The organism is Mycolicibacter icosiumassiliensis, assembly GCF_900078685.2.
GTDB classification, from domain to species: domain Bacteria; phylum Actinomycetota; class Actinomycetes; order Mycobacteriales; family Mycobacteriaceae; genus Mycobacterium; species Mycobacterium icosiumassiliensis.
Genome location: NZ_LT546170.1, coordinates 454434 through 511394, shown reverse-complemented (window position 1 = coordinate 511394; position 56961 = coordinate 454434). Strand labels below are relative to the sequence as shown.

General features: G+C 65.3%; 59 protein-coding genes and 1 pseudogene. 24 read left to right on the top strand and 36 right to left on the bottom strand.

Annotation, left to right across the window (positions count from 1 at the left end):
• The 10 genes and pseudogenes from BN4346_RS45100 to eccB form a co-directional block, all read right to left on the bottom strand.
• Positions 1-463: pseudogene (locus BN4346_RS45100) on the bottom strand (type VII secretion-associated serine protease); the annotation flags it as partial.
• Between the two features lie 38 nt (positions 464-501).
• A complete protein-coding gene (eccD, locus tag BN4346_RS45095; protein WP_078058854.1) occupies positions 502-2100 on the bottom strand; it encodes a type VII secretion integral membrane protein EccD in 1599 nt (532 codons plus the stop codon).
• A 5-nt stretch (positions 2101-2105) separates the two neighbouring features.
• A complete protein-coding gene (locus BN4346_RS45090; RefSeq protein WP_096867748.1) occupies positions 2106-3122 on the bottom strand; it encodes a MinD/ParA family ATP-binding protein in 1017 nt (338 codons plus the stop codon).
• A 94-nt stretch (positions 3123-3216) separates the two neighbouring features.
• Positions 3217-4065: an ESX secretion-associated protein EspG gene (locus BN4346_RS45085; protein WP_067976782.1), complete on the bottom strand. Its 849-nt coding sequence runs from the start codon at positions 4063-4065 to the stop codon at positions 3217-3219.
• Positions 4066-4166: 101 nt separating this feature from the next.
• Positions 4167-4454 (bottom strand): WXG100 family type VII secretion target, encoded by a 288-nt coding sequence (locus BN4346_RS45080; protein ID WP_067976781.1) that lies wholly within the window; start codon positions 4452-4454, stop codon positions 4167-4169.
• Between the two features lie 36 nt (positions 4455-4490).
• Positions 4491-4808 carry a WXG100 family type VII secretion target gene (locus BN4346_RS45075; protein WP_067976780.1) on the bottom strand — a complete coding sequence of 106 codons (318 nt, stop codon included), beginning with the start codon at positions 4806-4808 and terminating at the stop codon, positions 4491-4493.
• Between the two features lie 115 nt (positions 4809-4923).
• Positions 4924-6000 (bottom strand): PPE family protein, encoded by a 1077-nt coding sequence (locus BN4346_RS45070; RefSeq protein WP_067976779.1) that lies wholly within the window; start codon positions 5998-6000, stop codon positions 4924-4926.
• Between the two features lie 3 nt (positions 6001-6003).
• On the bottom strand, positions 6004-6306 hold the full coding sequence (locus tag BN4346_RS45065) for a PE domain-containing protein (protein ID WP_067976778.1): 303 nt from the start codon (positions 6304-6306) through the stop codon (positions 6004-6006).
• A gap of 111 nt (positions 6307-6417) precedes the next feature.
• Entirely contained in the window at positions 6418-10626 is a 4209-nt protein-coding gene (gene eccCa, locus BN4346_RS45060; protein WP_067976777.1) for a type VII secretion protein EccCa, read from the bottom strand.
• Positions 10627-10630: 4 nt separating this feature from the next.
• Positions 10631-12127, bottom strand: a complete 1497-nt coding sequence (eccB, locus tag BN4346_RS45055) for a type VII secretion protein EccB (protein WP_067976776.1) — start codon at positions 12125-12127, stop codon at positions 10631-10633.
• Positions 12128-12278: 151 nt separating this feature from the next.
• On the opposite strand from eccB, the gene BN4346_RS49310 reads away from it, so the two are divergent.
• From BN4346_RS49310 to BN4346_RS49305, 3 genes are all read left to right on the top strand, one after another.
• Positions 12279-13286: a DUF4226 domain-containing protein gene (locus BN4346_RS49310; RefSeq protein ID WP_067976775.1), complete on the top strand. Its 1008-nt coding sequence runs from the start codon at positions 12279-12281 to the stop codon at positions 13284-13286.
• Between the two features lie 414 nt (positions 13287-13700).
• Positions 13701-14000 (top strand): hypothetical protein, encoded by a 300-nt coding sequence (locus BN4346_RS47915; protein ID WP_154677679.1) that lies wholly within the window; start codon positions 13701-13703, stop codon positions 13998-14000.
• 247 nt (positions 14001-14247) lie between these two features.
• Positions 14248-14967, top strand: coding sequence for a hypothetical protein (locus BN4346_RS49305; RefSeq protein ID WP_235653798.1), 720 nt, complete (start codon positions 14248-14250; stop codon positions 14965-14967).
• A gap of 29 nt (positions 14968-14996) precedes the next feature.
• Here the strand turns inward: BN4346_RS49305 and BN4346_RS45030 are convergent, their stop codons facing one another.
• Both BN4346_RS45030 and BN4346_RS45025 read right to left on the bottom strand, forming a co-directional pair.
• Entirely contained in the window at positions 14997-15878 is an 882-nt protein-coding gene (locus BN4346_RS45030; RefSeq protein WP_067976773.1) for a hypothetical protein, read from the bottom strand.
• The gene (locus tag BN4346_RS45025; RefSeq protein ID WP_167666270.1) at positions 15875-16654 is read right to left on the bottom strand and encodes a DUF5631 domain-containing protein; all 780 of its coding nucleotides are present in this window, start codon (positions 16652-16654) and stop codon (positions 15875-15877) included. Before BN4346_RS45025 ends, BN4346_RS45030 begins: the two co-directional genes overlap by 4 nt.
• A 287-nt stretch (positions 16655-16941) precedes the next feature.
• Between BN4346_RS45025 and BN4346_RS47910 the strand changes: the two genes are divergently transcribed.
• Positions 16942-17436: a hypothetical protein gene (locus BN4346_RS47910; RefSeq protein ID WP_154677678.1), complete on the top strand. Its 495-nt coding sequence runs from the start codon at positions 16942-16944 to the stop codon at positions 17434-17436.
• Positions 17437-17863: 427 nt separating this feature from the next.
• Here the strand turns inward: BN4346_RS47910 and BN4346_RS47905 are convergent, their stop codons facing one another.
• The 6 genes from BN4346_RS47905 to BN4346_RS45000 form a co-directional block, all read right to left on the bottom strand.
• Complete coding sequence (locus tag BN4346_RS47905; RefSeq protein ID WP_154677677.1) at positions 17864-18118, bottom strand: hypothetical protein; 255 nt, start codon at positions 18116-18118, stop codon at positions 17864-17866.
• 117 nt (positions 18119-18235) lie between these two features.
• Positions 18236-19474, bottom strand: a complete 1239-nt coding sequence (locus tag BN4346_RS45020; RefSeq protein WP_067976772.1) for an IS701 family transposase — start codon at positions 19472-19474, stop codon at positions 18236-18238.
• A gap of 558 nt (positions 19475-20032) precedes the next feature.
• On the bottom strand, positions 20033-20515 hold the full coding sequence (locus tag BN4346_RS45015; RefSeq protein WP_208863323.1) for a hypothetical protein: 483 nt from the start codon (positions 20513-20515) through the stop codon (positions 20033-20035).
• A 385-nt stretch (positions 20516-20900) separates the two neighbouring features.
• Positions 20901-21206 carry a hypothetical protein gene (locus BN4346_RS45010; RefSeq protein WP_067976770.1) on the bottom strand — a complete coding sequence of 102 codons (306 nt, stop codon included), beginning with the start codon at positions 21204-21206 and terminating at the stop codon, positions 20901-20903.
• Positions 21203-22672, bottom strand: coding sequence for a putative alpha/beta hydrolase (locus BN4346_RS49300; RefSeq protein WP_235653797.1), 1470 nt, complete (start codon positions 22670-22672; stop codon positions 21203-21205). The genes BN4346_RS45010 and BN4346_RS49300 overlap by 4 nt, the downstream gene beginning before the upstream one ends.
• A 201-nt stretch (positions 22673-22873) precedes the next feature.
• Positions 22874-23206 (bottom strand): VOC family protein, encoded by a 333-nt coding sequence (locus BN4346_RS45000; protein WP_373693206.1) that lies wholly within the window; start codon positions 23204-23206, stop codon positions 22874-22876.
• 79 nt (positions 23207-23285) lie between these two features.
• Here BN4346_RS45000 and BN4346_RS44995 point away from each other — a divergent pair, with 79 nt between their 5' ends.
• From BN4346_RS44995 to BN4346_RS44970, 6 genes are all read left to right on the top strand, one after another.
• Entirely contained in the window at positions 23286-24212 is a 927-nt protein-coding gene (locus BN4346_RS44995) for an alpha/beta fold hydrolase (RefSeq protein ID WP_235653796.1), read from the top strand.
• A gap of 104 nt (positions 24213-24316) precedes the next feature.
• Complete coding sequence (locus tag BN4346_RS44990) at positions 24317-24574, top strand: type II toxin-antitoxin system Phd/YefM family antitoxin (RefSeq protein ID WP_078058855.1); 258 nt, start codon at positions 24317-24319, stop codon at positions 24572-24574.
• The gene (locus tag BN4346_RS44985) at positions 24528-25487 is read left to right on the top strand and encodes a hypothetical protein (RefSeq protein ID WP_067976769.1); all 960 of its coding nucleotides are present in this window, start codon (positions 24528-24530) and stop codon (positions 25485-25487) included. Before BN4346_RS44990 ends, BN4346_RS44985 begins: the two co-directional genes overlap by 47 nt.
• 1 nt (position 25488) lies before the next feature.
• Positions 25489-25926, top strand: a complete 438-nt coding sequence (locus BN4346_RS44980; RefSeq protein ID WP_078058851.1) for a hypothetical protein — start codon at positions 25489-25491, stop codon at positions 25924-25926.
• Between the two features lie 226 nt (positions 25927-26152).
• Complete coding sequence (locus tag BN4346_RS44975; RefSeq protein ID WP_067976768.1) at positions 26153-26572, top strand: hypothetical protein; 420 nt, start codon at positions 26153-26155, stop codon at positions 26570-26572.
• 92 nt (positions 26573-26664) lie between these two features.
• Complete coding sequence (locus tag BN4346_RS44970; RefSeq protein ID WP_067976767.1) at positions 26665-27276, top strand: GNAT family N-acetyltransferase; 612 nt, start codon at positions 26665-26667, stop codon at positions 27274-27276.
• Positions 27277-27279: 3 nt separating this feature from the next.
• Here BN4346_RS44970 and BN4346_RS44965 read toward each other — a convergent pair whose 3' ends face one another.
• The 4 genes from BN4346_RS44965 to BN4346_RS44950 form a co-directional block, all read right to left on the bottom strand.
• Positions 27280-28398: a nitronate monooxygenase gene (locus tag BN4346_RS44965; RefSeq protein WP_067976766.1), complete on the bottom strand. Its 1119-nt coding sequence runs from the start codon at positions 28396-28398 to the stop codon at positions 27280-27282.
• Between the two features lie 179 nt (positions 28399-28577).
• Positions 28578-30002 (bottom strand): alkaline phosphatase family protein, encoded by a 1425-nt coding sequence (locus BN4346_RS44960; RefSeq protein WP_327345116.1) that lies wholly within the window; start codon positions 30000-30002, stop codon positions 28578-28580.
• Positions 30003-30173: 171 nt separating this feature from the next.
• A complete protein-coding gene (locus tag BN4346_RS44955; protein ID WP_078058850.1) occupies positions 30174-31400 on the bottom strand; it encodes an alkaline phosphatase family protein in 1227 nt (408 codons plus the stop codon).
• A 50-nt stretch (positions 31401-31450) separates the two neighbouring features.
• The gene (locus tag BN4346_RS44950) at positions 31451-32872 is read right to left on the bottom strand and encodes an alkaline phosphatase family protein (protein WP_067976764.1); all 1422 of its coding nucleotides are present in this window, start codon (positions 32870-32872) and stop codon (positions 31451-31453) included.
• A 389-nt stretch (positions 32873-33261) separates the two neighbouring features.
• Here BN4346_RS44950 and BN4346_RS44945 point away from each other — a divergent pair, with 389 nt between their 5' ends.
• Entirely contained in the window at positions 33262-33948 is a 687-nt protein-coding gene (locus BN4346_RS44945; protein ID WP_067976763.1) for a hypothetical protein, read from the top strand.
• 17 nt (positions 33949-33965) lie between these two features.
• Complete coding sequence (locus tag BN4346_RS44940; RefSeq protein WP_067976762.1) at positions 33966-34679, top strand: RES domain-containing protein; 714 nt, start codon at positions 33966-33968, stop codon at positions 34677-34679.
• Positions 34680-34778: 99 nt separating this feature from the next.
• On the opposite strand, the gene BN4346_RS44935 is transcribed toward BN4346_RS44940, so the two are convergent.
• Positions 34779-35828: a DUF4185 domain-containing protein gene (locus BN4346_RS44935; RefSeq protein WP_067976761.1), complete on the bottom strand. Its 1050-nt coding sequence runs from the start codon at positions 35826-35828 to the stop codon at positions 34779-34781.
• Between the two features lie 3 nt (positions 35829-35831).
• A complete protein-coding gene (locus tag BN4346_RS44930; protein WP_067976760.1) occupies positions 35832-36539 on the bottom strand; it encodes a TetR family transcriptional regulator in 708 nt (235 codons plus the stop codon).
• A 69-nt stretch (positions 36540-36608) separates the two neighbouring features.
• Between BN4346_RS44930 and BN4346_RS44925 the strand changes: the two genes are divergently transcribed.
• Positions 36609-37664 (top strand): flavin reductase family protein, encoded by a 1056-nt coding sequence (locus BN4346_RS44925; protein WP_067976759.1) that lies wholly within the window; start codon positions 36609-36611, stop codon positions 37662-37664.
• Positions 37665-37759: 95 nt separating this feature from the next.
• Positions 37760-38851 carry a fatty acid desaturase family protein gene (locus BN4346_RS44920; protein ID WP_067976758.1) on the top strand — a complete coding sequence of 364 codons (1092 nt, stop codon included), beginning with the start codon at positions 37760-37762 and terminating at the stop codon, positions 38849-38851.
• A gap of 2 nt (positions 38852-38853) precedes the next feature.
• Here the strand turns inward: BN4346_RS44920 and BN4346_RS44915 are convergent, their stop codons facing one another.
• Entirely contained in the window at positions 38854-39456 is a 603-nt protein-coding gene (locus tag BN4346_RS44915) for a TetR/AcrR family transcriptional regulator (RefSeq protein ID WP_067976785.1), read from the bottom strand.
• A 115-nt stretch (positions 39457-39571) separates the two neighbouring features.
• Here BN4346_RS44915 and BN4346_RS44910 point away from each other — a divergent pair, with 115 nt between their 5' ends.
• Positions 39572-40921, top strand: coding sequence for a cytochrome P450 (locus BN4346_RS44910; RefSeq protein WP_067976757.1), 1350 nt, complete (start codon positions 39572-39574; stop codon positions 40919-40921).
• 6 nt (positions 40922-40927) lie between these two features.
• On the opposite strand, the gene msrA is transcribed toward BN4346_RS44910, so the two are convergent.
• Genes msrA through BN4346_RS44880 form a run of 6 tightly spaced genes read right to left on the bottom strand, consistent with a single transcriptional unit; the run spans position 40928 to position 45776 of the window.
• Positions 40928-41434 carry a peptide-methionine (S)-S-oxide reductase MsrA gene (msrA, locus tag BN4346_RS44905; protein WP_067976756.1) on the bottom strand — a complete coding sequence of 169 codons (507 nt, stop codon included), beginning with the start codon at positions 41432-41434 and terminating at the stop codon, positions 40928-40930.
• 27 nt (positions 41435-41461) lie between these two features.
• On the bottom strand, positions 41462-42628 hold the full coding sequence (locus BN4346_RS44900) for a cytochrome P450 (protein WP_067976755.1): 1167 nt from the start codon (positions 42626-42628) through the stop codon (positions 41462-41464).
• A complete protein-coding gene (locus BN4346_RS44895; RefSeq protein WP_067976754.1) occupies positions 42628-43740 on the bottom strand; it encodes an alpha/beta hydrolase in 1113 nt (370 codons plus the stop codon). Before BN4346_RS44895 ends, BN4346_RS44900 begins: the two co-directional genes overlap by 1 nt.
• Positions 43741-43756: 16 nt before the next feature.
• The gene (locus tag BN4346_RS44890; RefSeq protein ID WP_067976753.1) at positions 43757-44395 is read right to left on the bottom strand and encodes a TetR/AcrR family transcriptional regulator; all 639 of its coding nucleotides are present in this window, start codon (positions 44393-44395) and stop codon (positions 43757-43759) included.
• Positions 44392-45225, bottom strand: a complete 834-nt coding sequence (locus BN4346_RS44885) for an enoyl-CoA hydratase/isomerase family protein (RefSeq protein WP_067976752.1) — start codon at positions 45223-45225, stop codon at positions 44392-44394. The genes BN4346_RS44890 and BN4346_RS44885 overlap by 4 nt, the downstream gene beginning before the upstream one ends.
• Before the next feature lie 11 nt (positions 45226-45236).
• Complete coding sequence (locus BN4346_RS44880; RefSeq protein WP_067976751.1) at positions 45237-45776, bottom strand: VOC family protein; 540 nt, start codon at positions 45774-45776, stop codon at positions 45237-45239.
• A gap of 133 nt (positions 45777-45909) precedes the next feature.
• On the opposite strand from BN4346_RS44880, the gene BN4346_RS44875 reads away from it, so the two are divergent.
• From BN4346_RS44875 to BN4346_RS44865, 3 genes are read left to right on the top strand one after another with little or no spacing between them, the layout of a single operon-like run.
• The gene (locus tag BN4346_RS44875) at positions 45910-46416 is read left to right on the top strand and encodes a nuclear transport factor 2 family protein (protein WP_067976750.1); all 507 of its coding nucleotides are present in this window, start codon (positions 45910-45912) and stop codon (positions 46414-46416) included.
• On the top strand, positions 46413-47423 hold the full coding sequence (locus BN4346_RS44870; protein ID WP_067976749.1) for an NAD-dependent epimerase/dehydratase family protein: 1011 nt from the start codon (positions 46413-46415) through the stop codon (positions 47421-47423). The genes BN4346_RS44875 and BN4346_RS44870 overlap by 4 nt, the downstream gene beginning before the upstream one ends.
• The gene (locus tag BN4346_RS44865; protein WP_067976748.1) at positions 47420-47812 is read left to right on the top strand and encodes a DUF427 domain-containing protein; all 393 of its coding nucleotides are present in this window, start codon (positions 47420-47422) and stop codon (positions 47810-47812) included. Before BN4346_RS44870 ends, BN4346_RS44865 begins: the two co-directional genes overlap by 4 nt.
• Before the next feature lie 17 nt (positions 47813-47829).
• Here BN4346_RS44865 and BN4346_RS44860 read toward each other — a convergent pair whose 3' ends face one another.
• The gene (locus BN4346_RS44860) at positions 47830-48219 is read right to left on the bottom strand and encodes a nuclear transport factor 2 family protein (protein ID WP_067976747.1); all 390 of its coding nucleotides are present in this window, start codon (positions 48217-48219) and stop codon (positions 47830-47832) included.
• Between the two features lie 64 nt (positions 48220-48283).
• On the opposite strand from BN4346_RS44860, the gene BN4346_RS44855 reads away from it, so the two are divergent.
• The gene (locus BN4346_RS44855) at positions 48284-49210 is read left to right on the top strand and encodes a DNA-3-methyladenine glycosylase family protein (RefSeq protein ID WP_067976746.1); all 927 of its coding nucleotides are present in this window, start codon (positions 48284-48286) and stop codon (positions 49208-49210) included.
• Here the strand turns inward: BN4346_RS44855 and BN4346_RS44850 are convergent.
• The gene (locus BN4346_RS44850; protein WP_067976745.1) at positions 49197-49787 is read right to left on the bottom strand and encodes a TetR/AcrR family transcriptional regulator; all 591 of its coding nucleotides are present in this window, start codon (positions 49785-49787) and stop codon (positions 49197-49199) included. The genes BN4346_RS44855 and BN4346_RS44850 overlap by 14 nt on opposite strands.
• 187 nt (positions 49788-49974) lie before the next feature.
• Here BN4346_RS44850 and BN4346_RS49295 point away from each other — a divergent pair, with 187 nt between their 5' ends.
• The 4 genes from BN4346_RS49295 (at position 49975) to BN4346_RS44835 (ending at position 52539) form a co-directional block, all read left to right on the top strand.
• Positions 49975-50391 carry a TetR/AcrR family transcriptional regulator gene (locus BN4346_RS49295; protein WP_235653795.1) on the top strand — a complete coding sequence of 139 codons (417 nt, stop codon included), beginning with the start codon at positions 49975-49977 and terminating at the stop codon, positions 50389-50391.
• A 14-nt stretch (positions 50392-50405) separates the two neighbouring features.
• Positions 50406-50546, top strand: a complete 141-nt coding sequence (locus BN4346_RS49290; protein ID WP_235653794.1) for a hypothetical protein — start codon at positions 50406-50408, stop codon at positions 50544-50546.
• A 72-nt stretch (positions 50547-50618) separates the two neighbouring features.
• Positions 50619-51557, top strand: a complete 939-nt coding sequence (locus tag BN4346_RS44840) for a class I SAM-dependent methyltransferase (protein ID WP_067976744.1) — start codon at positions 50619-50621, stop codon at positions 51555-51557.
• 121 nt (positions 51558-51678) lie between these two features.
• The gene (locus BN4346_RS44835; RefSeq protein ID WP_067976743.1) at positions 51679-52539 is read left to right on the top strand and encodes an SDR family oxidoreductase; all 861 of its coding nucleotides are present in this window, start codon (positions 51679-51681) and stop codon (positions 52537-52539) included.
• A gap of 372 nt (positions 52540-52911) precedes the next feature.
• On the opposite strand, the gene BN4346_RS44830 is transcribed toward BN4346_RS44835, so the two are convergent.
• The 3 genes from BN4346_RS44830 to BN4346_RS44820 form a co-directional block, all read right to left on the bottom strand.
• Complete coding sequence (locus BN4346_RS44830; protein WP_067976742.1) at positions 52912-54414, bottom strand: PE-PPE domain-containing protein; 1503 nt, start codon at positions 54412-54414, stop codon at positions 52912-52914.
• A 76-nt stretch (positions 54415-54490) separates the two neighbouring features.
• A complete protein-coding gene (locus BN4346_RS44825; protein ID WP_067976741.1) occupies positions 54491-55306 on the bottom strand; it encodes a tyrosine-protein phosphatase in 816 nt (271 codons plus the stop codon).
• A gap of 100 nt (positions 55307-55406) precedes the next feature.
• Positions 55407-55550 (bottom strand): hypothetical protein, encoded by a 144-nt coding sequence (locus tag BN4346_RS44820; RefSeq protein WP_096867745.1) that lies wholly within the window; start codon positions 55548-55550, stop codon positions 55407-55409.
• A 133-nt stretch (positions 55551-55683) separates the two neighbouring features.
• On the opposite strand from BN4346_RS44820, the gene BN4346_RS44815 reads away from it, so the two are divergent.
• Positions 55684-56331: a TetR/AcrR family transcriptional regulator gene (locus BN4346_RS44815; RefSeq protein WP_067976784.1), complete on the top strand. Its 648-nt coding sequence runs from the start codon at positions 55684-55686 to the stop codon at positions 56329-56331.
• The last annotated feature ends 630 nt before the right edge of the window (positions 56332-56961 follow it).

The following is a 56961-nucleotide window of genomic DNA, read 5'->3' as shown; positions in this document are numbered from 1 at the left end:
GCGGTGGACCGGCCGGCGGGGGGAACGCGGGGACCTCCGGCATCGGGCGGGGCATCGGCAGCACGCCGAGCGGGGCCGCGGCGATGATCGACGCGGCGATGGTGCCGTGCGCGTCGCAGTCCTGCAGACCGCCCAGGCCCTCCGCGCCGCCCATGATGTAGTCGCCGCCGGCCACCGCCGGTAGCCGGGGGTTCGGTGTGACGCCGGTGTCGATGACGGCCACCGGAACGCCGTTGCCGGTGGAGTACTGCCACGCCGCGGCGATCCCCAGCATGTCGAATCCGGGTGCCAGCTGGGCCACGTCGGGATTGCTGACGGTGATCGGCACACTGCAGGAGTTCGAGCGGCGCATCGGCTGGTCCGGCCCGGGCACCCCGTCAGCCGGCACCAGGGCCGGATCGACGGACGGCGGCTCGATCGCCCGCGCCGTCGGCGCGCCGCTCGACAAACTCACCAACAGCATCACCGCGGCGACCGCGGCCCCGCGGGCGCGCACGCGGCTCAGTTGCGCACCCACACGAACAGTCCTCCCAGCCAAGCGCCAAGCACCCCCACCACAATGAACGCCAGTACTTCGAGCCATTCGACGGCCAGCCGAATCCAGGGCACGAACTTGGTCTCGGGAACCAGCAGGCCGGCGGCCACCCCGAGCCCGGTGAAGACCGTTATGGCGGCGGCCGGCCACAAGAATCCGCCGGCAGTGTCACCCGGATTCGCCAGCGCGTATTTGACGATCCCGGTGAGCACGGCCGCGCACGCCCCGCCAACCAGGGCGATCGCTTGGACGCGGCCGGCGAAACCGCGGCCTTGGGTGATGAACAGCCCCGCCACCAGACCACACAGCATCATCGCGGCGCGCGAGCGGGCCCCGCCCGGTTCCAACACCATCCAGACCGCGATCGGCAGCGCTGTGGCGATAGCGACACACATCCCGACCTGTACCGCGTTGATCAACCGTGCCGAGGCCGCGATCGCGGCGCCGCGTGCCGAGATGTCGACCAGATCGTCCTCGTCGTCCTCGCCGTCCTCAGGACTGACCGGGGAGACCGTATCGATCGGCATATTGGCGCGACGGGCGAACAGGTCCCGCCCGGTGATCGAACCGAAGTACGGCGGCCGCACCCGCGCCACCCACAGCGCGATCGTGGGCGACATGCGTAACAGGATCAGCAGGCCCAACAGCATGCAGATACCGATTACCTGCGGCGATACCGGATGCCACATCCGCGCTGCCGCCACCGCCGCGCCGATTCCTGCGGCGGTGACGACCGCGGTGGCCACCGCGGTCTGCGAACGCAGCAGCACACTCAGAGCGATCGCACCCAACGCCAGGACCGTCACCCCGATCATCAGGTGGGGCGCGCCCAGGGCGCCGGGCGCCGCACACAGCGCGGCGCACGACAGCGCGAGCACGGCCAGCCAGCCGAATCCGCTGAACAAGTCGTCGCGCGCCGGCCAGTTCCGCCGGATCACCGTGGCACCCAGCGCCAGCAGTCCGCCGAGGCCGGCCAGGACCGCCGCGGGCGGCCAACCGTCGCTGAACGTCCGGGCCCGGACCGCCAGCGCGGACAGCACGACTACGGCCATGGCCATCAGCCCGATCGCGGTGTGTGCGGCGGTCAACGCGGTGACCGGCGCGAACATCCGATCGACCTTGACGTTGAGTAGCCGGGTCACGGTCTGCTCGTCGGCTTTATGCCCGCACTCCGGGCACTTGATCTCGGGCTGGGTGCCCAGTCGGCGGGCGGTTGCGGCCAGGGCACTCGACAGCGATTCGTACTGCGGCTCGAAGGAGTCGCCGCCTACGGCCGGGACCAAAACCAGGGTGTCGCCGTCCTGGACGCCCAGGTCGTCGAGGCTGCGGGTGATGTCCAACCGGACGCCGTTGACTTTATGCAGTTCGTAACTGCCCGGGGGGAGAGCTACCCCGTCAAAACCGTGGTGCCGCAGATCCTCGTCGAGCAGCTCGACCATTCCCTCGAAGAATTCCTCCACCGGAATTCCGGCCGGGAAGACCTGAGACACGAGATGTTTGTCATAGGCCAGACTCACCGCACAGCGTGCCGGAAACGCGACTTTAGCTGGTGTCGGAGAAGTCACCGCGCTTACCTTTCGGTGTCGGGCACGAACTTGTCGGCCAGACCGGCGGTTATTTCAAATAATCGCAGCCGGGTCTTCTTCTTCACTTCGTTGTGGACGTCGATGATTCCGCCCTTTGCCAGATGGGCGTCATGCGGCATGACCTCCACCGTGGCGCCGGTTTTGCTGAAACGTTCGGTCAGATAGGCCACCGCGGCACTGTCCTCGCCCGGCGCGGAATGGTTCAGGATCACCGTGGACCGCGACACCAGCTCGTGGTAGCCCTGCGAGGCCAGATAGTCCACCGCCCGTAGCACCGGCCGGGACTGGTCCGCGGTGATTCCGGAGACGAAGACCAGCGTGTCGGTGTTCTCCAACACCGGTTTCATGACCGGGTGCTCCAGGTCCGCCGCGGTGTCGACCAGGATCACGTTGTGGGTTCGCCGCAGTCGCGACAGCACCCCGCTGAACATGGCCGGGACGAGCGGCCGGAGCTGATCCGAGGTGCGGTTGCCGGCCAGGACATCCAGACCGAGGGCGTTTTGCCCGAGATGCTCGCGGATATCGGAATAGCCCTGTACGTCGGTGTCGCTCAGAACGGCCGAGTAGTCGCCGGGCGGGTGCTCGTCGATACGATCGGACAGGGTCCCGAAGCCCGGAACGGCGTCAATCGCGATCACATTTTCCGGCCGGCATTCCCGGAACACGCTGCCGATAGCGGCGGTCATCGTCGTCACACCGGTGCCGCCTTTTCCGGACACCAACGTGATCACGTACTGACGCCGGATGTGCCGACGAATTCTATTACGCAAATCACGGTAATGGCGTTCGCGCGGGGATTCGCCGGGATTAATAACTTTCGCCGACATGACATAGATCAGTTTGCGCCAGCCCGACCCGGGTGGAATCTTGCGCGGTGTCGCGAGGTCGGAAATGCGCATGGAGTCCGATACGGAATCCCGGTAGCCGTGGCTGGATGCCGGATCCCACCGCCCGGATGAGCCTTCGTCAGGCATATTCTGGCTATTCCATGGGCTCGTCACGTGCGTTATGTTAACACGGCTGATGAATCCGCGTTTGCGACGATTCTGACGGTGGACGGTAATGCAGGGTAATGGTGAAGATGTGAATTCACCGTCATACAACCCGCCGATGTGAATGCCAGTCCGCACCGGCCGGGAGCCGAGCGATGAGCCGCAGGATCGCGTCGGCGACGTCGCCGCGTGTGCCGGGGGAGACGATCTGGTAGCGGCGACCGCCGGTGTCGATGTTCTCCACGCAGACCCGGCCCGACGGAGTGTCCGAGATCAGCACCGCCGTGTCCGCGATAGCCATCCGAGCCAGCTCCTCGGGGCCCGCACCCGGCTGGATCGCGACGATGTTGGCCTGCCCGGACAACTCCGGGTCGGCGGCCAGCGCCACGATCTGCTGCTGGTCGATGTCGAGCCGCTGGGCCGCCAGGTACCGGCGGAGACTGTCCTGGTCGCGGACCCGCTCGAGCAGCTCCTTGGTGTCCAGGGTGACTGGCCGCAGCTGGGCGGCCTCGGTGACGCCGCACAACCGCTCGATCTGGCCGACCAGCAGATCGCCCGCGGCCGTCTGGTCGGTGGCGCTGCCGGCGGGGTAGAGCCGGACCTCTTGGTCATGGCGTTCGAGCACCACCCACCAGGAAGCGAACCGGCTGATCGAGACGCGGGTCATGTGCTGGGGGTCGCCGGAGGGCCGTCCGGGGAAGTTCAGGTTCAGCATCAGTGCGATGTCGCGCCGCATGATCACCGTCAGCCATTCCCGGACCATCGAGTCCACTTCGCCCTGGTCGTCGAGCACGCCGATCGCGGTCAGCTCCTCGGCGATCGGGTGCCGCAGCGCCCGCTCGGCGGTGTCCAGCCGGGGCAGCAGGGGCCGAAGTCCCAGCTCCGGGCAGAGCGTTTCGATCCCGGTGACGGCCTGCAGCACCCACAGCCCGTCGAGCGTCGTAGTCAGCACGGCACCCTCGTCTCAGTGGTTGCGGTAGTCGGCCTGACACACGAAATGGGGCATCTGCGCCGGTAGCGCAGACACCCCACCTCGGTGACGATCGGGGTCGATCAGAAAAGGGACTGGATCGTCTGGTCGGTCTGCATGGCGCCTTCCAGCACGGAGCCGATGGTGGAGCCGTGCTGACCGATGGTCTCGATCAGGCCCTGTAGGCCGGAGAGCATCTGGGCCTGGGCTTCGAAGAAGCCGGTCGCACCGTGCCCGGCGAAGTACTCGGTCAGCATCTGGGTGAGCTGGTGGGAGTCCTGGTGGATCTGGTCGAGGGTGCCGGCGCTGCTGACCACGCTATGGGCGTGATCGGAGACGGGGCCGGGGTTATAGGTGATGCCGTCAGCCATGGGGATCGGTGTCCTTTCGAAATCCGGGGGTGGGGGTTAGACGGACTGTCCGCCGAAGAGCGAGTGGAAGGCGTGCTCGGAGTGGGATTCGTGGGATTCCATCAGGGCAGCGGCCTGGTTGAGGCCTTCGGTCAGGCGGTGGCCGCCGGTGAGGACCTTCTGGAGGTCCTGGTGGACCTGGCCCGCGGTGGCATACGAGGCCTGTGACCCCGCGCCGTCCCACGTCGATGCGCTCAGGATGTTCTCGTGGTCGGCCAGATACTGGTTGGCGATCGCCTGCGCGTGTTCGATGTGCTGCGACAACTTCGACGCGGTGTTCCGCATCAGTTCGGGCGTGACGACAATGGCTGCCATCGTTTCCTCCTCGGTTGTAGAACAACCCCCCCGGGTTCGGCGGGATGTAGCTGGCGGTAGTGTATTGGCTCCTCTCGGATGTGTCGATTCACCCTGTATTCAGCAAACGCCCAGTTCACACCCGGTCGTCGACAACTCGTACGGTGTTGGTCCGGTCGGAGGACCGGTCGCCTTGACCATTTCCGGGGCCCTTTCCGCCCGCCCCGGCACCGTGGGCCACGGGCATGCCACCCATGCCACCGGCGCTGGCGGTCGTCACCCGCTGGGACTCGACGGAGCCCAGCGCACCACTGGGCCGCAACCCCACGCCGGGGCCCGCCCCCCCGCCGGCCCCCGCCGGATTGAGCGCACCGCCGAGCATGCTCGGGTTCATGAACATGCCCATCAGCGACTGCATCGGGCTCATCATCGACTGAGGCAGCTGCATCAGCGACTGCGGCGCCTGCATCAGCGTCGAGCCGATCTGCTGGACCGGTCCCAGCATCGAACTCATCTGCGAACCCATGCCCTGGGCTGCGTTGGCGCCCTGGCCGGCGGCATTGGTTGCCGACGACGTACCGGTGTAGGCGGCGCGCATGGCGCCCCCGGCCGCGGCCTGGGAGGCTGCCTCGCCGACCGCGCTGGCCGCTGCCGCCGGGGCCGCCGGCGAAGCGCCCATCCCGGCCACCGGCGCGGGAACCGTCAGGCTGGAGGTGAGCGCGGTCAGCACCGTCCCGTAGGACGCGCCGACGGCGGCGTTGTTGGGCCAGAACAGGCCGTAGTACTCGTATTCCAGCGAGGTGATGCGCGGCGTCAACGCGCCGAGCACCGACGGGTTGATCCCGTAGTCGGTGGCCGTCTCGACCCGGTTCTCCTCGCACTCCTGCGTGGTACGCATGCTGCCGTAGGCCAGCTGGTAGGCCTCCACGGCCGTCGCGACAATGGGCGCCTTGACGTCAACCCAGCCCGCCAGCCCGTGCAGGGCCACGTTCAGCAGGGTTGCGTTGAGAACTGATCCCTCCGAGCCGGCGCCGACCCATCCGATCGAGGTCAATGCGGTGTTGACCGCCGAGGCGATGCCCGACGCATGGTGGGCCACACCCAACGCCGTCCATGCCGCCCCATTAGCCAGCATGGTCAGCACACCCGCGCCGGATTTGATCAACATGTCGTTGGTCTCCGGCGTGCGGGCGGCCCACCCCGGGTCGGCCACCGATTAGCCGCCGAGCGCGACGGTGGCGGCGCGCAGCGCCTCAGTGGCGCCGTACACCCCCGAGGCGGTGGCCTGCGCACCCGAGAACAGCCCGCGCTGCGCCGAATGCTCGGCGACGATGCCCAGGTATTGGGTTCCGGATGCCAGCAGGGCGGCCTGGAATGCGATGGAATCAGGGTCGTTACCCATCGGCAGAACGCCCAGCAGTGCCGGACTCGCCGATGCGGCGGCCGCCTCGGTTTCGGCGCTGATCCCCGATTCGACGCCCGATGACGCCAGGACCGCTTCCGGTTCTACAGAGAACATATTTCCTCCCCTATGCCTCATCAGCCTCATCGCTGCTATGCCGACGTTGGCAGGTCGGAATCGATCGTAAACCGATATGGGGCCGCCGTCACTTCACGATGTAAATACCAGTTACTGCTGCTCGAAATTGTGGATCATCGACGACGGCACCCCGACCAGGACACCTTCCACTTCCGAGTCGTTGACCAGCAGGCCGCGTCCGGCGGGCAGCGCCTGTGCCCGCACCATCCGGTTGACCTTGTTCTGCGGGTCGTTGTCCATGAACAGGGTGGGCACCTTGGCGGCGCGCTGCGTCTTGACCCACGGGTCCATCTCTAGCTGGCCGAAGTTGGACGAGTTCCTGGTGGTGAACACGTGCAGCCCGATCTGGCGGCCCCGCTCCATCAGCTTCCACAACGCGGCGCCCACCGGTGGCTTGGCCGGATGGATCTGCGCCGGCCGCAGATCCTGCACGTCGTCGATCAACACGAAATGGCGCGGGCCCTCCCACGGCTTGAGCGCACGCAGCTCCTCCTGGCTTAGGCCCTTGGCGGGCAGCCGGGGCAGCAGAACCTGCTGGGCCAGCGTCGTCAGCACCTCGTCGATCTCGTCCTGGTCGTAGGCGTAGGCATTGACGTAGCCGGCGCCCTGCAGGTCACGCAGGGGCCCGGTCTTGGGGTCGACGATGGTGATCTGGGCTTCCTGTGGGCTGAACCGCGCCATCACCGCTTCGCCGATCGCGGCCAGGGTGGCGCTCTTGCCGCACAGGGCCCGTCCCAGAATCATCATGCCGGGCTGTTCGGACAGCATCAGTGGTACCGGTAGCAGCTCGTGCTGCTCGCCGATCATGAACGCGATCGACGGGGCGGTCTGGGCGGGCGGGCGCTGAGCCACGTCGTAGGCCAGGAGCTCCGACAGCGCCACCGCGGGCGGCAGCCGCTTGAGGGTGGCGTGCTTGGTCACGCCCGCGACCTCGGCGACCCGCGTCCCCAGTTCCCGGGTGCCGATCCGGGTGCCGTCCTCGGCGGCCAGCTCCGGCACCCCGATGAGCATCTCGTGCAATGACTCGGTCAGACCGAAGCCGGGCCGGTTCACGGTGCGCTTGGCGGCGTCACGGGCATCCAGCGACGCCGTGCCCATCTCGTTCTCACCCGGGTTCTGCAGCCGCAACTGGATGCGCACGTCGGAGTTCTGCAACAACGTCTGGCGCTGGCCGTGGATCCAGCCGGACGCGCTGGTCATCAGGTGCACTCCGTATTCGGGACCGACACCACTGAGCGCGATGATCCGGTCCCCGAGCATGGTGTCGGCGTTGTAGAGGTCGGAGAAGTCGTCGATGACCAGGAAAACGTCGCCGTAGGGATCGTTGGGGTCGGTACCGGCGAGGCTGTCGCCACCGGAACCGAAGCGCCGCTCCCGGAACTCGTTGATGTCGATCTTGTCGCGGCGGAAGGTGTCTTGGCGGGCGCTGATCAGCGCGGCCATGGTCGCCACGGTGCGCTCCACGCCCTCGCGGTCGGCCGGTGAGACGATGTCGGCCACGTGCGGCAGGGTCTCGGCGTAGCCCAGCGTGGCGCCGCCCACGCAGAAGAACGTCAGCCGCGCCGGGGAATACATCAGCGCCGCCGAACACATCAGCGTCATCAGCGTCGTGGTCTTGCCGCGACTTTTGGCCCCGACCACCATGACGTTGCTGCGCAACACGTCGACGCTGTGAACCAGTTGCTGGGCGTCCTCGGGGATGTCCTTGATGGCCAGCGGCCACACCAGCCCGGGGTTGCGGCCGTAGTCGACATCCCATGGCTTCCCGCGGTATCGAGCCACCAGCGCGTCGACCGACTCGGAGATCTCCAACGGCGGCAGCCACGGCAGGTGCGGCGCTTTGCGGTCGGCGGCGATCAGTGACTCGCGCAGCACGTCGACGATCTTCTTCTTCTTGAACCCGTCGGCGTGCAGAAGAAACTCGTCGGGCTCGGCGTCGGTAGCCGACATATCCTGCAGCGCTTGGGCGTCCGCCTCGTCCAGCGGCTGATACTGCCAGGTGTAGAGCCGGGGCTTGGTCAAGGTCATGTCGAGGGTCTTGCCCGTCGACGTCTTGCGCTTGGGGACGACGAACGGTGCCGACAGGTAGAAACAGCGGAACGGGTCCAAGTCGCGTGGGCCGACCTTCAACAGGCCGAAACCGTTCTCCTTCGACGGCAGGTGATAGGCGGCGTCTGAGCCGATCACCTCGCGGCTGTCGTCGCCGGACTCGGCGCGCAGGGCGACCCGGAAGGCGATGTTGGACTTGACCTTCTGCAGCGACGACAAGTCCAGGCGCTGCCCGCCGAGCATGAAGAAGACGTTGGCGCCGCGGCCTTCTTGACCGATGTGGATGATCAGGTCGATCCACTTCGGGTGGTTCTGGAACAGCTCCAGATACTCGTCGATCACCACCAGCAGGATCGGCACCGGCTCCAGGTCCCGGCCGGCCAGCCGGATCTCCTCGTAGTCGTTGGCGTCGCGCGCGCCGACCGAGTTGAACAGGCGGTAGCGCCGGGCGATCTCGCCGTCGATGGCCCGGCGCATCCGTTCGGCCAGGTGCCGCTCGTCCTTACCGAGGTTGGACAGGGCCGCCGATACGTGCGGGATGCCGAGGATGTCCTGGGCGGCGGACTCGAACTTCATGTCCACGAAGATCACGTTGAAGGTCTCCGGCGAGTGAGTCAGCGCGATGCCGTACACCAGCGACAAGAAGAACTCCGACTTGCCCGAGCCACTGGTGCCGATCACTACCGAGTGGAAACCGAAGCCGCCGAAGTCTTTTGCGCGCAACACGACGTTCTGCAATTCGCCGTTGGGCTTGGCGCCGACCGGGATCTCCGCCCACCGCTCGTCGCCGCGACTGCGCCGCTCGGCCCACAGCCGGTCGACATTCAGCTCGCGGGCATCGTCGATTCCCAGCGCGCGCAACAGTTCCAGGGCGCCACTGCCGGCGTCGGCGACGTCGACACTGGCGGTGGGCGACCAGCGTGCCATCGCCCGCGCGTAGCGGTAGGCGCGCGGCACCGACAGTTGGTCGGCGTGGGCGAAGAACTTGCCGCCGGCGCGCAGCATGGGTCGTGGTGACGGGCCGGCGCCGCGCCCGTCTCTGCGATGGGCCGGGGCGGCGTCCTCGACGGTGTTGTAGCGGGCCGGCTGGTCGATCACCTCGAAGATCTCGTCGCGGGCGAACCCGACACCGGTGCCGAGCCGGGACGCCACCCGCAGCACCGTGATGCCTTCCTTGCCGACGCGCCCGACCACGCTCTCCCAGGCTTCGGGGCTGCCGGTGTTGTCGTCGACGATCACCCAGTGCGGACCCAGATCGTGCCCGTCGGCGCCGGTCTCCAACGCCGATCCCATGGTGGTGGGGCTGGGGGCCGATGGCGGCCGCCAGGCGCCGCGCTTGCCCTTCATGTGCAGGTCGGCGCCGAGTGTCGCCTCGAGTTCGGTCGGGCTGGTGAACACCAGGCGCCGCCACCCGCAGGCGTCGAACAGCTCATCGTGCTGGTTGTGCGGAAGCCAGACCATCCAGGACCACAGCTCGGGGTGCCGGGTCACCACCATCAACTTGACGTCCAGCGGATTGTGAAAGACCGCCAGCCCGCTGAGCACCGAACGCAGCAGCGAGCGGACCCCGTCGAGATCCTCGCCGACGAAGCTGAAGCCGGGGCGGGAGCGCAGGTTGACCACTTTCGCGATGTCGCGGATCTTGCGTTGTTCGAGGATGAAGTCACGCAGCGCCTGGCCGGTGACCGGCTCCAGCTCTTCGTCGATCGGGATCTCCGGCCATTGCACCGACAGCACCGAGTCCGGGGCATGCTGCACGCCGACGCCCACCCGCACATCCAGGAAGTCCGCGTCGGAGCGGCGACGCTCCCACATCTGCGGCCCGCCGATCACCGCGCCCAGATCCTGCGGGTTGGAGTGCACCAACTCCTGGGAATTACGTTGTGCGCAAACCGCTTTCTGGATCTCGTCGCGCTCGCCGTCGAGGGATCGCAGATAACTGCGCCGATTCTTTTCCTGCTCGCCCCAGCTGATCTTGCGGGCCCGCCCGAATCGCCCGGAGAACATCAGCATGCCCAGGCCGGCCATGCCCACCATCGGGAACATGCCCGAACCCAGGCTGCGCACCCCGGACACGTAGAGCATGACAATGGTGCCGATCAGCGCGACGATCAGCGCCGGCATGCCGATCATCACCCACAGGTTGCGTGGCTCGCGTTCGGGCAGGGCGTCCGGTGCGCGGGGAGCGACCCGCACCGGCTTGGGCTCGGGAACCTGAAGACGGACCGGAACGAATGCGCGCTTTGACATCGCCTCAGTGCCCTCCCGGGACGCCCTGCTGATTGTTGGGGACCACCGGCTGCACCGCGCCGGCCGACGCCACGGTGTCGCGGGCCAGCAGCGCGGCATGCCGCGACAGTTCCGGACCGGTCGCGAAGGTGCGCAGTAGCGGCCAGGGTGCCTGCTGCGCCGAGCCGGGATCTAGGCCGAGGCCGCGCAGGGTTTCGTCCTGAGCGGCGATGCCGAACCGGACACCGTTGGGCGACACCCAGAACAGGGTTTCGCGGGAATCGGCGTCGAGCAGTTCACTGGTCGAGGTGACGAAGTTCGTTGCGCCGGGCAACACCAACGCCTGGTTGGCCACCACGGAGTTGGGGCTGCGGTCATCACGCACCAACCGGACGATCCGGTTGTCCATCGCCGGTGACACCGGCAGGCCGCGCCCGTTGTACAGGGTGATTCGCGCCTGCCGGTCTCCGGAAGCCTTCTCCCAAGCCACGCAGGTGGTCGGATCGGCGGCGGTGTCGACGAACTTGAGCCGGCTGTTGGGGTAGTACTCGACCGGCAGCGTGCCCACTTCTGGGATGTTGACCAGTTTGTCCGGGCTGACCACCAGGGGCGCCACCGACCCGAACGAGTTCGCGCTGCGGATCAGGTCGGCGACGAAGCTGGTGATCTTCTGGACTCCGTCGGGCAGCAGCACGTAGAACTGTGAGCCGCCGCCGGCCGTCCGGGTCTCCAGCACCGTTCCGACCTGGGACCCGGGCACCCACTGCGACGGGGTGCCGGCCAGGGGGATCACCGGGACCCGCAGCGGCTCGGTGCTCGGCAGCGCATCGAACAGTGCCCGCGACATCTCCACCGGAACGGTGATGCCCGGGTCGATGCCGAGGCTGAGCGTGATCGCTCGATCGGCGGGATCCACTTGGGACCGCTTGCCGCCCCAGATGACGTAGGTGGCGCCCTGGAAGCGGGTCAGCACGGCCGCATCCGGGGCCAGCGGCGTGGCACGGCCAGCGCTCAACGGGCCCGCGATCGAGGTCACCACGGGTGGTTCGGCGCGGCGCGGGGAGCCCGCGGTGTCGCAGACCGCCCAGGCCGAGGGGGCGGCGGTATTGGCCACCAAGGACGTCGGGGCACCGGGGATGCCGATCATGGGGCCGGTCGGGTATTTGGCGATCTCGGCGGGTTTGACCCAGGTGGGCACCTCCGCGTGACCGACCGCCAGCCGCGCCGAGGTGATGTTCAGCGCCGGGTAGAGCCGCCCGTCGATGCGCGCGTAGATCGCACCGGAGTCGCGGTCGCCCACGATCGAGGACGTCCGCACGATCCCGGCCGGACGCAGCACGTTCAGCAGCAGCATCCAGCCCATGCCGATGAAGATCAGCACGATGGACAGCACGATCGCGGCGGTCTGTTTGCGGTCGTCGTGCTTCATCCGCACCGAGAATTTCGTGGTGGCGGCGCGCAGTCGTCGGTTGTAGAACAGGTGACCGGAGTTCTGGTCCCGGTTCGACAGACTCAGCGGCATGCTCTGCTACCCCTAACGACGCACGCTCGGCGATGCAGCGCCGCCCCCTGCGGCGACAAAGCGCACCGCGACGACATTACTGGCGTTGGCCAGCGGGAACCAGTCAGTTGCGCGCACGCGATGCCTCCCGGGCGCGCGTACCTTGTGGGCTATGCCGGACCAGTTGGGGGCGTTCGCCGAGGCCGCCCGGGCTCGCGAAGAGCAGCTGGTGCAGCGGTTGGCGACCTCGGTTGAGCTCGATCGGTCTTTCGAGGGGATCCTGCGCGGCGCCTACCAGTACAACCTGCAGTCGCGGGCGCGTCTGGATGCGTTGGAAGCCGAGATCCACCAGAGTGCTGCGACTTGGCCTGGTCTGGACACCCCGGCCGGTGCCCGTCAGTTCCAGGTGTATCTGGCCGGCAAGACCCGGGAGATCCACCAGATCGTCGCCGATGCGTCCGCTGACAGTCAGCAGCGGGCGGCCCAGGTGCAGGCGTTGACCGGACGGTATCCGGCTGGTGGCAACAAGAATCGAATTCTCGGCGGCCACGGCATCCAACTCGTCGACCACCATGTCCCGTTGACCCCAGGTGGACCGTTCCCCCAGGACCGCAACAGCGACCGCCCCTGGGAGTACAACATCGACCTCAAGTCCGGTGTCCTCCTAGCCGGTCCGGGTAACCCCAGTGCGGGAATCGGCGCCAGCATCGACGACGTTTGGAATGAGTTACATCGGTGCTTCAACTGCAATTTTCCCATAGGTGGCGCACCCCGCGACTTTCCGAAGGTCGGCGACCACATCCCGCTTTCAGTAGGAATGGGCAGCAAAGGACCCAACATGCCATTCCCGGTTGAGGTGACTCAAGTTCAGAAGACCGCCGATGCTATCAATATCGAATTCAAAACGCTCCCAGGCCATGTGGACGGCGAAGGATCGACCATCCACTTCCGCTTCTACGAAGACGGCGGTCAGCTTCATTTAGGCATCCGCGGTTTAATCGCGCATGGCCCTGGAGCAATTGAAGATTTCCCCCGCAATATCACGGCACCTGTGGAGAGGCTTGGGTACACCGGAATTGCATACACTACTTGGCAGCCCTACATCGACAACCTGACTCGAAACATCGCTGTGGCAAAGGGTTTTCCGCTGCTTAATGTAAGCGAAATGGGAGGAGGTTGATTGTCGTGGCCGGTCTAAAAGCAACTGCACTCCGCACCGCGTTTTTCGCCCTCGGCGTCGTGACCGGAATTGGATTATTCTTGTTTGCAAGTCTGATACTTGCCGTGCTGGGGTATAGCGGCGGATACGCGTTATATAACGGGTACTTCCTGTCTATCGCGCTTTGGGGAATCGCAGCTGTCGCAGCTTACTTTGTGACGAAATCTTGGGAACCGGGAAAGCGGCTCAACCTTTGGCTATTCATGGTCGGCGTGGTGATTCTATCATTGATAGGCGGCCTCAACGTCCTATTTACCACGCCCCAGTACCTAATGGTTCCAGGGGGCAAAACGGGGTGGCCAGAAGACCAGTCCGCCGCCCACCCCTAGTCCCACGCGTGAACCGCCCGCGTACGACCCGGCGGATGCGGCCGACTTGCTTAAGAAAATTGATGACTGGAAACAGGAAAATAAGTCAGTCGCAAATAAGGTTAGGGCGTTCAATAAAAAATGGCCCGACGGTATCGCTTTCGATATGGAAGACCCTGCACAGGCGGCGCGATATCAAGAATGGAAGCGTGAACACGATGCTGTTCAATTGGCCAGAAATAAAGTAGTGCAAGAATATGGCGAAATCGTCGTGGAAGCAGGAAAATTCGGGGGCCAGGTTGATGACAGCACCGGAGACATCGTTTGGCCGGATGGGTCCAAAACCTCAATGCGCCCGCAGGAGTGATTGTTGTGCCGCAAGTTTCGGCTGACAGGTTGCGGCGGTAACCCGAACGAGAGGAAGAATTCAGATGGCTCGGGGTCGTCGAACGTTGGCCGCCGCTATTTCGATCAGTCTTGCCCTAGCGGCCGCCGGTTGTGAGTCAAAGAGTCCACAGAACCTGCCCGTTGTGGGTACGTCGAGTGTTACAGGGACGCTATCGCCCAATCTGCTTCCCCCTGCAGTCAACGAGGCAACTGTAGTGCCGAGGCCGGTGTCGCGGCTGCAGCCCGGAATTCAGGTGCTCGTGGGTGACGGAACGACGACGACCGTGTGTACGACCGGCTTTTATGTCGATTTCCCGGATCCGGACGCCGCGGGACAACGGTTTTCCGGCTTTGTGACCGGCGCCCAGTGCGCACACGGTGACGGAGATGCTTCGGTCGCCGTCATGAAGATCGAAGACGCCGGCTTGGCTCCAACTCGGACCCAGATCGGCGAAATCGCTTACCTGACGGCGGGTGAATCACGTCCGCAAGTGGCCGACCAGGCTTGGACGATGCCGATATCGCCGCTGGCCGTGTTCAGATCCGGACCGGGCGGCTGGGCTCTGCCCGTCGACGTCACAGTCAACGGGAAGCCTCCGACCGCCGCGACCATCCAGACAGCCGACGTGGTGCAACGCAACCGGGCTCGCGCAGCGTGGACAGACCTCGACGGCAGGGTTGTCGGAGGGCGGGTGGTGGATCTCGCGGTGACAGCGGAACTGCGAGACATCCCTGCCGGCATCGACCGAGTCGTCGTCGCGGCGGACGACACGGACACCGCCGGCGATGCCAAGATCATCGGCGCTCCGGTCACTGCGGAAGTGGACGGTTCCACCGCGAACCTAGGAATCATCACCGGGGTTGATACGGCGCGACGCTGGGTCGTGGTCGATCTGATCGGTCCGTTCCTGACACGACAAGGCGCCGCGCTTATCGCAGATAAGTAGACGCCGCTGCGATCAACGCGGCCGACGGGTCACTTCGACGAATCGTCTTTGTCCACAATGCGTTTCAGCGGGGTGATGCCAGGAAGGCCAGCATCCTTTGCGACGGACTTGGTCACCGGCACATTGGGCGGGGCCGTCGTCCGGCCCTTGACCGGCTGCCCGTTGGGCACGCCGGGCGCGGCGATCCGTTTCACGTCGGTCTTGTCGTCCTTACTGCCCTTGCCGCCGGCGCCTGCCCCGCCGGGCATCATCGGCATCATCCCGCCGCCACCTCCACCGGCGCTGGGCGCACCGCCTGCGGGACCGGCCGCCCCGGTGTTGGCCATCGAGCTGGCGGGCGTGGTCGGCGTGGATGTTCCCGGGACCGGGGGCGGCCCGAGGTTGCTGGCCGGCGTGGTGCCCACGCCCAGCCCGCCGCCGCTTCCGCCGGAGCCGAAGTCCCCGCCGCCCAAGCCGGGATCGGGACTGATGTCCGAGGCCAGCGTGGTACCGCCGAGCCCGGCCTTGCCCAGGGAAGACGCCGCGCTCATCAGCGGCGACAACGCACCCTGGCCGGCCTGCATCAACCCCTGCGGCAGTTTGGTCGCCGCGCCCAGAGCTCCGCTGAGTGCGCTGGTGATGCCTTGCATCGCGCTGTTGACGCCCTGCATTGCCCCGCCCATGGCTTCTTGGGGAAGCTGCTGCTGTGCCATCAGGGCGTCACCCTGGGAGGCGACATTCTGGAACTTTGATGCCGCGTCGGCTTCGTGGGACGCGAACTTTCGTACGGCGTCGGCGGCGTGGCCGGTGCGGTCCCGGTGATCGTTGGCGAGTTCGGTGTTGTTCGGGCCAGGGGGGATCGCCGTCGGGGGCTGTGAGAGCGCAATGTGCAAGAAGTCGGCACCGTAGTGCTTGACGAAGTCATCTGTCATGGCGCCACACCTCCATGCCGTACTGCCACTGCCAGATACCACGCTAGGTGGTAGCGGGCGAGCTCTTCGCTTCCGTCGATCAGGGCGTCGATGGCCGCCAACAACATCCAGTCGGCCACATCGCGCGGAGCATGCTGGGGATAGGCCGACAGTACTCGCGCCTGCGTATCGGTGACTACCTGCCGGAACAGCGCGATCTCGTTGTCGGCGACGCCGGATCTGCGTGCCACGGCGCGTGCCACGGTCTGCACGATCCGCGGTAGCCGGTCGTTGGCGCCCGTGATATCGATGAGCGTGGGACCGAGTTCGTCGACGTGCTGGCCATAGCGGGCGCGTTCCCCGCTGCCGGGAATTGGATCGTTCGGACCGGCCTCGGTGATGTAGGTGTTGGGTTGGTGGGCCGCGGCTGCGATCACTGCACCCAGCAGATCGACCGCGCTGGTGTCGCGGCGGCGGTGGGCCGGATCCAGCAGCGTCAGGCCGGGCGGGAGTTTGACGGTGGGCGGAATCCAGCCGCCGGCCAAGTCGGTGGCCAGCACGGTGGTGATCTCGTCGTCGCGAAGGCCGGCCGCCCAGGCCAGGTTCGGAGCCTGCCGGGCCACCGCTTCGACTTTGCGCTGCAGATCCTGGTGTTCGGCCAGCCGACGGGCGGCCGTACCGGCTCCGGCACCGGCCGTGCCCCCGGCGCCCATGCTGCCGGCCATCGATGCACCGGACTGGCCACCGACACCGGCAGTGGGCTTGCCGGGTGCCGGCCGATCGCCGGTGGAGGCCACGGTTGCGATGGCTGACCGAAGCCCCCGGTGCCGGCTCCGCCCGGCGGTATCGGCGGTGGCCCGCCCGGTCCAGGAGGTCCACCGCCGGGCATGCCCGCGGAAAGTGCCTGGGTGGGGCCGCCGCCGCCCGGGAAGCCGGGCGGCATTCCACTGCCGCCGGGGCTGCCGAGGCCTGGCATGGCAGGAGCGGCAGGGGGCGGGACGGCGCCGGGTGACCCGATCCCACCTCCCGAGAATCCACCGTTCCCACCTGACGGTCCGCTTGCACCGAGGTTAGCGACGCCCGTTTGGCCACCTTGAGTTCCGATATTGCCGCTGCCCGCGGTGATGTTGTTGCTGCCGCCTGTAGTGATGCCGTTGCTGCCGGCACCTGTGGTGATGTTGTTGCTGCCGCCTGTAGTGATGCCGTTGCTGCCGGCACCTGTGGTGATGTTGTTGCTGCCGCCTGTGGCGATGCCACGGCTATCACCGCCACTGTTGGGGCCACCCGTCTCCCCAGTGTCGTTACCTCCTGTGCCGCTGTTGGCGGGGCCGGCCGGAAGGAGGAGTTCGTCCACACTCTTGGGACCGGGGTGACTGTCCACATCCCCAGCTCCGTACGGGAATGGCAGCTGGTCGGTACCGGCTGCCTTTCTGCTCAGCTCTTCGCTGGTGGGTGGTTGCGACGGTGGTGGGCTAAATTTTGCGCCGTTGTCTTGCAGCCATCGCTGTGCGTCACCCTCGATGCCCAGTTCGTTGAACATCTGCTGCGTTGCCGCGACGATCTTTCCGTTGGCTTCTGAACCGTGTTCGGCAGCTTCAGAATTGGCAGTGGCGATTAAGCCAATAGCTTCGGCCATCGACTCAGGCGTGTTCTTCGCGACAAGCTCATCAATCTTCGGGTTGTATCGATCGGCGATGTTCCGCAATTTGGTACGAAGATCATCAACGGCGTTGGCGACACTGGTGCTAGCGGCGCTTTTGCTGCGACAGTGTTCGGCGGCGTTCGCAAGACGGTTATAGCCAACCCTTAGGCGCATCAGCTCGTCCTCTGTGGTCTGCCCGCTGTTTCTCGCACTTACGCCGTCAGTAAAAGCCTGGAGCTCAACAGCCTCGTGTTCTTTCGCGCTGGATTGATCAGACCAGTGCCGGACGCCGTTAGTCGGCTCGGTCGGAGGTGCGGGCCACCACGCACCTACCAGGTAGGACGACCATTTCCCCGGCGGTAGATCAGTCACCGCATAGTTCCTTCAGTACGCGTTGTCCCGTCGTCATCGTCTCGATAGAGTCCTGAAACTGCTTGTTATCCGAACCCTTGCTGGCAGCCGCAGTCATGGTTTGATAAGCCTGAGCCAGATTAAGCGCGGCATCACGGTACTCGTTATCGAGCGCAGGATCTGTAGCGGCAGCCTCAAGAATAGTCGCACCATTTGCGGCGGCGATACGTGCAAATGCTGCATCGTTGCCATTCGTTTCAATGTTCACGGCATCTGAAGCAAGCGTGTACTTGCTGCATAGCTGTGCTTTGGCCGCCGCTCTCTGAGTGGCTGTATACGTAGGGTCATGCTCCGACTTGGTTAGTACTACAGCCGTAGATCGATGCTATTGGTACTTTGACCTGCAGTTTTGGCGACTTTGATAGGCCTGTTGCTGGTGTCGGCGGCGCCAGAGTGACCAGTCCAGGATGCGGTCGCGGTGGTGCAGCGGCGTAAGGATAAGAGCGACGAACAGTCGCCGAAACTCGTTGACACTCAACCGGATCAGTGCTGGGTTGTGGTGCTCGGTGTCGCGTTGGGTGGCGGTCTGCACGGCCAGGAACGCATGGGCGAGCATGACCAGGATCGTCCAGCGGTGCCAGGAGGTCCAGGTGCGAACCTGATGCGGGTACAGGCAGGTCAATCCCTTGCTGGTTTGAAACGATTCCTCGACTGTCCAGCGCCGCCCCGCTACACGAACCAGGGCAGCCAGTGGGACCGAGGCTGGGCTGTAGCAGTGGTAGAAGGCCAGCTCGCCCGTGATGTCGTTGCGGCGGATCAGCACCGAACACGACCCACTCGGGGCGCTCTCGGTGGTGGCGATCCACGCCCACGAGTACATGCGTGGGCCTTTGGCCCCCGCACCGGCGGATCGACGCTGCCACGCCGACATCGGTAGTGCGCAGGCAAGGTCATCGACGCGCAGGCTGCCCACCTTTGTGGGTACTCGCCGGTCACAGCTAATCGCCAACACGTACCCGACACCCCTGTGCTGCAACATAGTTCGAAGATCCGGGTCGGCGCCGTACACTTCGTCGCCAGCCACCCACGACGCGGGCACGCCGGCGTCAAGAGCATGACCGATCATCGCGGTAGCCAATGCAGGTTTGGTGGCGAACGCCACGCTCTCGGGCACACCAGCGGCCAGGCATCTGTCCGGATCATCGGCCCACGACTTCGGTAGGTACAGGGCACGGTCGATCAACGCGTGGCCCCGACTGCTGGTGTAGGTCATGTAGACCGCGACCTGACAGTTCTCGATCCGGCCCGCGGTTCCCGAGTACTGCCGCTGAACACCAACAGTTTTGGTGCCCTTCTTCACATCGCCGGTTTCATCGACCACCAGTACCGCATCAGAATCGGCGAACGCCTCGACGACGTAGGTTCGCAGCTCATCTGCGATGTCGTCAGCGTTCCACTTGGCGCGAGCAAGCAAGTGCTGCAATTTATCCGGAGTGGAATGCCCAGACAGTTCGGCCATCGTCCAGCAGTTCTTGGACTCCACCGCCGAGAGCACACCCAGCACGAATGCGCCCGCATTTCGCGCGGCGTCATAGCGGGCGAACCGGCCCGATATCCGGTTCATCAGCGCGTCCAGGCCATCGCGCCAGCGTTGGTGATCTACTCTCAAACCCGCGGCTGCCGTGGGTGTTTTTCTCGTCTTCACAAACCGTGAATCATGCCCCGGCAGCCGCCCCTACCAGCGCAAACACGCCGAACCCGCTCACCGGAAGCGAACTACGGCTGTAGTATTAGAGCTAGTATTCCCACGACAAGAGCAGCGGCGGATAGCAACGCCGTCAGCGCCAAGAGCGCCAGTGTCAATCGGCTACGCGGCGGAACCGGCGGCAGTGAGGGCCGCGGCGGTGGGTTGATCGTCACACTGCGGATGGTAGACCTCGACGCGATTTGACGTTTACATCTTGATTGGGGACTGCGTTCGTTCAGCAGGCGGCCGTCTTGGCTGCTGAACGCGATGGCAGCGGCAGCCGCACCCCGGGCCCGGTCAGAGGTCTAGTCGATGCGTCCTGGGTACGGAACGGGTGTTCGAATCGGACAGGCTGATCTCACGCCCCCGCCGTCTGGGCTGACGCCGGAGCGTCGGGGTAGCTTCAGTCGGCGTCGACCTCCTAATCGAAGGCGGCTAATCGCCGCAGAGCTCCTGCATCGCGCGAGCATTGGTGTTGGTATTGGTGATCACCGCTTCGAGTTCCGGGTCTCCCCCATCCTTCCCAGTGGCAACCGCCACGAGCGTTTGGTAAGTGAGTGCGAGCGCCCGGGCCGCATCGCGATACTTAGGATCGAGGGCGGGGTCCTCAGCAGCCGTCTCAAGGATCAGGGCGCCGTTGGTTGCAGAGAGACGCGCGAGCGCAATGTTGTTGGGTGTGTTCGTCTCGATGTGCTCTGCATGAGCTGCAAGCTTGTAACTGTCACAGAGACGCTTCTGGGCGTCGGCTTGCTGCGCGGCCGTGTAACGAGGCGTCGCTGTGTCCGCTGAGCGAGTTAGCGAAATAATCGCCACGATCAATGCAGCGACTGATAGCAACGCAGCGAGCGCCGCGAATACCGCAGTGGACCGGCGGTGTGGCTGGGCGGCAGGCGGTGTGGGCCAAGGAGGTGGTGTCATGGTCACAATGCGGATGGTAGACCTCAAGCCGGCTCCAGTCCCCTAGCCGCGCGCTTTCACGGTAATTCGTTGTGACCGTGTGGCGTTGACGAAGAAAGGTGCTCTGAGCTGGCAGGATCCATCTTGCTTAGGGATGAATTGGACCAGGTCAAGGAGCATTATGACACCGACGGCGGCATCCGGGACGACGCCTGGGGCGCCGAAGTGACGGGCATGGCCGACCTGTCGAACTGGCCGGCCGGAATGCGGTTGATCATCCGCAGGCAAGTTGGTGATGTTCAAGTGCCTCAAACGAATTCGCTCAGGCCTACCCCACGGACTGGACGAGTTGGCGCAGCTCGGCCTCAGGGCCGGATCAAGGCACCCTGAATCTGGAAGAGCTTGTTCAGTCCTGCTTCTGCGGGGGTGGCGGTGCCGCCCGGCGTAGCGCCGCGGCGAGCCAGCCGAGCCCGACAACGAGCGGGAGGGTGAACTTCCACAGCGTCAGTAGCAATACCGGCCCCCATAGTGTGAGGTCGAGGATGAGCAGCCGAACGTATTCGCCCTTGGGTGGCGTTTCCACATCACTGTGTGTGGCGATGGCGACGCTGTAGAGGAATACGCCCGCGATCACGCAGCATGCTGCGGCTACCGCGATGATCGACCACAACACCCGCTCGAAAGACGGCTTGGCGAAACGGACGCTGTTCATCGTCCCACCGATACCGTCGGGATGTAGTCGGCGGGATCGATGAGTTGCTGCGTGTGTGTAATGAACGGATCCTGCACGAACGGCAACGCATTCTCTAGTTCCCATTTCCAATCCGGCATGTCGGGACGTACATAAGGAATCGTCGCGTCACCCACCCAGTGGTGACGGGGCAGGCTCGTCGCCGGACCCCATTGGCTCCCGGAGTTGGCAGGGTTCCATTGCAGCTGTTGGGGCGCTAGCCCATCGCGGTACTGGTAGGTCTCCATACTCGGATAGATCGTGCTGGTCCCGCCTAGTCTGATAGCGCCGTTAGGTTGTGGGCTGAAGGTAACGCGACCGTTAACTGTGATCCCGGCGGCTGTACCAAAGGGATTTTCGTAGGCGTCCTGTGCCGCGTAGTCGACGGTCATGCGCCCGTCCGGCGACTGGATGACATGGACGTTGGGGATTCCAGCCGCGGCGCCGCCGCGTTGTCCGTCGGTGTTAACAGTCGGATTCTGCCGTACCACGATCAGACCGTGGTCGTAGTCGATGAACATGGAAACACGGGAGGCTTCGATGTCCGCCGCTGCGCTGGGACCGCGATTGTCGCCCAGATTCCTCGGCAGGAGCCGGCCATTGGCTATGTCTGTGCCGTCCTTGAACGTGTTTACTACTTGATCAGTCGGGATAAACATATTCGTTCGTACAACTCCTCGCCCGGGCATGGGCTGGAACCGCCCGGCGACGATCTGCGGAGGCACCCCGAAATTCTTCGGGTCATAACTATGGGGATCGAGAGCTTCGGCCATCCGCCAGTCGTTTTGACTAGCCGGTTGACGCCCGTATGCGTTCTCGAACGCCTGGGCCTGGTTTCGCATTCGTTCGCTAAATGTATCCCCGTCGAATTTACGTACTTCAGCAGCCGGGCGGTAGCCGTCTTTGACCCGTAGGTTGGTCAGGGCCTGCTGCAGGGTGCTGGAATAGGTGCTACGGATAACGGTGGCGTTGTGCAGGGCGGTCGCGGTGTCGTCTTTGGCTTGCCGGGTGCACTGGTTGATCTCCGCGTCGCAGTCGTGGCCCTGGTTTTCGAACTCAAGGTAGTAGCCGATCCGGGCGTCAAGAGCCTTCAGGTTGGCGTTGAGCGCGGTGATGTTGGCCTGCGCGGCGGCGCGGGCCTGCGCCAGGGCGGCGGCGACAGTCTCCAGATCGGCCGCGATCTGGCCGAGTTGGGCGTTGGTGGCGTGCAGGCCTTCTTTGACCCGTTGCACTTCGGCACCGTTGTTGATCGGCTGCTCACCGTTCTCCCGGTCGTACTGCTCGAAGTGCTGCTGGGCGGTGCGGAAGGTCTCCTCGGCCGCGGTGGACGAGCCGGCCGCCGAATGAAACGCCTGCGCCAGAAAGTTGATCTGGGTCGGGCTGCCGGCCTGCGGACTGTCGGCGATCGCCCACGGATCACCGCCGGCCGAAGCGATCAGGCCGTCCACCTGAAGATGTTGCAGGATCGGAGGACTCACCCGAGCGCACCGTCCCGCGCACTCGCCGCGGTGCGCAGCATCGCCGTGTTGACGAGCATGACCGGTCGCCTCCCGCTGCGTTCAATGTCGGTTCAACGCTAGTTGCGATAGCGGCCCCGTCAATTCACCCAACAGATTCCGGTGCTGTAACGGGCGAAAGGAACCAACCGCCTACCGCCCCAAGGGCTTATAGAACACCAACCCGTTGCCCTTGTTGTCGTAGACCACAGCCCGGCGCTCGTGAGCATCGTCGTAGGGGCCCTTGACGATTCCGCCGCCGCTGGCCTCGATGGCTTTCGCGGCGCCGTCGACGTCGTCGGTCTTGATGCCGACCACTACCTGCCCGTGGATGGGGTGGTCAACCGCGGTCGCCAACGCCAGTGTCACCGATCCTCCGTCGAGGGCGGCGAAGTGGGCGCCGTCGCGGAACTTCAACGGCATGCCGAGGGTTTCGCTGTAGAACTTGATCGATTCGTCGAGGTCGTCGGTGGACAAGACGATCATCCGGATGTCGTGGTCGCTCACTGCTTCCTCCTGTGGGTTTTACTCTCGTTCCAGGCTAAGCCCGGGTTACCGTCAGCGGGTGGGTAAACGTCTTGCCGCCTTGACTATCACGGTTGTCCTGGTGGCGCTGCTGGTCAATATGGTGGTCACCAACCACATCTCACGGGCCGCTGAGCCATTTGCGGGCGGGCGGGTGCTGGAGCTGCCCGGGCCGGATCTCAATGTCCGCGAGTACGGCTCGGGCGGGGATCGTGCCATAGCGCTGTTGCACGGCTATTCGGCGTCGATCCAGTGGTGGGAGGCGGTGGCGCCGGCACTGGCGCAGGGTGCCCGGGTGGTGGCGATCGACCTGGTCGGCCACGGCGGCTCCGAGGCCCCGAGCGACGCGGAGCCGTACAGCGCTGCCGGGCAGGCGACGGCCGTACACCAGGCGCTCGACGCCCTGGGGGTCCGGCACGCGGGGTTGGTTGGGCATTCGATGGGTGGGACGGTGGCCACCGTACTGGCCGAAAGCGCACCGGACCTGGTGGACCGCGTGATCGTCTCCGACACACCCGCGGCGCTGGGAATGACCGCGATGCCCGCGCTCGGCAACGCGGTGTGCTGGCCGGTGCTGGGTCCCTCGATAGACAAGGTGCGCCGTTTCGACGCCGTCGACAAGAGCTCGCTGCAGACCGGATTTGCCGCCGACTTCCCGATTCCCACGTTGGCCTACCGATCGTTGAAACGGATGACCCACAACGCATTATGCGACGCCAAGACCGCGAGCCGGATCAACGAAGAGCGGGCGGTGGCCGACCGGCTCGCGGGTTTGGGTAAACCGGTGCTGGTGGTCTGGGGCGAAAGGGATGTGCTGACCCCGACGTCCCAGAACGTCGAACGCTACCGCCAGGCCGGCCTGCAGCCGGTCGTCATCGCCGGATCAGGACACAGCCCCATAGTGGAGAAGCCGAGCGAATTCATCGGGGCGATAAAAGAATTCGCCCACGGCATCAAGAAAAACTAGGTCCGCCAGTCTCCCGATCCACCCGGTGAAAGTTGCCGCCGAGCACGGTGCTGACGTCGGCGCCTAGGTAGAGCACCTGGTAGCAGTTCTACTACCATCGGGTGATGGCGGTGATTCCCCAGAAGGAACTTCGCAATAACGTGGCCGAAGTACTGCGCCGCGCGGAGTCGGGAGAACAGCTCATTGTCACCGTCGCGGGGCGCCCGGTTGCCCAACTCGGGCCGACCGCGAGCCGTCAATGGGTCTCCGGTGCGGAGTTGCGGCAGGTCTGGGCCACTGCCGCCCTGCGGACCCTCGAGGATCGACCCGGCGTCGGTGCAGCTGGGCAAGGATGGGGCGTTGTCGTTCGCCTACACCCTTGAGGGCCAGAAGATGGTGGTGACTGGGGTGCTCAAGAACGGTCGCGGCGAGATCTACGACCAGGGCGCCGGTGCCGGCAGTGGGGCGTACTTCACCTATCAGGACGGCAAACTGGTCGCCTCGCGATTCCTCGATCCGGGTCGGGTCACCCCCGACGACGCGCTGCTGCAGAACGTCATCTTCACCGCGGTGGGAGCCGGCCCAGCGGTGGGGGCCGGCAAGGCCGGCATCGAAGCCGGTTGGCAGGGCATGCGGTCGCTGTTCGCCCGTGAAGCCCTGGAAAGCGGCGGCGGTGCCGCCATGGGACTCGGTGCCGACAACGTGCTGCCGCGGGCGATCACCCAAGCCGAAATCCGCGCCGACATGGCCGCGCAGGACCTAGCCGCCCACCACCCGGGGTTGCACACCCCGGTGACCACCAGCGGCGAGCACATCCCGCCGGCCAGCACCCACGAGCATCCGCTGCTGGAGACCGGTCCACACGTTCCTCATCCGTTGCCGGGCGAATCGGTGCCGTCGTGGCCAGCTTTTACGTTGGACAATCCGCTCGACCATATGAGTCCACAGCTGCGGATTTTGTCTGAACAGCACCTCACCGGCAGCGGTGAAACCGTCATCGGACCGTTTGAGCCGCCTGGCGGTGCGCCGTCCTACATCGATGTCGCGCGGCAGCATGGAGCCAGCTACTTCGATATCGGTGACGCCTGGTACTCAGCCACCGACACTCAACGACTGGCCGCAAACCAGCACGTCCTCGACATGGCGATTGCTAACCACGACTCAATCACTCTTTCAGCTCCATTCGAGATGGTTAGGCCAGACAGCTTTACGGCTGCCGAGATCAGATACTTGGAATCGCGTGGATACCGCCAGGTAAGCGAAACTAAATGGATTCCGTCAAGTGGAGGTCGTTAGAATGAAAACCCTTTTGGAGTATTTCCTAAGACATTTTGAGGTGCTGTATCTCGATCCGCGATACCGCATCACTAACTCCAGGAGCCGTGGCCTCCCCACGATCGATGCGTTTCTAGAGCTGACAGGTCCGATTCTGAGTTGGAATTTATCTAATAATCGAGGGCGGATAGAGCTTACGGTGGCGCCCACGCAGTTAGCTGCGACCGAAAACTGGTTCTGGGTATCTCTACTCAAGCAGTATATCGATGCCGAACCAGAGATCGCTTACCTGTCAGCAGCGGAAGAGATCGATTGGGCGCGGGAAAATATGGATCGAATCGAGCAAATATTCTCTAACGCATCGGCACTCGATGAAGTATGCAAAGAACTGAGGGGATTGCGGCAATCCAACTCAGACAAGTACTGGGCACGCTGGCGTCAGCAGCAAGGACTCAGTTAACCCGGAAATTGCCACGCAGAGCAACGCCGACTCACGCTGTGATTGGTTCGGACCTTCGTCCAGGTAATTTATGGGAAACCGCAGCACTCCCACCCCGAAACGGGCGTTAGGACTGCAATATCTGCAGCGATCAAAGGAGCATAAAACGTGTAAGCCGGAAGAAATCAACACCGCCGTGAGGGGTGAGAGCGGACACGTTGGCGCCATCGATGGAAGGTAAGCCGCGATGAAGACGTTGCTGGAGTTCTATCTGCAATATCTTGACTTCATCTATCTGGATCCCGAATACCGGATCACAAATTCCAAAACAACAGGTTCGGCGACAATCAACGCCTCGTTAACACTCACCGGACCAACACTGACTTGGCAGATAGCTAATGATCGTGGACAAATCCAATTCGATGTCTCCCCAACCGGAATGAGCTCGCCGGAAAACTGGTTCCGCGCGCCGATCGTTCGCCAATACTTGGATGGCTATGACGAGGAAAAGGTAATTTCGCCCGCAGAGACTGCGGCGTGGATTCGCGACAACGTGGGCCGTATTAAGGATTTATTCGCCGACTCTTCAGTCGTCCACTCGTGCGAGAAACTTGCGGCGCTTGAGGAAGGGAACGCGCTCAAGTACTGGGGCCCCGACATGGGTTAGTGCGGCCTGCCGCCTTACACCAACTTCGAGCCCTCGATGCCTGAAGTCAGGCCGCAGCCATGAATCCGACTCGTCCCGATACGCTGAGCCCCATGGCAATCGACTCGCGGCCCGCCCAGAAATCGGATATCCCCTCGCTGGCGCAGGCATTGGGGCGGGCGTTCTACGACGACCCGGTCTCGATGTGGCTGCTTCCCGACGACCAGGCCCGCGCCGAGCAGTTGACGACGTTCTTCGGCACATCTACTCGGGTTCATCACCTGCCGGGCGGCGGTGTCGAGGTGGCCGACGACGGTGCAGTCGTTGGGGCGGCCGCGCTGTGGGACCCGCCCAACCGTTGGAAGCAGTCGATCTGGTCGCAGCTGCGCATGGTGCCATCGCTGTTCCGGTCGTTCGGCTTCCGGCTTTCGCAGGGCCGTGCGCTGACGGATCTGTTGGACGCCAGCCATCCCGAGGAACCGCATTGGTATCTGGCGGTGATCGGCAGCGACCCGTCTGTGCGGGGACGCGGCTTCGGGCAGGCCGTCATGCAGCCGCGGCTGGATCGCTGCGACGCCGAGCTCTGCCCGGCCTACCTGGAGTCCAGCAAGCACGAAAACGTGCCGTACTACGAGCGTTTCGGCTTCCGGGTGATCGGCGAGATCAATGTCCCCAACGGCGGCCCGACGCTGTGGAAGATGTGGCGGGAGCCGCAGACCCCGTAGTGCTCAGTCGCTGACCGAGCCACTGAGGCGTTCGGCGGCGGCGATGTAGTCCTCGGCGAACTCGAACACGACGTCACGTGCGGACTTCACCTTGTTCATCAGCCCGACCCCCTGGCCGACGAAATAGGTGGACAGGGCTTGCGCCCCGGGGTGTCCGGTGGCGGCCAGCTTGTCGATGCGCCGCAAGGTGGGTTCGGCCAGCATCGATTGCAGTGGCAGCGGCAGGGTCGGGTGGCCCTTGTCGTTGGGCCGCCACGCATCAGTCCAATCAGAGACCAGTTGGCGAGCGGGCTTGCCGGTGCGCCCGGTGGAGCGAATGGTGTCCCGCGAGGTGGCCGCGAGCATCTTCTGCACGGTGTGCGGAGCTGTTTCGGCTTCCTCGGTGGTGAGCCATACCGAACCCGTCCATGCGCCGGCGGCACCCAACGCCACGCAGGCCGCCATCTGTCGACCGGTGACGATCCCGCCGGCGGCAAGCACGGGCACGGCATTGTCGATGGCTTCGATGACTTCGGGAACGACGACCAGCGTGGAGACTTCACCGCAGTGTCCGCCCGCCTCGGTTCCCTGAGCGACGATCAGATCCACACCTTGCGCTACTTGCTTAAGGGCGTGCTCCTTGGCGCCGACGAGCGCTGCGACCGGAATGCCATTGTCTTTGCCGGACTTGATCATGTAGTCCGGCGGCACACCGAGTGCGTTGGCCATCATGCGAATGGGATGGGCGACGGCGACTTCGAGTAGTTGTTCGCCGTTGCTGCCGGCGAGCATGGCCGATCCTACGCGGGGCTTTTCCTCGGGCTCAATGTCGTGCTGTGCCAGCAGTTCTGCGATGAAGCCCCGATACTCATCGGGGATCCGGTCGGACAGTTGGCGACCGGACAGGTTCTCGCCCTTGCCTTCGAATTTGGCCGGCACGATGATGTCGATGCCGTAGGGCTTTCCTTTGACCTGCTCGTCGATCCAGGTCAGTTCCTGATCCAACTGTTCCGGTGTGTAGGCGGCGCCGCCGAGCACGCCGAAGCCGCCCGCGTTGGTCACCGCGGCCACCACGTCGCGGCAGTGGCTGAAGGCGAAAAGCGGGAATTCGATGCCGTACTGCTCGCAGAGGGGGGTCTTCACGGTGTCGCCGCTCCTTTGGTAACGGGGATCGAGAACGGTTCCTCGGCCCCACGGGGTGAGGCAACTGCGGCGACGTTATCGCAGCACAGCTGAAGCGGCACGGCTGGTGCGGTCTGATGACCGAAACACCGATGCCGCCAGGTCTTTGACCTGGCGGCATATCGGCGTGCGAAGAGCTATCAGCCCACCAGTGCCGCGAGCAGCGCTGACAGGTCGGAGTCGCCGAGGTCGGGAGCCGAGAAGCTGTGGCCGGCCAACAAGGACTCGATTCCGGTGGATTCGGCGCTCCCCGGATGCGGCAGCGGGGGGTCGGTCGGTTCGATGGTCCCGGATCCCGTCAGGTAGGCGACGCCGTGCGCCACCAGTTGGAGCGCGTCTACCGACAGACCACCGAAGAAGTCATTGACTTCCTGGGCGACTTGGGCCAGATCACTGATCAGGAAGATGTCCTGGTCGACGATGCCCTGCAGGAACTTGTCGATGTCGCCGACCCAACCGTCGATCACGTAAGGGACGGTGGCGACGACGGTGCGGAGGCCCAGGGCCAGGTCGTTGCCGATGTTCGGGTAGCCGTACATCGCGAGCGCGTCGGTGAGCGCCTGCTTGAGGTCGACGGGTGTGACGAGGCCGTTCAGGACGGTCGGGTCGAACGCCATCGAGACGCCGTCGAAGTCCGACCGCATCGGGGCGCCGAACAGCGACAAGATCGTGGGCGTGATGTCGGCGATCGAGTAGTTCAGGTTCTGGCTGCCGTCGGTGGCGTGGTCGCCGGCCTGATCGAAGATGACGAACTGCGACGTCTCGTTGGGCGACTGGAAGCCGTGCCCGAAGCCCAGCGACTGCTGGTGGCCGTGGTCGGTGGTGATGATGATCGACCAGTCGTCGCCGGTGGCCGCCTTGGCCTGCGCGACTGCGGCCAGAATCTGCTGAATGTTGTCGCCGACATTGATGACGGCCTGCTTGTACTCGTCCGACCCGCCGCCGAACCCGTGTCCGGCCTCGTCGACCTGCACTTGGTAGGAGAACATGAAGGTGTCGATGTTCGGGTTGGTCGTGGTCGCCAGGATCTGGGCGATGGTCTGCGCGGTGACCGCTGCGTCGGTGTCGGCCCAGTTGTTCTGGAACGGGACGAACAAGTTGTTGTCGGCCCCGTAGCCGCCCGCGGCGGCCATGTCGTTGATGTAGTCCCAGTCGGCGATCACCGAGGTCTCAATGTTCGGGTTGTAGTTCTCGAGCAGGTTGAACACCGTCGGCCACTTGTCGTACGGCTCGGGCTCGAACACGTTGTTGATCACACCGTGCTTGTCGTCCCATACTCCGGTGAGGATCGTCGACCACGACGGACCGGAGATCGTGGTGTGGTTGACCTCGGTCGCGGCCCCGGTGATGCCCTGGTCCATCGCGGTCTTGAAGCCGCTGTCTTGGTTGTAGGCGTACTCGAGGATCTTGTCCAAGTTGGTGCCATCGGTGCCGATCAGCAACACGTGCTGGGCGGTAAGCAGCCAGTCGGCCGTCGTTGCGGACAGCCCCGCCGGCGCCCCGACAGCGGCCCCCGTTCCGGCAACCAGGCCGGCGACGGCCACACCACTGAGGAACTTCTTCATTGTTGTCACGGTCGGATTCCCTCGTCGAATATTGCCAGCCAATTGGCGCAAGACTAACAGTTACCCAGCGAAAACTCAGTTTTCTGCCAAAAATCGCTCATTTGAGCAGGGAGTTGCTGAGGAGGTCAGTGGGTTATTTCAGCTGGCGAGACGCACGTCACCGGCCTTGTATCAGCTCAGCAGGGCATCCACATCGGGGAGGGGGAAGATGTCCTGGTCGACGATCGTCTGCAGGTAGTTGAGGATGGGCGGCAGTGCGTAGTTCTCGAGGAAGTAGCCGGCTCCGCCCGCCAGTGCACGGATGCTGAGCATGACGTCGGTGCCGATGTCCGGGTAGCCGTAGCTGTGGATCGCGTCGGTGAGGGCCTGCTTGAGATCGGCCGGGAAGACGATGCCGTTCAGGATGTCCGGGTCGGTCTGCATCGGGACACCGTCGAAGTCCGACCGCATCGGGATGCCGAAGGCCTGCAGGATCGTGGGGGTGATGTCGATGGTCTGGTAGCTCAAGCTCTGCCCGCCGGCCTGCGCGTCGTTTCCAGCCAACGACAACATCACGAAGCTCGACGTCTCGTTGGGTGACTGGAAGCCGTGGCCGAGGCTGAATCCGAACAGGTCCGGGTTCTGCTGGTGGCCGTGGTCGGTGACCCCGATGATCGTCCAGCGGTCGCCGGTAGCCGCCTCGGCCTGGGCTACCGCCTCCAGGATTTCCTTCCAGTTGGCCCCGACGTTGATGACGGCGTCCCGGTACTGCTCTGAACCGCCGCCATACGAGTGCCCGGCATGGTCCACCTGCGACTGGTAGGAAAACATGAAGGTGTCGAGGTTCGGGTTGTTGGTGGTCGCCAGGATCCGGGAGATGGTCTCCTGGGTGACCAGTGCGTCCATCTCCGCTGAGGTGGAGCCACCGGTGATACCGATGATGTGGTCGGCCGGATAACCCCCGGTGGAGGCCATTTCGGTGAACAGGCCCCGGCCGGAGATGACTGTGGTGTCGACTTCGGGCTTGTTGTACTCGATCAGGTTGAACACCGACGGCCAGGTTGTGTACGGCTCGGGCCGGTAGACGTTGCTGACCACCCCATGCTTGTCGTCCCACACCCCGGTGAGGATCGTCGACCACGACGGCGTGGACATAGTCATATGGCCGGCGATGGTGGTGGCCGCGGTGATACCCCGGTCCATCAGCATCTTGAAGCCGCTGTCGTCGTTGTAGGCGTACTCCAGGATCTTGTCCAGGTTGGTGCCGTCGGTGCCGAGCAGCAGCACATGCTCCGCGGCGAGCATCCACTCGGCGGTCACGGCAGACAGTCCCAGCGGCGTCCCTGCCGCCGCGGCTCCCGTACCGGCAACCAGGCTGGCGACGGCCGTAGCGCACAGAAACTGCTTCACCTTTGTCACGATCGGGTCTCCTCGTTGAAGTGGTTAATGGCGCCGTCGGTTTCGGCGGATCAGCCCAGCAGGGCCTCGACGTCGAGCGGCGGAGACAAGGCGGTGGCCAGCAGGGACAGATCGGAGAACTCGGCGCTGCCCGGCGCCGGTAGCGGCGCGTCTTCGGGTGCGATCGTGCCCGACCCCAACAGGTGCGTGATTCCCATTGCCAGCGTGTTGGTCACGTCCACCGTCAGACCGCCGAAGAAGTCGTTGATCTGCTGGGCGACCTCGGCCAGCCCGCCGATCAGGAAGATGTCCTGGTCGGCGATCCCCTGCAGGAATTTGTCGATCTCCATCATGAACTTGTCGATGAAGTACGGCACCGACCCGGCCAGCGTCCGGATGGCCAGCGTTATGTCGTTGCCGATATTCGGATAGCCGTACATCGCCATGGCGTCGGTGAGCGCCTGCTTGAGATCGACGGGCGTGACGTGGCTATTCAGGACGGTCGGGTCGAATGCCATTGAGACACCGTCGAAGTCCGACCGCAACGGGATGCCGAACAGCGACAAGATCGTCGGGGTGATGTCGGCGATCGAGTAGTTCAGGTTCTGGCTGCCGTCGGACGCGTGATCGCCGGCTTGGTCGAAGATGACGAACGACGTTGTCTCGTTGGGCGACTGGAAGCCGTGGCCGATGCTGAGGCCGGGCAGGGTCACGGTCTGCTGGTGGCCATGATCGGTGGTGACGATGATCGACCAGTCGTCGCCGGTGATCGACTGCACCTGAGCGATCGCGGCCAGGATCTGCTGGATGTTGGCCCCGAGATTGATGATGGCCTGCATGTATTCTTCCGACCCGCTGGCGAACGAGTGTCCGGCGTGGTCGCCCTGCGACTGATAGGAGAACAGGAAACTCGAGATGTCATCGGGGTTGTCCGCCGTGCCGAGGATCTGGGCGATGGTGAGCGCGGTGACCAGCTCGTCGCTTTGGGCGGGGCTGTCCCCGGCCGGGACGAAGACGTTGTTGTCGACCGAGTACTTGCCGGCGTCGGCCAACTGGTTGAGGTATTCCCAGTTGCTGATGATCGTGGTGTCGATCTCCGGCTTGTTGTACTCGATCAGGTTGAACACCGACGGCCACGCGTTGTAGGGCTCGGGCCGGAACAGGTTGTTGTAGACCCCGTGCTTGTCGTCCCACACGCCGGTGAGGATCGTCGACCACGAAGGCCCGGAGAGGGTGGTGTGGTTGGTCAGACTTGCGGTCCCGGTGATGCCCTGGTCCATCGCCGTCTTGAAGCCGCTGTCGTCGTTATAGGCGTATTCCAGGACTTTGGCGAGGTTGACGCCGTCGAGGCCGATCAGCAACACATGCTCCGCGGTCAGCATCCAGTCGGCGGTCACCGCCGACAGGCCGATCTGCGTCCCTACCGCTGCGCCCGTTCCGGCGACCAGGCCGGCGACGGTCACGCCGCACAGATACTGCTTCACCTTTGTCACGTTCGATATCCCTCGCTGGAGTTACGCGGACCATTGGGCGGCAATCCTAGCAGCTGGTCCCCAGGAAAAATTAAGCTTTGTGGACCAATACGCTTATTTACCCAGAAAGTTACTGAGGAATCTGAATTAACCGTCCAGGTGCGGTGGCGCTGCGCACGCACCCGACGATCTGCCCGCCGTATCGCTCGAGTCGCCGCAGGCGACTTTGCCGGGGTCCTCACGGGGGACCCGTCCGGGCACTGGACGCATCCGAGATCCGCTGGAGCACAGCCATGAGCGACGATCACCGTCGCCAGGCGGGCCAAGTGGAACTGGATGGAGGTCGCTTGGCCGGAGCCCGGCCCATGTAGCGCCATACCGGGATCATTAAACGCTGCTACACTTGCTACATGACGGACTATGACATCGCCGAGGTGGACGATGGACTAGAAGTCCGTGGCGTCACCCGAGGGGAACTCACGCAGGCGCTTCAGCTCAGCAGCTTCCTCAGAGCAACCGTAATTGAATACGAGCCCATTGGATCTCTGCCGGAACTACGCGACCCTTCCCGGGTCCGTGAGTTTCTCGGATTGTACGGAGCTATCCGCACGCTGCAATCCGAGCATGTGGAGGCGTCCCGCGAAGATCTACTTCGGGCGCTGATGGGCCATGGCGTTAGCCTGACCCCCGCCGCGACCCTGTCGCAGGCGAAGCGTTTGGCCACCCAACGCAACGCGCTGCTCGCCATGCCCTTCCACACATACGCCTCGCTGAGTGAGCAGCGCCATTCATCGGAGTCCACCACCAGAACCTGGGTGGCACGATCCCGCCAAGCGCACAAACTATTCACCGTCGACCATGACGGCCGGACCTTGATACCGGCGTTCCAATTCGACGAGCACCTCAAGCCGCGCACCGAGCTGGCACCGATCCTGGCGGCGCTAGCTCAAGGCGGCGTGCGGGACTGGTCCCTCTGGACGTGGCTGACCAGCCCGACGAGCTTTCTCTCCGGCGAGGTGCCCGAGCGCATCGCCGCGACTGATCCAGCGCGTGCACTGCGCGCAGCCCAGCGCTTCGCCGCCGGTGCGGCCGACTAGAACCCCGGGCTTGCGAGATGACCGCTACGCCTCCGCCGCAGGATCTGGTGTGCCCGCACCCAGCCGGCTGTGGCGTCGCCACGACGTTGCCCACCCTCAACACGGTGCTACTCGACAAGGGCCGGCTGCTCTACCGCGTGTACGACGGCAAGTGGGGATATGACGAATTCAACGCAGGCTGGGGTGACACCCGGTTCGCCCCAATCGACGACCCCACAACCGGAAAGCGGTTACCCAACATGTATCTGGGCGAGTCACCTGCCGGCGTGCTACTGGAGACGGTCTTTCACGACGTGCACCAGTCGGGCAGCATGACCGCCTACGACGCGCATCTGCACGAGAAACTGTTGGCTCACATCGAGGTGCCCACCGATGCCACCCTGGGCGATCTGCGCGATCCAGAGCTACAGCGACTCAAGCTCACGCGCAGCCAAGTGATCTCGAGTCCGGCCGAGCACTATCCATGCACACGACGCCTGGCGATCGCAGCGCTCGCGCAGCAACACGATCCGCCACTGCAGGGACTGATCTGGCATTCCCGTCAAGCCGAGTTGACCAAGAAGCCACCCGAAGAAGTAATCATCCTGTTCGGAGAGAGGTACCCAGCAGAGCGTGGTACCTGGAACAGATCCGGACCCGGCTCGCAGAACCTCTACGAAGGCCCCGGGCGACTCCGCGTCGACGAGGTTGCCGAAGAACTGCGCGCGCTGATCGAGACCGATAAGGTCTAGACCTTCCCAACGACTGCTATAGGTGGTGGGTAGTCGGCGCGAGTGAAGGAGGTCGGCGGACCACCATCCCCTGATCCATGCGAGCCCGGTGCCTTCGAGCTAGAGAAGTTTCTCGCCGCCGCGCAACGTCGCGCGAAACTGCATCACCCGATACGGCCAGCCGCGCGCGGTGTTCCACTGCGACACCATCAGGCCCACCCCGCCGGTGCGATCCACCCGGGAGCGGGGCAGCACATAGCCGCCGTAGAGCTGGGCGACGCGGCCGCCGGCGTGGTCTTCGTCGTCCCAGCTGCTGCCGAGCAGCGGAAGTTGCAGCGGCTCCCCGGCCAACACGGCGGTGGGGGAGCGCAGCACCCGGTAGCCCAGGGCGTAGCGCGACGATACGAACCCGCCGAGAACCCAGGTCTGCGGGGCCAGGCGCCGCAGCGACAACTCGCCCCATGTCTCGCCGGGTGGGGTGATGGGCACCGGGGCGTGGCCCCAGGCTCGGCGCCCGCCCCGGTAGCCCCAGCCGGAGTATTTGCTCGGGTCCCCAAGGTGTGTGGGGCGCACCCTTTGCAGGATGACGCCTTTGTCGCGCTGGAATCCGGTCGAGACCACATACACCCAGCCGTCGTCGGCGTCGTAGTCCCAGGACCAGCATTGGGCGTAGCCGCGATGTAGCCGCGCCGGGAATCGCGCCCCGATGTTGTGCCAGGTGATTCCGTTGTCGGCCGATTGCCAGATCTCGGTCCACGCCACGTTGCCGAACCCGCGGTTGACGATCGCGTGCAGGTAGAGCATCTGCTCCACTCGCAGTAGATCCGACGGGATCACGGTGCTGATGGCGTAGCGGTCCAGCGGTGAGGCCGGTTGGCGGTGTCGGTAATGCCAGAGCTGGCGGGCGTACTGCGGGTCGGTGCCGCCAGCTCGTTGGTAGCACACCCGGTGCCCGGCGTCGCCGGTGCCGATCAGGATCACCGGGGATCGCCAATCGCCCTGGCCGACCCGCTCGCCGGCGAAGGTGTCGCCGAACACCGACACCAGGGCGCCGTCAGGAGCCAGTACTGAGGCGCCCAGGTCCGCGCACGTCACGCCCCACCGGTCGGTGATGCCTGGGCCGGTGACGTCGGCCAGCTTCCCGGCGGCGTTGTGCGCGGTGGAGTGCACCGCTCAAGGCTTGCTGCGCCAGCCGCCGGCGGCTAGCGCGATCATCCGAAGTTGTTTGACGGCAACATGTTTGATCTCGGCGAGCGTCTCGGCATCGGGGGCGTCTTCGATGGCCTCCGCGGTGACGATCATCGCGTTGACGAACAGTCCCGCCAGGACGTTGAGATCCTCGGCGCTCCAAGCATTGAACCCGGGGAACCGCGCCAGATCGGTGGCCAGCTCGGAAGTGATCAGCCGGATCTCGGTGCGGATCGCGTAGCGCAGCACGGTCATCCCGCTGAAGCGTTCCCGGTTGATGAATCGCCAGTACTCGTGGCGGGAGGCCACACTGTCGACCAGCACCTGCACCGAGGACTCGATGACCCGGCTGGGGTCCACGCCTCCGGTTCGGGCTTCGCGCAGTGTCTCGCGCAGCGCTCGAAATGATTCGTCGATAAGCACCAGGCCAAGGGCGTCCATCGACTCGAAATGGCGGTAGAACGCGGCCGGAACGATGTGGGCGGCGCGCGTCACTTCGCGCAGGCTCAGCGCGCTGAAGCTGCGTTCGTCCAGCAGGGTGAGCGCCGCGTTGATGATGGCGCGCCGGGTGGCTTCCTTGCGTTCCTCGCGCGAAACGCGCTCCGGACCGTCGGGCCGGGCTGATCGGGGTGGCCGTTCGGGCCGCGGTGGCCGCGTGCGCCCGGCCCGTGAATTCGGCGTACGACTGTTCACTGTTGTGAAGCGTAACACAGCGGGCAAATAACCCTTGACTCGTCGTAAACAAGTGTTCACTGTGTACATATGTTCACTCAAACTTTGACGCGGCGGGTACTGGGCTCCGGCCTGGTCGATCTGCTCACCGGTCCCCACGGGGTCGACCGCTACACCGAGCTGGTGTCGCCGACGTGGACCCAAAACGACGCCCGTGCCCGGGTCGTCGCAGTCCGGCGCGCCACTCCACGTAGCGTGACGCTGCTCCTCGAACCCAACGACGCGTTCGGCGGCTTCAAGGCAGGCCAACACGTCAACCTGTCCGTCGACATCGACGGGCGCCGGCGCACCCGGTGCTACTCGCCGGCAAGCGCCGAAGGACAACGGCTCCTCGAGCTCACCATCGGCCGCCACGAAGGGGGCCTGGTCTCCGAGCACCTGTACCGCAACGCTCAGCCCGGCATGGTGGTCGGACTGGAGACGGTCGGTGGCGACTTCGTGCTTCCGGCGATCCGCCCCCGCAGCATCCTGCTGGTCTCCGGCGGCAGCGGGATCACCCCGGTGATGGCGATGCTGCGCACGCTGATCGCCGAGCGTTATGACGGCCGGGTGACGTTCATCCATTACGCGCGCAGTCGCGACGAAGCCTGCTACCACGACGAACTCGCCGCAATGTCTCGGGTGCGGGTGCTGCACGGCTACACCCGCACGCCGGGCGAGGGCGACCTGCCGGGCTATTTCGACGCCGAGCATCTTGCGGCGGCGACGCCGAACCCGGAAGCGGTGTACGTGTGCGGGCCGCCGGCACTGGTGGCGGCCGTGCGCGAACAGTGCCCCGAGGCGATCTCCGAGAGCTTCGTGCCCCCGGTCTTCACGGTTCCGGCCGACCCGTCCGGTGGGCAGGTGAGCTTCCTCGGCAGCACCGTCTCGGTGGTCGACGACGGCCGGACTCTGCTGGAGCAGGCCGAAGCGGCGGGCCTACAACCGACCAGCGGATGCCGGATGGGCATCTGCCACAGCTGCACCTGCCGCAAAACCGGTGGCGCGGTACGAAACCTGATCACCGGCGCCATCTCCACCGCCGAGAGCGAAGACATCCAGATCTGCGTCTCCGTGCCCGTCGGCGACGTCGAAATCGATTTGTAACAGATGAAACTTCGCGAGTGGGAACCACTCGACGCCACCACCGCGTGTCGCGTCGGGCGTTTCCCACTCGCGGGAAGTAGGTAAAGGAGCCAACCATGTCCGCACCAGTTCTCGAAGCGACCGAAGTTCTCGAAGCCCCGCGCAACGATCTCCCGTCGCAGCTCGACGCTTTTGGCGCCGAGCTCGACGCCCTCCGTCAGCGCGTCCTCGACGACCTCGGCGAGCGCGACGCCGACTACATCCATCGGATCATCAAGGCGCAGCGCACCTTGGAGGTCGGCGGTCGTGCCCTGCTGTTCTTCGGCATCATCCCGCCGGCCTGGCTGGCCGGCACGGTGATGCTGGGGTTGTCGAAGATCCTCGACAACATGGAGATCGGCCACAACGTCATGCACGGCCAGTACGACTGGATGGGCGAACCGGCGTTGTACGGCAAGGATTTCGAGTGGGACAACGCCTGCCCGGGTAATCAGTGGCGGCATTCGCACAACTACATGCACCACACCTACACCAACATCGTCGGCATGGACCGCGATGTGGGCTACGGCATCCTGCGGATGAGCGACAAGCAGCCTTGGGAGCCCTACTTCTTGGGTAACCCGCTCTACGCCTTCCTGCTGATGGTGCTGTTTCAGTACGGCGTGGCGGTGCACGAGCTGGAGACCGAGCGCATCCGGGCCGGCGAGATCGGATTCGCCGACAAGAAGGAGATGCTGCTCGAGACCTGGCAGAAAGTACGTCGCCAGACCCTCAAGGACTACGTTGCCTTCCCGCTGCTGTCCGGCCCGTTCGCGCCATTGGTGTTCGCCGGCAACATGACCGCCAACCTGATGCGCAACGTGTGGTCCTACGCGATCATCTTCTGCGGGCATTTCCCGGAGGGCACGCAGGAGTTCTCCGTCGAGGAGACCCAGAACGAGTCCCGCGGGATGTGGTATTACCGCCAGATCCTCGGCTCGGCGAATCTGACCGGCGGCAAGTGGTTTCACATCTTCTCCGGCAACCTGTCGTTTCAGGTGGAACACCACCTGTTCCCCGACCTGCCGGCCCACCGCTACGCCGAGATCGCGCCACAGGTGCGGGAGATCTGCGAGCGCTACGGGGTTCCGTACAACACCGGCCCGCTGCTCAAGCAGTTCGGCAGCGTGGTCCGCAAGATCTGGAAACTCGCGCTGCCCTGGAACTAAAGTCAGCCCCTGGGGCCCAGCAGCGCGATCGAGGCGTCGATGGCCGGCTCGGTGATGACGCCGATGTCCGCGCCGTCCTCGACGGCCAGCGCAGTCAGCTCCCGCAGGCCGCCCAGCAGGATCACCGCCAGTGCCGGGCTCAGCGGCGGCAGGTTCGCGCGGCGAAACCCCGGACTGCCGCTGAGCTCGATGAGCAGGTTTGACATCAGCTCCAGGCCCCGGCGCTGGGCCGGCCGGGCCACCTCGCCCAGCGACGGCATGTCGCGGATCCAGCTCAGCGTGATCGCCGGCCGGGACCGGATCTGGGCGACGTAGGCGTGTACGGCCTGGCGGATCTGGACCTGCCAATCGGCCTCGGGATCCACCTCCGCCTGGATCCGTAGCGCCAGCTCCTCATTGTCGGCGCGCAGCAGCTCCAGCAAGCACTCTTCCTTGCTGGCGAAGTGGTCGTAGAAGGTGCGTTTGGAGGTGCGGGCGGCGCGCACGATCTCCGCGACGGTGCTGGCCCGGTAGCCGCGCTCGGCGATCGAATCGGCCAGCCCGTCGAGCAATCGACGCCGAAAGGGGTCGGCAGCGGCGGTCGCCGGCGCATCTGTTGCAGGCATCGTCATCGCCGCACCTCCTTGCGCCTAAACCTTGCCACTAGTTGGTACTAAAGAGTACCGTTTCCCGCAAGCATTGGTACGCACTGGTACCAAATATCACGTCGGGAGGCGTCGCATGACCCACACGGTTGCCAGCACGGCCGCGCACACCGTCGAGACCCCGGATTCACCGGCAATCAACCTGCCCCCCGGCCCGCGCGGGTCCAAGTTGGCGGCGGGACTGCACTTCATCTTGGCCCGACGCCAGGCGGTGCGCCGTCAGACCCGTAAATACGGTGCCGCCTTCACCGTCGAGATTCCGATGTTCGGGCCGACGGTGATCGTCACCGATCCGGAACTGGCCAGGCAGGTACTGCTGACCAACCCCGAAGATCTCGGCAATATCCAGCCCAACCTTTCCCGGATCCTCGGATCGGGTTCGGTGTTCGCTCTCGACGGTGCGGACCATCGGCGCCGGCGCAATCTGCTGAGCCCACCGTTCCACGGCAAGCGGGTGCGGGCCTACGAGGAGATCATCGTCGAGGAGACCCTCCGCGAGATCGCCACCTGGCCTACCGGGAAACCCTTCGAAACACTGCGGCCGATGAACCGGATCACCATCAACGTGATCCTGCGGGCGATCTTCGGGGCTGAAGGCGCCGAACTGGACAAGCTGCGGGTCGGCCTGCCCAAGTGGGTGACGCTGGGCTCCCGGCTGGCGGCACTGCCGATTCCGGTCCGCGGCTACGGCCGGTTCACCCCGTGGGGCCGGCTGGCCACCTGGCGCGCCGAGTACGAGACCGTCCTGGACAAGCTGATCGAGGACGTCCGTGCCGATCCCGACTTCGAGAACCGCACCGATGTGCTGACCCTGCTGTTGAACAGCAGCTACGAGGACGGCACGGCGATGACTCGCCAGGAGATCGGCGACGAACTGCTGACCCTGCTGGCCGCCGGACATGAGACCACGGCATCGACCATGGCCTGGGTCTTCGAGCGGCTGAGCCGTTACCCGCAACTGCTCGACGAGCTGACCGCTGAGGCGGACGCCGGCGGGAACACGTTGCGGCGCGCCACGATCCGCGAAGTACAGCGGGTGCGCACCGTGATCGACTTCTCCGGGCGGCATGTGTACGCGCCCAGCATTCAGATTGGCGAGTGGGTGATTCCGCGCGGCTATTCGGTGATCATTGCGATCAACCAGGTCCACCAGAACCCCGGCGCGTTCACCGACCCCGACGGGTTCGACCCCAAGCGCTACATCGCCGGCAGTCCGTCGGCGTTCGAGTGGATGCCCTACGGAGGCGGTACCCGGCGCTGCCCGGGCTCGACGTTCGCCAACCTGGAGATGGACGTGGTGTTGCGGACGGTGTTGCAGCACTTGACCATCGAGCCCACCACGGCGCCGGGAGAGAAGGTCCATTCCCGCGGCATCGCGTTCACCCCGAAGGACGGGGGTCGGATCACGGTGCGTCGCCGGGACTGACCCCGGTCAGCGCTGCGGCTGCAGCTGCCAGTCCGGCCGGATGTAGTGGCAGGTGTAGCCGTTCGGGAACCGCTCCAGGTAGTCCTGATGCTCGGGCTCGGCCTCCCAGAAGTCGCCGGCGGGGCTGACCTCGGTGACCACCTTGCCCGGCCAGCGTCCCGAAGCTTCCACGTCGGCGATGGTGTCCAGCGCGATCTGGCGCTGCTCGTCGTCGAGGTAGAAGATCGCCGAGCGGTAACTGGTTCCGACGTCGTTGCCCTGCCGGTTACGCGTGGTCGGGTCGTGGATGGCGAAGAAGAACTCCAGCAGGCTGCGGTAGTCGGTGGCCGCGGGGTCGTAGGTGATCTCGATGGCCTCGGCATGGGTGCCGTGATGGCGGTAGGTGGCGTTCGGGACATTGGGGTCGCCGGTGTAGCCGACGCGGGTGCTCACCACGCCGGGCTGCTTGCGGATCAGGTCCTGCATGCCCCAGAAGCAGCCGCCGGCCAGGATCGCTCTCGGGAAATTGGTCATGCCCCGATTATCCGCAGCTATCCGCAGCTATCCGCGGCCCGCCACCGGATAGGACCGGTAGCTGGTCAACACCGCGCTGGGCTCGCGATACGGCGGCGCCTGCGCCGTCAGCTCGGGGAAGCGGTCGAACAGGGCGAGCAGACCCAACCGGATCTGCATCCGGGCCAACGGCGCGCCCAGGCAGACATGCGGACCGAACCCGAAGCCCAGGTGGCCGGTCTGCGAGCGGGCCAGGTCCAGCCGGTCGGGGTCGGGAAACACCGAGGGGTCCCGGTTGGCGGCCGCCAGCCCCAGCAGGATCGGGGCACCGGTATCGATCAGGGCGTCACCGATCTGGATCGGGGCGCTGGCCACCCGGGAGATCATCAGGGCTGGGCTGATCATCCGGACCAGTTCGTCAACGGCGTGCGGGGAGTCGGCCAGCAGGCCGCGTTGCCCGCGCTCCTGCATCAGCAATGCGGCCGCCCCGGTCAGCACGGCCGTGGTGGTGTCGTGTCCGGCCGACAGCAAGAAGATGGCGTTGTGCAGCAGCTCGTCGTCCGACACCGGCAGCCCGCTGGTCGCCACCACGGACAGCAGGTCGTGACCGGGATCGGCGCGGCGCAGCACCAGCAGATCGGCGAGCAGAGCCTTCATCCCGGCAGCGGCGTCGTCCGCGGCGACGAACACCTCGCGAGATGCCGCCGGTTCCAGTGCCGCGATCAGCGCCATCGACCAGGTCGCCAGGTTGTCCAGCTCGCTGTCGGGCACGCCCAGCAGGGTGGCGATCGCCCCTAGCGGCAACGGCTTGGCGAACTCGGCCACCAGGTCGAAGCCGTCGGGGTCCAGCCCGGCCGCCAACGACCGGGCCCGGGCGGCGACTTCGGTTTCGAAGGAGGCCAGCGCTCGCGGCGTGAACGCTCGGGACAGCGGGGCCCGCAGCCGGCGGTGATCGTCACCGGAGCGGTAGAACAGGTTGTGTTCCACGTGGGTCAGATACGGGCGGCCCGGATCCAGCTTGCGGCGGTACAGGTTTCGCCGGTCGGTGCTGACTCGTTCGTCGCGCAGCATCGCCAGCACGTCGGCATAACGGGTCAGCACCCACAGCCCCTGGCTGTTGCGGTGCACCGGTTCGGCTTCGGCGAACCGGCGCTGATACGTCAACGGATCGACGTGCAGCTCCGGGTCGCGGAAGTCGAAGTCGAGCGCGCCCATCAGGTGCGTTCAGCGATCCAGGACGCCACCAGATCCGCGCAGATCGTGCGGCTGTCCGTCGGCTGCTCCAGGTAGTGGTCGCCGGGGATGAAATGGAGCTGCTTGTCGGTGCTGGCCAAACAGTCGTGGATGTGGTGAGCATCGCTGGGGAACACCCCGGTGTCCGCGGTACCCTGGATCACCAACGACGGCAACGTGATCCGGCCCAGGTGCGGAGTGCCCTGACAGAACGACGTCTGCAGGCTCCACATGGACAGCCAGGTCCGCAACGTGCAGTGCGCGGCGATGTTGTACGGCGCGCGATTGGCGCGCCGCGGGTCACCCAGGTAGCACTGATTCAGCGGACGATCCGACGGGTCCAGCGAGGCATCGAGGTAACGCGGGTCGGCCCACACTCGATGCACCGAGAAGGAGCGGTCGTAGGTGCCGCCGGCCTTGAGCCGCTTGAGCTCCGCCTGCGCCCACGCGGTGATCCGGTCATTGCGGTCGCGCTGAGCCTGGCGGTAACGGGCGATGAATTCCGGCGTGTAGGGCGGCGCGTTCTGCTCGGCGTACATGTCCAGCGACGGATCGCAGGACAGCGGGTCGGTCTCGTCGGTCACCGACGGGTCGATCCACGCGGTCAGCACCTCCGGGCGCCCAGCGTGCGCCTGGGTGGACACGTAGAGGTCGCCGGGCGGCAGCGTGTTGACTGCGTCGGGAACCGGACCGCCGCCGACCGTGGTGATGTGCGGGTCCACGGACTGGGACTGGTAGGCGGCCATCAGCGATCCACCGCCGGAGTTGCCGAGCAAGACGATGGTCTCGACGCCGGCCTGTTCGCGCAGCCACTGCACCCCGGCCGCGATGTCGAGCAGGGCATGCTCGAGCAGGAACAGCGACTCGCCGCTGCGATACCGGGTGTTCCAACCCAAGAACCCGTAGCCGCGTTCGGCCATGAGCGGCGCCAGGTAGTGCTCGGCGAAGTCCACGTTGTAGTGGCTGGCGATCACCGCCACCTTCGGCTTGACGCCGGCCGGGGTCCAGTACAGCCCCTGGGCCGGGTGGTAACCGGCCGGGTTCACGCCCGCCGATGCCGAAGTGAGCGAGACGAATTCGCGGGTTACCGCCACTGCATTACTCCTTTGATCATGAATCCTGATCACGCCAGCTCACCGACCGATACCAGGTGTCGGTGAGCGTTTTCACCGCTGCTTCTTCGTCCAATTTGCGGCCTGGCACGTCGCCGCCTGCCACCAGCCAGACATAGGTGAAGTGGTTGAGCATCGCGACAATCGCGGACCCGACCAGCTCGGGGTCGGCGTCGGGCGCCCAGCCCTTACGCTGTGCCATCCGCACCGTCTGCGCCACCCAGTCGATCGCGTCGGCGCACATGTCCCGCCAGCGCTGGGCGAACTCGTCGTTGATCATCGCCAGCTGGAACACCCCGACCATGACCCCGAGGTGTTCGCGGTAGGTCTCCCAGTGCGCTCGCACCGATTCCTCGATGATCTCCCGCAGGTCCTGGCCCGGGTGCAATGCCTGCACCGCACGGCTTTTCGCCGTGGCCCGGAAGTCCTCGGCCAGCGACGCCAACAGGTCTTCCTTGGATTCGAAGTAGTGGTAGAACGACGCGGGCGAGCGTTTGGCGGCCGAGGTGATGTCGGTGATCGTCGTCTTGAAGAAGCCCTTGCGGGCGATCACTTCACGGGCCGCCTGCTCAAGGCGGGCCTGGGTGTCGCGGCCCCGGACGGTGGGACGGCTGGCCGACCCGTCCTCGGATGTCATGCCGGTTCCGCCTGGTCCAACTCGGCCACCAACTCCGCCAGCCGGCGTTCGCCCGGGGGAGTCTGGCCGCCGGCGGCCAGGAAGCGCTGCATCTTCGCCCATGCGGCGCCGCGGCCGAGCATCCGGGCGAACGCGGAGCGCTCCACCGCCAGTCCCGCGGCGAGGTCCGGGGCGGCCAGGGTGGCCTTGACATCGGCGATGTCCGCCAGTGGCACCGTGGCGATCCGCTGCACCAGCCGGTCCAGGAAGGGGCCGACGGCGTCCGCGTCCAACGCCCGGTTGACCAGCCCATAGCGCTCGGCGAGGCCCGCATCGAGGTCGTCATGGCCGAGGATGACCTCCAGCGCGCGGCCCCGCCCCAGCAGACCGAGCAGGTGCTGCGGACCCGAACCGGCCGGGATGACGCCGATCCCGGTCTCGATCTGGTTGAACAGCGCCCGGCCGGTGACCGCAAACCGCAGATCGAGGTTGACCAGCAGCTCCATCCCACCGCCGGCCACCCGTCCGGCGACCACCCCGATGGTGACCTGGTCAAGCGCGCGGAAGGCCCCGACCAGATCCTGGAAGGAACCGCAGGCGGCCTCGGTGTTCTCGACCGAGGCAGCCAGCAGCGCGAGATCGACATGGGCGATGAAGAAGTCGGGGTTGGCGCTTTCCAGAACCACCACCCGCACGTCGCGGCCGGCGGGTGACCGCAGCCAGTTCACCAGTCGCCACAGGTCGCCCATCATGGTGGCGTCCATCAGGTTGATCTCGCCGTGGCTGATGCATACCCGAGCCACCGGTCCGTCGTGGCTGACCTTCAGCGACGCCAGGGAATCGACGCCCACGATTGCCCGATTCAGCCCAGCTGGGTGGTGGTCGTCTTCGACGTGACCACCTTGGGGTCAGCGGCCCGTTCGGTGCTGTTCAGCAACTTGTGTGCCAACTGCGGGTCGGGTTCGAACCCGGGGGTGTCGCGGCACAGCTCGATCATGATGCCGTTGGGGTCCAGGTAGTACAGCGAGTGGCACCAGCCGTGGTCGACGTCCATTAGCGCCTTGATTCCGGCGGCTTCCATCCGGGCCCGGACTTCGTTCTGCTTCTCTTCGGTGGCCCGGAAGGCGAAGTGGTTCACCCACACCGGCAGTCCGTTCGGGCGGGACAACGAGCTGGACCAGTCGGGCTTCTCCCCGACCCCGTGCAGGTCGAAGAACGCGATGCACGAGCCGTCGCCGAGGTCGTAGAACACATGCCGGAAGAAGCCTTCTTGCAAGTGCTCGACTTCGGTGTGCACCAGCGGCAAACCCAGTAGGTCCTCGTAGAAGTGGTTCGTGGCTTCCAGGTCGGCGCAGGCGTAGGCGGCGTGGTGCAGGCCGACGGTGGGCTTGGGGGACGTCACTGGCTACCGAACCTCCTCACGGCCCGTGGTGGGCCGACGGCGTCACCGTAGCACCGCCGGTGAATATAAACCCAGATTCGATTCTGGGCGTGGACCCTCGACAACCTTGCTAGAACGTGTTCTAGTTCTTCGCATGACGAAACCGCAGTTCAGCCGCGCAGAACTCGCGGCCGCATTTGACGTGTTCGAGCAGACCGTCGCCGGCGCCGCCGAGACCAAGGACTGGGACGCCTGGGTGGCGCACTACACCCCCGACGTCGAATACGTCGAGCACGCGATGGGCACCATGCATGGGCGCGACGAGGTCCGCAGCTGGATCCGCAAGACCATGTCGACCTTCCCCGGCAGCTACATGACCGAGTTCCCGGCATTGTGGTCGGTCATCGACGAGGAAGGCGGGCGCATCATCTGCGAACTGGACAATCCGATGCGCGACCCGGGCGACGGCACCATCATCAGCGCCACCAACATCTCGATCGTTACCTACGCCGGCGACGGCCTGTGGAGCCGCCAGGAGGACATCTACAACCCGCTGCGCTTCGTCGCCGCGACCATGAAATGGTGCCGCAAAGCCCAGGAGCTCGGCACCCTCGACGACGAAGCGGCCGCCTGGATGCAGCAGTTCGGAGGTAACGCGTGAGAGGTAAGCCCAAACTCGTCATCGGGGCGAACGGATTCTTGGGGTCGCACGTCACCCGCCAGCTCGTCGACGCCGGAGAAGACGTACGGGTGATGGTGCGCCCGAACGCCAACACCATCGCCATCGACCACCTCGACGTCACCCGGTTCCACGGCGACATCTTCGACTCCGCCACCCTGGCCGAGGCGATGGCCGGCTGCGACGACGTCTACTACTGCGTCGTGGACACCCGCGCCTGGCTGCGCGACCCGAGCCCGCTGTTCCACACCAACGTCGAGGGCACCCGCAACGTATTGGCGGTCGCCAAAGACGCCGACTTGCGACGATTCGTGTTCACCAGCAGCTACGCCACCGTGGGCCGGCGCCGCGGTCACGTCGCCACCGAGGACGACATCATCAACCCGCGCGGACTCACGCCCTATGTCCAATCCCGGGTGCAGGCCGAAGAGCTGGTGTTACGCAGTGCAGAAGCCGGGCTGCCCGCGGTCGCGATGTGTGTGTCCACCACCTACGGCGACGGCGACTGGGGCCGGACCCCGCATGGCGCGTTCATCGCCGGGGCGGTGTTCGGCAAGCTGCCGTTCCTGATGACGGGGATCGAGCTGGAAGTGGTCGGCGTCGACGATGCCGCCCGCGCGATGATCCTGGCCGCCGAGCGTGGACGCAACGGCCAGCGCTACCTGATTTCCGAGCGGTTGATCCAGCTGCAGGACGTGGTCAAGATCGCGGCCGACGAAGCCGGGATGCCGGCACCGGAGCGTGCGATCTCGGTGCCGGCGCTATATGCGCTGGGCGCGTTGGGCAGCCTGCGGGCTCGCCTGACCGGCAAGGATGCCGAGCTGAGCCTGAAGTCGGTACGGATGATGCGTGCCGAAGCTCCGGTCGATCACAGCAAGGCGGTGCGCGAGCTCGGTTGGCAGCCACGACCGGTGGAGGAATCGATCCGGGAGGCGGCGCGTTTCTGGATGAAACTGCGTGACGCCAAAAAGCGAGGTACCCCCGCATGAAACACGACCGTTCAAGCAGTCGACCGATTCACCTCCCGACTGACGAGTACCCGATCACCGTGACCCCGACCGGCCGGCAGGTCACGGTGCGGATCGGTGGCGAGATCATCGCCGACAGCACCGAGGCGCTGACCCTTCAGGAATCGAATCACCCTGCGGTGCAGTATATTCCGCTGGCTGACGTCAAGACCGAGCTGCTGACTCGTACCCAGACCACCAGCTACTGTCCCTTCAAGGGCGATGCTGCCTACTACAGCGTCACCACCGCGGACGGCCAATGCGTCGCCGACGCGATCTGGACCTACGAGCAGCCATATGCCGCGGTCGCGCCGATCGCCGGGCATGTCGCGTTCTACCCCGACAAGGCTGAGATCAGCATCGGGGCCTGAGGCTCGCCAGGACTTCTCTAGAGCCCCAACAATTGCCCGGCGAACCGGGTGTCGGTGTACTCGCGCACCGAGACGATCCGACCGTCTTGGGTGTCGACGATGTACGCGAGCGGGCTGTCATAGTGCGAACCGTCGGCGGCGTGACAGTCACCCAGCGCTTCGATCACCACGGTCTCCTCTTCGTTGATGCACCGGACCAGCTCCAAGTTGATCCGCAAGCCCAGTCGGCGCTGTTCGACTTCCAGCCGCAGCTCGTCCTTGTCGACGGCCTGACGGGTCATGATGCTCCACCAGGTGAAGTCGTCGCTGAGCAGCGCAAAAATATCGTCCAGGTCGTCGTCGCCGCAGATGCCCTGGAGAAACATCCACGCCAATTCCGCCTGCGGATCATCGAACGGGGTGGCCATTTCTCCATCGTGACCGGGCGGCGCGGAGCGGTCAACGACGACAAGCCATCCTTATGATCGCGTCATCAGTAATTCGCTTTGTCGTACCGTCGCTTTTCCCGGCCCGGCCAGCCCTGCGCTGACGCTGGCACCGCTGCGCCGCGGGCCGGGCGACCCATGCCTGCAGGTGGTTGACGGCGCCGTCTGGCGAACCAGCCTGATGCCCAGCGGGCCGGTGACGGCGCGCATCGTCCAGGTGGAGCCAGACGCGGTGGACTGTGCGGCCTGGGGCGCCGGTGCCGCGGAGTTTCTTGACGGGGCACCGGCATTGTTGGGTGTTCACGACGACGTGACCGACTTCGTGCCGACCGACCCGACGGTGGTCGCCGCCCACCGGCGCCTGCCGCACCTGCGGCTGGGTCGCACCGGTCGGGTGCTTGAGGCGCTCATCCCGGCGGTGCTCGAGCAGCGGGTACCGGGGGCCGATGCTTTTCGGGCCTGGCGGCTGCTGGTCACCGAGTTCGGCTCGCCGGCGCCCGGTCCGGCGCCGTCGCGAATGCGGGTGCCGCCGTCGGCGCAGACCTGGCGGACCATCCCGTCATGGAAGTTCCATCGGGCCAACGTCGATGGCGGGCGGGCGCGCACCATCGTCGGTTGCGCGGGGCGGGTGGACGCCCTGGAACGGCTGGCGGCCCGCCCGGCCGCCGAAGCCCGGGCGGCACTGATGTCGCTGCCCGGTGTCGGGGAGTGGACCGCGGCCGAAACAGCGCAGCGGGCGTTCGGTGATGCCGACGCATTGTCGGTCGGCGACTATCACCTTGCGACGATGATCGGCCGCACGTTGCTCGGACTGCCGCTCGACGCATTGTTCACCGACGAAGCCATGGTCGAATTGATGGAGCCGATGCGGCCGCACCGGCACCGGGTGGTGCGGTTGCTGATCGACAGCGGGCTCGCTGTCAGCAAACGACGCGGGCCGCGGCTGGCTCTGCAGCGGATCAGCTCGCTGTAGACGGCTTGGCGGGCGGGCCGTCGGTCGCCGTGGCAAACCTCCCGGAGTCCAGCGCGTCGAGCAACTGGGCGGCGATCCACTCGAACGTGGACGTGTCGCGCGGCAGCAGGGCCTGTTCGTAGCCGATCAGCAGATAGATCGCCCAGTTTGCGAACAATTGCGCCTGCCGGTTGTCCTGGAGGACTTCCTGTGCCGATTCGAAGAGGATGTCGAAGCGTTGCTGATCTACCTCGGCCTGCACCGCGTGCACACGTGCGTCCGCTGAGCTCCAGGCGCGGATGGCGGCTTCGGCCCCGTGCGGCAAGGCCAGACCGATCTGGATCAGGCTGTCGAGGCGCTGCCGTGGGTCGGGTATCGCGCGGACGAACTCGACGTGCTGGAGGGTGCGCTCATCGAGCCAGTGTTGAACCAGGTCACGGGTGTAAACCGGCCAGCTGGTGAAGTAGTGGTAAAACGAGCCGGTAGTCACGCCGAGCCGGTTGCAGACTTCGGCGAGCTTGAGGCCGCCGTAACCCAATTCGGACAGTATTTCGAAACCTGTGTCGAAGTACGCCTGTCGAGAGAGAGCCGCGGCCATAAGTCGACTTTAGTTCGCTGGGCGCAGTTGGCATACAGTGCGTCTGAGTCTTAAGTGAATATTCGTAATTGCAATATTTCTGGGGTTCTACGCTACGCCGTGCCACACTTGTCTAGTGCGGGATGTGGCATTTCGCAGGGTTGGGCGCCCCCGCGGGGCGCGCTCCGGCGTGACCAGGGAACGCATCGTGACGGCCGCTAGCGGCGTCTTCGGCGAATTCGGCTACCACGCAACAACGTTCCAAGCGATAGCGGAGCGAGCACAGCTGACCCGCCCGGCGATCAACCACTATTTTCCCAGCAAGCAACTGCTCTATCAGGCGGCTCTGACACAGGCTGAGGGCTTGTTCGACCACGCCGTCGATCAGGCGCGTACCGAGCAGACCCTGGTTGGACAGCTCGCAGCCGTCATCGTGTCTTTTACTCAGCTCGGCGAACAGGACCGCACGGTTGCGGCGTTTGCGGTCACAGCGGTGGTAGATGCCCAGCGTGACCCGGTGCTCAAGTCGCTGCTGGGCGATATCCAGGGCCCCCGCGGGCGTTTCTGGCCGAGGCGCTCACCGACGCCATCGACCGGGGAGAGCTGGTCGCCACCTCGGGTATAGGCGAGCTCATCGAGATGTTGTTGGCCGTGTTGTGGGGGATCACCTTCTATGTGTCGCTGGTTGGCAATCAGGCGGCCGCGGCAGGGGTGGTCGCCACCTTGCAGGCGCTGTTGAGCCAGGAACTCTGGCAGTTGCGTCAGCCAGCCGACGGATAGAGTTAATAGACCGGCTAACTTTCATCGGTAGTATGGCGTGCGACACTGGCCGCGACCAAGCGAGGTAACCCGATGAGCGCACTCCGTACCCACGACGACACCTGGGATATCGCCACCAGCGTCGGCTCGACGGCGGTAATGGTGGCCGCCGCCCGCGCCTCCGAGACCGCCAGCGCCGATCCGCTGATCAATGACCCGTACGCCAAACTCCTAGTCGCCGGGGCCGGCACCGGGATCTGGGAGATGCTGCTCGACGACACGTTGGTCGAGAAGGTGGAGGCCCTCGACGCCGAGGTCGCTGCGGTCTACCACCACATGCGCAACTACCAGGCCGTTCGGACGCACTTCTTCGACGCCTTCTTCGCCGACGCGGTCGCCGCCGGCATCCGCCAGGTGGTGATCCTGGCGTCCGGGCTGGACTCGCGGGCCTACCGGCTGGACTGGCCGGCCGGCACCACCGTCTATGAGATCGACCAGCCGAAGGTCCTGGCCTACAAGGAGCAGACCCTGGCGGCCAATAACGTGACGCCGGTGGCCGAGCGCCGCGCCGTGGCCATCGACCTGCGGCAGGACTGGCCGGCCGCGTTGACCGCCGCCGGCTTCGATCCCGCGGCCCCGACCGCATGGCTGGCCGAGGGCCTGTTGATGTACCTGCCCGCCGACGGCCAGGACCGGCTGTTCGACCAGATCACCGCGCTCAGCGCCCCGGGCAGCCGGATCGCGGCGGAGACCGCGGGCAACCACCGCTCCGATGAGCGGCGCCAGCAGATGTCGGAGCGGTTCAAGAAGATCGCCGAGACGATCGGGCTGGAGCAGACCATCGACATCCAGGATCTGATCTATCAGGACGAGGACCGGGCGCCGGTGCGGGCGTGGCTCGACGAGCACGGCTGGCAGGCCGCTTCGCAGCCCTCCACCGCCGAGATGCGCCGGCTGAATCGCTGGGTGGACGGGTCGGTGACGGACGATGCGGACGCGTTCTCCGAGTTCGTCACCGCGGTGCGCAGCTGACTGGGCATACCCGACATAGCGGACTCGATTCTTCCCCCGTATACAGAGAAGGCCTGGAAGTTGGCGCTAGGTCTGGTCTAGGTCTGTTCTAGCGTGGCGATCGAATCGAGGAAGGAAACTGATGTCCGGAGTGCAGGATCGTGTTGTCGTCGTCACCGGAGCCGGTGGTGGGTTGGGCCGCGAATACGCCCTGACCTTGGCCCGCGAGGGGGCCTGTGTGGTGGTCAACGATCTCGGTGGTGCCCGCGACGGCACCGGTACCGGGCACAACATGGCCGATCACGTGGTCGCTGAGATCAAAGAGGCCGGCGGCCGGGCCGTCGCCAACTACGACAGTGTCGCCGACGCCGACGGCGCGGCCAACATCATCAAGACTGCGATCGACGAGTTCGGGAAGGTCGACGGCGTGGTCAGCAACGCCGGCATCCTGCGCGACGGCACCTTCCACAAGATGACGTCGGAGAACTGGGACGCCGTGCTGAAGGTGCACCTCTACGGCGGTTACAACGTGGTGCGGGCGGCGTGGCCGCACTTCCGTGAGCAGAGCTACGGCCGGGTGGTCGTCGCCACCTCCACCAGCGGATTGTTCGGCAACTTCGGGCAGGCCAACTACGGCGCCGCCAAGCTCGGCCTGGTCGGCATGATCAACACGCTGGCCATCGAGGGCGCCAAGTACAACATCAAGGCCAACGCCATCGCCCCGATCGCGGCAACCCGGATGACCGAGGACATCCTGCCGCCGGAGGTGCTGGCCAAGCTCAAGCCCGAGTACGTCGCACCGGTGGTGGCCTACTTGTGCACCGAAGAGGTCGCCGAGACCGGCTCGGTGTTCATCGCCGGCGGCGGCAAGGTGCAGCGGACCGCGCTGTTCGAGAACGCCGGCGCCACCTTCGAGAACCCGCCGTCGGTCGACGAGATCGCGGCGCAGTGGTCGACGATCGCCGACCTGTCGGCGGCCAAGTCGGCCAGCTTCTCGCTGTAGTAGCCGGCGGAGGCCGGTCCGCCCCGCCCGGCACCGGGCTGCCTATTCGTCCGATCCGTCACTTGGCTGCCCGTTCGTCCCATCCGTCACCGGACCGGAGGGCAGGGGTGTTTGCCCGCCTCTGAGCGACAATTGACGTTATGTCTGGTGCTGGGCGGGGACGCGACGGAATCCAACGCAGCTGCCATAGATGGACATAACTGCGTCTGTCGCTCAGAGGCGGGCAAACACCACACCTCCCGATTCCCGTGACACGGGCGACGGATGTAGTCCCGGGGACCGAATCATCTCCATGATCCAGTCCCGCAGCACCGGTACTGCGGCGTTGCTGCGCAGGTAGTCCTCGATGACGGCTCTCGGCGGCTTAGTGCGTCAGAGCCCCGCGAACGCGGCTTGGATATCCGACATGGTGTTGGTGACAATCTGGAGTCCGAAGCCGGCTGCCAGCGTTTCCAGCGCCGTGGTGGCCGCGATCGGCAAACCGACGGCGTCCAGCAGGTCACCGCTTTGCAGGTTGGTGGTGAAGAGATCGGCCGCGTAGGCCGGCAGAGCGGTGAACAGCGCATTGACGACGTCTGAAAGCCCCGACAAACCACCGTTGGCGGCCGACAGGGCGCTCGAGAACGCGTCGGCGATCCCGCTGAACGTCAATGGATCGACGCTCGTGGGGGCAAGACTTGACGCCGCGGAGGACAAGGCCGACGACAACGCGGACGCCATGGCCGAGGGGTCGGACAGGTCACCCATGAAGGCGGTCCAGCCTTGCTCCGCGCCAGCCACCAACGCGTTGATGACGGTGGTCGGGTCGACGTCCGGGAACAGTCCGAACGGGGTGGCGATGTTCGCCGGGGCGTCGGAGTAGCCGAGGTTGTCGGCGCCGTAACCCAGGTTGATCAGGTAGGTCAGATCGGGCCCCAGCAGGTCCTGGAGTGGTTTGGGCAGCAGCGCGACCAGCGGCGCGGTCTCGTCGATCATGTAGTAGTTGGTCAGGCAGCTCGCGCAGGGATCGGTCGTCGAGTTCTCCGATCCCGGCAGCAGGGTCGCATTGGCGATCTGCTCGGCGGTGGGGCCGCTTCCGTCCACGCCGCCGTTCAGATAGGTGCCGTGCAGCTCCTTGATGCCCAAGAAGGCATTCAGGTCGGACAGGAAGTCCAGCGGGTAGCGCGGAAAGTCGGCGAAACCGTCGTATTCCAGGGTGTAGATGCTGGTGTGGAAGTCGTCGGCGGGGGTGGCGCCGTCGAAGCTGATTCCCATGCTGGGGATGTTCAGCTCCAGCGGGTTCGAGGTTCCCGACGTGGTCTCGAATCCGTTGAAGCGCTCCAGCAGCCCGCCGTTGGGGTTGCTCGGGTCGGCGATCAGCACGAAGTTCACCGGCAGATCACTCGGCGTTCCCGCCTGGTCCAGCTGTTGCATCTCGAGGCTGGCGATCGTGGAGCTCTGCGAATAGCCGAACACCGTGACGGCATTCCCGTCGGCGAGTTGGGCCTTGATGTTGTTGTCCAGAATCGTCATCCCTTGCCCGACGGACGTGGTCTGGCTCGGGAAGCCGTTGGAACCGGCGGGATAGTTGAGCCGCAACACGTTGATGCCGTCCAGCGGGTAGAGCCCCTCAGGGGTGAACAGCCCGTTAGCCAGGACTCCCGGGTAGGTGGTGTCGGGGACGTTGGGATGGATATAGAGGGAGTCGGCCGCGTTGACATAGCCGGTGCCGGGGATCGGCGTACCGCTGCCGCCGATGACCAGGCCGACGGTTTCGCCGGCCATCAGGCGTACCTGGATTTTTGCTGACGGCGGCGCCACCGGGCTGACGGCGATGATGCCGGCGCCGACCAAGGCGATTCCGGCGGTTGCGTAGGGGCGGAGTGCAATTTCCATGAGAAGTCCCCGAGCCGAAGTAATAAGGTTCTAAAAGTACCTCCGTCAGATCTCAGGGTGCAATGGTGAATTCAGCTCAGCCGAGCAGCGCGCCGCGCAGCCCATCGCGGTCGGACTCGGTGACCCCGGCGGCCTGCAGGAAACCGTCGAAGGAGCCGAAATTCTGCTCGATCGAGCGTTCGGCAGCATCCAGGTAATCAGCGCGCACACCGAGGACCTCGTCGGAGAGGCGCGCTTCGGTGAAGGTCAGCACCTCGGGGGTGATCTCGGCCTCGGGCCGGGACCGAATCATCTCCATGATCCGGTCCCGCAGCACCGGTACCGCCGCGTTGCTGCGCAGGTAGTCCTCGATGACGGCGTCGCGGTCCACCCCGGCCGCTCGCAACACCACCGCGACGACGAATCCGGTGCGGTCCTTCCCGGCGAAGCAGTGCGCCAGCACCGGCCGGCCTTGCGCCAGCAGCGACACCACCCGCTGCACCGCCCGGCGGGACCCGGCGAGGGTGGGGAAGCGTTCGTACTCCTCAAGCATGTAGCGGGCGGCGACGTCGGCGGCCGAATCCTCGTCGGGCTTCTCGGCCATCATGTTGCGGAATGCGTCCTCGTGCGGAGCCGAGCTGTCCGGTGATTGGTCGCCGGCCAGGTCCGGGAAGGGCAGCAGGTGGATGTCCACACCGGCGGGAACCAGGCCCGGTCCGCGGCGGGTGACTTCGCGCGGTGACCGCAGATCGGCCACGTCAGACACCCCGAGTCGTAGCAATTCGTCGCGGCCGCGGTCCTCAAGGCGACTCAGTTCGCTGGACCGGAACAGGCGGCCGGGGCGCAGCGCGTCGGCGGTGTCGGAGACGTCGCGAAAATTCCACGCCCCGGGCAGATTCGGCTGGGAGGTCACCCGGCCACGATAGGACACCGTGCTGGCGGCTTGGCCGAGCAGACGTGAAACGGCCCCCGATCCGGGAGGGATCGGAGGCCGCTGCGTGTGCTGATGAGGTTTAGACCGGCGGGGAGTTCTGCGGGGGGTAGCCGCCCCCGCCGTCGACGCCGCGCAGGCCCCAGGTCAGGTACTTGAAGAAGAACTCGGCCTCGTCGCTCAGCTCGTAATCCGGATTCGGATCGTAACCGTAACCAGGACCCATGTCGTCAACCCCTTAGCTTGGATTTCCATCAGTTTAGTCGGCTCGTCAACGGCACAACAACGGACTGCCTAGAATCCTTCCAACCAGTTGATTGATACGCCGATGACACCGGCCCGGCGAAGAGTGAGTGGACATGGCAAACGGCAAGGCTACGCCGGGGGGACCGGCCCAGGGTCCCTCCCGCCGCGAGGAGTTGCTCGCGGTCGCTACCAAGTTGTTCGCCGCCCGCGGCTACCACGGCACCCGCATGGACGACGTCGCCGACGTAGTGGGGTTGAACAAGGCTACGGTCTACCACTATTACGCCAGCAAGTCACTGATCCTCTACGACATCTACCGGCAGGCCGGGGAACGCACGCTGGCGGCCGTCCACGACGACCCGTCCTGGACCGCGCGCGAGGCGCTCTACCAGTACACCGTGCGCCTGCTGGACCAGATCGCCGCCAACCCCGAGGGCGCGGCGGTCTACTTCCAGGAGCAGCCCTACATCACCGAGTGGTTCACCGAAGAACAGGTCGCCGAGGTCCGGCAGACAGAGATCCAGGTCTACGAGCACGTGCACGGCCTGATCGACCGCGGTATCGCCAACGGCGAGTTCTACCCGTCCGACTCGCACGTGCTGGCACTGGGCTACATCGGTATGACGTTGGGGGCCTATCGCTGGTTGCGGCCCAGCGGCCGGCGCAGCGCCAAGGAGATCGCCGCGGAGTTCAGCACGGCGTTGCTACGTGGGCTGATCCGAGACGAGACGATCCGGGTTGAGTCGCCGCTGGGTGTGTAGGGCGGGTAGGCGTCGCGCCGTCGCCATCGGGGCTGAGTTGCCCGGCGCGCGTCTTGCTGAGTGAATGGCTGTGGGCGATGGGCGCTCACGCCAAGCGAATCCTTCACCTGTGATCAGGTGGCGGCCTTCCGGTGTGTTGCGCTGAGTTCGCCCGTAGCACGAAGACTTCGTGGGTCAGCTAGTCGATGCAGCTAACGAATTGGCATTCTTAATCGCTTTGCTGCCAAACGATTAACTGTTCGATAGCAAACTACCTAGAGTGCGCAGGAACGCATTTCAGGAGCGATTGCCCGACCGTTTACGTTTGAACTACCACGGCCGTTTTAGGAGTTTGCGATGACGACCATCGCAATAGGATTGAACTGCGGTTATTTGCTATCCCGGCAATTGCTAGTTGGCCGGGCGTTGACGTGAATCGCGCAGCGGCTATCGAAAAGGTTGGGCTTCTCAGGTCTACTCGACAACACCTTGAGCTTGCCTGAGCCGACACCATCTGAGGAGGCATTGTGCAGCTGGCACCCGCTAGCACCGCTGCCTCGGTACGGGTTGGTTCAGCGCTGACATCGAGTACGTCCACCGGTCACAGTGAAGAAGGGGCAACATTCATGGTTCGTCAGCACAACATCCACG

Excerpts from the sequence above, each read along its gene's own strand:
- BN4346_RS49290 (WP_235653794.1), top strand. The coding sequence starts at position 50,406 with ATGTTGTTGGCCGTGTTGTGGGGGATCACCTTCTATGTGTCGCTGGTT.
- BN4346_RS44850 (WP_067976745.1), bottom strand. The coding sequence starts at position 49,787 with ATGGCCGCGGCTCTCTCTCGACAGGCGTACTTCGACACAGGTTTCGAA.
- BN4346_RS44890 (WP_067976753.1), bottom strand. The coding sequence starts at position 44,395 with ATGACATCCGAGGACGGGTCGGCCAGCCGTCCCACCGTCCGGGGCCGC.
- BN4346_RS45015 (WP_208863323.1), bottom strand. The coding sequence starts at position 20,515 with ATGACACCACCTCCTTGGCCCACACCGCCTGCCGCCCAGCCACACCGC.
- BN4346_RS44875 (WP_067976750.1), top strand. The coding sequence starts at position 45,910 with ATGACGAAACCGCAGTTCAGCCGCGCAGAACTCGCGGCCGCATTTGAC.
- BN4346_RS45020 (WP_067976772.1), bottom strand. The coding sequence starts at position 19,474 with ATGAACCGGATATCGGGCCGGTTCGCCCGCTATGACGCCGCGCGAAAT.
- BN4346_RS45010 (WP_067976770.1), bottom strand. The coding sequence starts at position 21,206 with ATGAACAGCGTCCGTTTCGCCAAGCCGTCTTTCGAGCGGGTGTTGTGG.
- BN4346_RS45075 (WP_067976780.1), bottom strand. The coding sequence starts at position 4,808 with ATGGCAGCCATTGTCGTCACGCCCGAACTGATGCGGAACACCGCGTCG.
- BN4346_RS44915 (WP_067976785.1), bottom strand. The coding sequence starts at position 39,456 with ATGCCTGCAACAGATGCGCCGGCGACCGCCGCTGCCGACCCCTTTCGG.
- BN4346_RS44945 (WP_067976763.1), top strand. The coding sequence starts at position 33,262 with ATGACGGACTATGACATCGCCGAGGTGGACGATGGACTAGAAGTCCGT.
- BN4346_RS44920 (WP_067976758.1), top strand. The coding sequence starts at position 37,760 with ATGTCCGCACCAGTTCTCGAAGCGACCGAAGTTCTCGAAGCCCCGCGC.
- BN4346_RS49310 (WP_067976775.1), top strand. The coding sequence starts at position 12,279 with ATGCCGGACCAGTTGGGGGCGTTCGCCGAGGCCGCCCGGGCTCGCGAA.
- BN4346_RS44840 (WP_067976744.1), top strand. The coding sequence starts at position 50,619 with ATGAGCGCACTCCGTACCCACGACGACACCTGGGATATCGCCACCAGC.
- BN4346_RS45065 (WP_067976778.1), bottom strand. The coding sequence starts at position 6,306 with ATGTTCTCTGTAGAACCGGAAGCGGTCCTGGCGTCATCGGGCGTCGAA.
- BN4346_RS44820 (WP_096867745.1), bottom strand. The coding sequence starts at position 55,550 with ATGGGTCCTGGTTACGGTTACGATCCGAATCCGGATTACGAGCTGAGC.
- msrA (WP_067976756.1), bottom strand. The coding sequence starts at position 41,434 with ATGACCAATTTCCCGAGAGCGATCCTGGCCGGCGGCTGCTTCTGGGGC.
- BN4346_RS44860 (WP_067976747.1), bottom strand. The coding sequence starts at position 48,219 with ATGGCCACCCCGTTCGATGATCCGCAGGCGGAATTGGCGTGGATGTTT.
- BN4346_RS44975 (WP_067976768.1), top strand. The coding sequence starts at position 26,153 with ATGAAGACGTTGCTGGAGTTCTATCTGCAATATCTTGACTTCATCTAT.
- BN4346_RS44925 (WP_067976759.1), top strand. The coding sequence starts at position 36,609 with ATGTTCACTCAAACTTTGACGCGGCGGGTACTGGGCTCCGGCCTGGTC.
- BN4346_RS44815 (WP_067976784.1), top strand. The coding sequence starts at position 55,684 with ATGGCAAACGGCAAGGCTACGCCGGGGGGACCGGCCCAGGGTCCCTCC.
- eccB (WP_067976776.1), bottom strand. The coding sequence starts at position 12,127 with ATGCCGCTGAGTCTGTCGAACCGGGACCAGAACTCCGGTCACCTGTTC.
- eccCa (WP_067976777.1), bottom strand. The coding sequence starts at position 10,626 with ATGTCAAAGCGCGCATTCGTTCCGGTCCGTCTTCAGGTTCCCGAGCCC.
- BN4346_RS44910 (WP_067976757.1), top strand. The coding sequence starts at position 39,572 with ATGACCCACACGGTTGCCAGCACGGCCGCGCACACCGTCGAGACCCCG.
- BN4346_RS44990 (WP_078058855.1), top strand. The coding sequence starts at position 24,317 with ATGGCGGTGATTCCCCAGAAGGAACTTCGCAATAACGTGGCCGAAGTA.
- BN4346_RS44900 (WP_067976755.1), bottom strand. The coding sequence starts at position 42,628 with ATGGGCGCGCTCGACTTCGACTTCCGCGACCCGGAGCTGCACGTCGAT.
- BN4346_RS44960 (WP_327345116.1), bottom strand. The coding sequence starts at position 30,002 with ATGAAGAAGTTCCTCAGTGGTGTGGCCGTCGCCGGCCTGGTTGCCGGA.
- BN4346_RS44865 (WP_067976748.1), top strand. The coding sequence starts at position 47,420 with ATGAAACACGACCGTTCAAGCAGTCGACCGATTCACCTCCCGACTGAC.
- BN4346_RS44980 (WP_078058851.1), top strand. The coding sequence starts at position 25,489 with ATGAAAACCCTTTTGGAGTATTTCCTAAGACATTTTGAGGTGCTGTAT.
- BN4346_RS45030 (WP_067976773.1), bottom strand. The coding sequence starts at position 15,878 with ATGACAGATGACTTCGTCAAGCACTACGGTGCCGACTTCTTGCACATT.
- BN4346_RS44970 (WP_067976767.1), top strand. The coding sequence starts at position 26,665 with ATGGCAATCGACTCGCGGCCCGCCCAGAAATCGGATATCCCCTCGCTG.
- BN4346_RS45000 (WP_373693206.1), bottom strand. The coding sequence starts at position 23,206 with ATGATCGTCTTGTCCACCGACGACCTCGACGAATCGATCAAGTTCTAC.
- BN4346_RS44830 (WP_067976742.1), bottom strand. The coding sequence starts at position 54,414 with ATGGAAATTGCACTCCGCCCCTACGCAACCGCCGGAATCGCCTTGGTC.
- BN4346_RS44835 (WP_067976743.1), top strand. The coding sequence starts at position 51,679 with ATGTCCGGAGTGCAGGATCGTGTTGTCGTCGTCACCGGAGCCGGTGGT.
- BN4346_RS45080 (WP_067976781.1), bottom strand. The coding sequence starts at position 4,454 with ATGGCTGACGGCATCACCTATAACCCCGGCCCCGTCTCCGATCACGCC.
- BN4346_RS44940 (WP_067976762.1), top strand. The coding sequence starts at position 33,966 with ATGACCGCTACGCCTCCGCCGCAGGATCTGGTGTGCCCGCACCCAGCC.